Raw genomic sequence first — 57,671 nt, forward strand, 5'->3', positions numbered from 1 at the left:
TGGCGGTAAGCTCGTCCAAGGTCAAGAACTCACGTTCCTTGTGGTCTGGGTCAACATGGTACATGGCAAAAGGGTTTCTCGGTATCTTGCCATTGTAGTGTGCTGCTGTGACAATATGTTTCAGAGGTATGGAGTAAATCCAGATGGAGGACTGCGCAAGTCCGACAATATTCTTTAAGTACAAGCAATAGTCACGGATGAACTCCTCGGTAAGCTCATTCATGGACATATCGCTGCGCTTGTACTGATACTTGATGAACTCGGCAACGTACTTTCTCACCACAAGATACTTGTTGTACGTGTTCTTGGCTCTGTCCTTGCCTACACGCTTGGCAAACGCAGCGTTCTCCTTGTCAAAAGCTCTAAGCAAAGTCTCGTACTCCGTACCTATGCCTTGGTATGCGTTTCTCACCATTTCTGCGGTAACGAACGCCTCACGGTCGGAAAGTCGTTGGTAATGCTTGGCGATTTGAGCTTTGATGTTGTCAAGCGCAAAATTCACTTCCTTGGCTTCCTTGCTTTTGCCGATGGCTCTGTTGCCCTTGGCATCCCAGATAGCCTTGGTCACGCTCTGCTTGCAACTGAACTGTGCGATAGTTCCGTTGATTGTCACTCGTCCCATAATAGGGACAATTCCGTTTCTCTCCTTGCTTCCATTTACATAGAAGACTGTCTTGAAAGTGCATCTCATAATTCTTACTTTTTTGTTCGGTGCAAAATTAAACTATGAGAGTTGCATGGCAAAACCAAAACTTACGCAGAATGGGGAAATATGAACCACCACCGTTAAAAAATGCTTATTAGGGCGTTTCTGCGAGGTAATGATTTGAAAGCGTTTCTATTTCATCAATCTGCGTTTTTTGCATTTCCTCGTCTATGCCACTAAAAGCAAACGGCTGCCACAACCACTTGAAACTCAAAACAAAAGCATCATTCTGCTATTTTTTGCTTTTTTAGGCGTTATTTTTTTCTAAAAATGCACTAAAAACTTGCCTCTGTCAAAAATATGTAGTACTTTTGCAGACGTTTTGTAGTTCTCTATCTTCTTGTAATACAAGATGTACGGACTGAATAGCTATATAAAACGGACTAATTATACTGATCAGAATTTGATTATAATCGAGTAAAAACTGTAATGAGCAATATAAGAATAATACCAGTAACAACCCGAAAGGGATTGCGTGCCTTCGTAAACTTCTATTATGAACTGTATAAGGGCAATAAATTTGCTGTTCCCTTCTTGCGCTTTGATGAAATGAATACGTTGAGTAAGCGCAAGAATCCTGCCTTCGAATTCTGCGAGGCGCAGTATTTTCTGGCTGTAGATGGTGAGGCGCGTATCGTGGGTCGTGTTGCTGCCATCATCAATCGCCGTGCCAATGAACAATGGAATAAGAAGCAGGTGAGATTCGGATGGTTTGATTTTGTGGATGATTTAGAAGTATCGCAGGCTTTATTAAATGCTGTTGAGGCTTGGGGACGCACAAAGGGAATGACTGAGTGCGTAGGACCGCTTGGCTTTACGGATATGGACCGTGAAGGATTGCTCATCGAGGGATTCCATCATAAATCTACCATGTATATCAATTATAATTATCCTTATTATAAGAACCACATGGAAGCCATGTCGTTCTATGAGAAGGATAATGACTGGCTGGAATATCGCATCAAGGTGCCTGAGGAAACCCCGGCCAAGTTTGTCAGAACTGCAGAGATGATAGAGAAAAGATACAATCTGCATGTGCATAAGTTTACTTTCCGAGAGTTGGTTAAGAGTGGTATGGGACGAGAGGTGTTTCATATTGTAAACGAAACTTATAAAGACCTTTATGATTTTCAGCAACTCACGGACAGTCAGATAGATAAGTATGTAAATGATTATATCAAGAAGGCAGATCTGAATCTGGTTACGGGTGTCGTAGATGGTAATGATGGCAACAGATTGATAGGTTTTGGCGTATCTTTCCCTTCCTTTACCGATGCTTTGCAGAAGATAGGGAATGGTAAACTGTTGCCTTGGGGATGGTTGAAAATTCTGAAAGTACTGAAGTTTCATGCCACAGATACGGTAGATTTACTCCTGATAGGTGTATTGCCTGAGTATCGTGCCAAGGGAGCCAATGCCTTGATCTTTGCCGATCTTATCGAGCAATATCACCGTTATGGATTTAAATGGGCTGAGGCTATGCCACAGATGGAAAGCAACAAAGGTGTACAGAGCCAATGGCAATATCTGGAAAGCGAACAGCATCGTCGTCGCAGATGTTACCGTAAGGTGATGGTTAGATAAGATAAAACTGTATGGAAAATGCGATTTTAAGATAAAAAAGCGCCTGGCTTAGATAATTGATTCTGAGTCAGGCGCTTTGTTTTATTTCCTAATACCGTATGTTCTTTCTTTCTCCCAGAAAGCCCTTCAAGCCTCCCAGTTCCATCAGAATTACACCAATAAGGGTGGTGAGGATGCCCAAGATGACATCGATGATGTAATGATGGCCGGAATAAACGGCTGTCCACCAGATTCCTAAGCAGATGAAAGTGAATAGGACTATCGTGTACCAACGCTTATGGCTCATTACGGCATAGATGGTAGTGAGGAACATGTAGGCTGCGTGCAAACTGGGAACGGCAGCAAATACATTGGCATTCTTGCCGTACAGTCCATGAAAGATGGAAAGTCCCGTCATTTCATCAAATCTTCCTAAACCTGCCACATTACCCGGGGTGTGGAGAACCGGCTCGAAACCGTAGTTCATCGCATACCAAGGTGGAGCTGCCGGATAAATATAATAGCCGATAAAGCCAATGATGTTGACCAGAAGAAAAGCCCATGAGAATCGTCTGAACCAGGAATACTGCTTCTTGATGTAGAGATAAATGGCGAAGGCGATAGGTACCGGTACCCAGCACAGGTAGAAGATGCCCGCCATGAAATCGGCTACTCCGCAGTTGTGAACCTTGAAGTATTCACCCGGTATCATGAGGCTAGTATGGTCGGCTACAGCCTGCAGTTCGGCAGCTGTAGTGGCTGCTATTCCAAAGAGATATTTCTCTGCTTCATACAGATGAACTACATCGATGGAGTTTACCTTATAGTTCGGGTAGAGGCGCATCGAATCGTAGATGATTCCGAAGAGGAACCAAGGCAGGAAGTAGATGGCAAAGTTGCGGGTCTTCTTCCAAGCCATCAGCACGACCAATAGAATGATTAAATATATGCTAAACACTTTCTCTTATTTTTTTTTCATTACTCGATAGCAATGTGCGATGCGCCAGAATGCTGTGATGTTGGCAAAAATGGCGATGAGAATCATGCCGCTCGCCAACCACCATAAATCTCCGGTAATGCCAGTAACGATTGCAGATACGGCAGTAACTACTACTCGCTCCGGGCGTTGCATGAATCCTACCTTGCACTCGATGTCTAGACCCTCTGCACGGGCACGAACGTAGCTTACCATCACGGAACCCGTCATGGCAGCAAAGGTCATTACGCCCATCCAGAACCATTCGCCCTTGTCGGTAAGGAGGAAGACCAGACAGATGCCGAAGAGACTGACCAGCTCGCTGTAACGGTCGAGCGTAGAATCCCAAAGTGCACCAAAGAGGCTGCTCTTGCCGCTCATACGGGCCAGTCTTCCATCCATCATATCGAAGAGACCAGAGGCAAGAATGATAAATCCACCCCATCCGATGAGAGTCATACAGTCGGCATAAGTATAGTCGCTAGTGCCGGCAGTCATCAGGGTAGGGTCGCTGTTGACTCCGCCCATTCCCAGAATCCACGCTGCGTCAATAAAGAAGCAGGTAGCAAAAATATTGCCGATAAAACCTACCAGCGTCACGATGTTTGGCGTGATTCCAATCTTTATCATCGCCTTGATGAGCGGATTGATCATCACGTAGATTACTTTTTGTAAGAAATCTCTGTAATTCATTTGTTTATTGTCATTTGTAATTTCCTAATATTCTTTTTTCCTTCTTATTGGAGGTCTTCAGGATTCCTTCCTTCAGGAACCTCTTCTTCGTCCTTTTTCTTAAACACGAATTTCCTCTGTCCGGGATAATTCACCAGCACAGCTACAAGAAATGAAACCACACATTTTGGAATCATGTAGTGGATATTGACGTGTTCATGCAGGTTGATGGCTTCTGTCAAGGCGATGGTACCGCCCGAATTGAGTGTCCAGCTCAAGGCCCAGATGATGAAATATCGCCATGCCACGCTCTTCTTCTTGCGCTTGGAGTCGCCGAATACGTAGCGGTAGTTGAGGGTGCAGTTGGTGATTCCGCCACTCATGACGCCCAGGGCATTGGCTAGTCCGTAGTATATTCCGATGATGTCGGAGAGGAAGAAAGCCAGTCCGAAGTCTACTATCGAGGCTATTGATGCTGTCAGCTCAGCCTTTCCGAAGGTTACCAGTTCCTGCTTTATCTTACCCATAAAAATATGATTTTGGCAATCAGCATGACGACGGCTGCATAGAATCCACCCAGCAGGTCGTCTGCCATGACATAGAAGGCTCCCTCTTTGCGGTCTAGCCACTTGATGCCAAGCGGCTTCACCATGTCGAAGAAGCGGAAGAGAACCAAGGCAACCAAAGCCCACCACCAGGCATCCTTGGGTGTTCCTGTGGCAGTAAATGGCGTAATTAGGGACAGCGGAATCCATACGCCAGCCATCTCGTCGATTACTACTCGGCTTGGGTCTTCTCCCCAGTAAGGCTGTAGTCGGGCTGTAGCCCAGGTTCCTAACAGGGTAGAGAGGATGACCAGGAAAAAGGTGATGCTTTGCAACGTTTCTCCGTTGAAGCCACCGAGGTAAGCCATCAATGCCCAAATAAGGGTGGCCAAGACTGAGCCTGCCGTACCTGGTCCCCAAGGCCAGAAGCCGCTTCCGAAGCCCGTTCCGATGATGACGGGCAGCAGAGGAGGGCGCTCATTGGTTAGATTTCCTTTATTGTTCATTTTTGCCTAATTTCTATTCGTTTTGCTTGATTGTTTGTAATTCGGTTGCAAAATTACGCTAAAAAACTAAAATATCCAAATAGTTTTCGATTATTTTCAGAATAATATGTATATCTTTGCATCCGAATTCGGAAAAAAGCCACAAATGAAGCCCAAAAGAGCTTAAATATGGCTTATTATATAAATAAGGTATTATTAGAAAGAGGTTAATGAAGGATATGAATTTTAAAAGATCATTCTTGTTGTTTTTTACATTGATGGTCTGTGCGCTCGAGATGGCTGCACAGCAGAAAATCAGCGGTCGCGTCATCGACGAGGATGGCTTTGCCGTGCCTTATGCTAGCGTGCAATATAAGGGACACAAGATTGCCGTTTCAAGTGATGGAGAGGGTAAGTTTACCATCGAGAAGCATCCCGAATGGGTGCTTACCGTGAGTGCCCTCAGCTATAAGTCACAGACTGTGAAGATTAGCGAAAAGCTCAATTTTCTGGAAGTGAAATTGAAAGATGATAGCCGCCGACTCAACGAGGTGGTGGTGAAATCGAAGAAAGGTAAGTACAAAAGAAAGGAAAATCCTGCCGTAGAGCTGATGCGACGTGTGATTGCTGCCAAGAAGAAGAGCAATCTGTCCAATCATGATTATTATCAGTTTGATAAATATCAGAAGTTAACCTTGGCGCTCAACGATTTGACCAAGGAACAGTTGGAGGGCAAGTTCTTCAGCAAGCGTCAGTATCTGTTGGACCAGGTGGAGAAATCGCCTTATAATGATAAGCTGACCTTGCCTGTGCAGGTCAACGAGACGGTTTCGCAGCATATCTACCGCAAGGATCCAAAGAGCGAGAAAGATATTATCAAGGGTCAGCAGAGTAATGGTATCGGTCAGGTGATTCAGACGGGTGAAATCATCAATACTGTTCTCAAGGATGTATTTACCGATGTCGATATCTACGATGATTATGTGCGCCTCCTGCAATATCCGTTCCCTTCTCCTATCGGTAGGACAGCCATTTCCTTCTACCATTATTATATAGAGGATACGGTTTATGTAGAGCGTGATCTCTGCTATCATCTGCAGTTTATTCCTGCCAACAGTCAGGACTTCGGATTCCGTGGAGAGCTCTATGTGCTTGCTGACAGCACCCTGCATGTAAAGAAATGTAATCTTTATATGCCTCACAATAGTGATGTAAACTGGGTGAAGGATATGAAGATAGAGCAGGAATTTACGAAGCTCGATAATGGCGAGTGGGTTTTGACCAAGGACGATATGGTGGCAGAAATGCACATCAATAATCTGTTGCAGGACCTGCTGGTGGTAAGAAATACGCGACTCTCCGACTATGCCTTTGATGAACTGCCGAAGCAGCTGTTCAAGGGCAAGGCGAAGATAAGGCACGATATGGACGCCATGAACCGTGATGAGGCTTACTGGAATAAATACCGACAGGTAGGCCTTACGAAGAGCGAATCGTCGATGGATAGTTTTATTCATCGTATGGAGAATTCCAAGGGCTTCAAATACATTATCCTGGGTGTGCGAGCCCTGATGGAGAACTATGTTGAGGTGGCTCATGCCAAGAAGACCGAGGAGAATAAGGAAAACAGAAGTTATTTCGACTTGGGACCTATCAATACGTTCCTTTCCAACAACTTCGTGGATGGAATCCGATTGCGTCTGGCTGGTCGTACGATGGCTGCGCTCAATCCTCATTTCTTCTGGAATGGTTACGGAGCCTATGGTCTGAAGAGTCATGAATGGTATTATGGTCATGTGCTGACCTATTCTTTCAACAAGAAGAAAAACAGTCCGTTCGAGTTCCCTATGCGCAACCTGACTTTCGAGGTGGGACATGATATTACTTCTCCATCTGATGACAACCTGTTGCACAACAAGGACAATTTCTTCATGACCCTTCGTGCCACGACTCAGGATCAGATGTATCTCTACCAGCGCCAGAAGCTGGGCTTTGTCTACGAGACCGATTGGGGCTTCCGCTTCGATACGAATATACGTTGGCAGAGCAACCGTACTGTGGGCAACCTGCATTATTATAAGGTGAACACGGGCGAAGAAGTAAAGAAAATCCGTACCACGGAGGTTTCGGCAGGACTCAATTACAATCCTGGTGTTACCTATGTGAATACCAAACAGCAGCGCTTGCCTATCAATCTGGATAGTCCTGAACTCAGCTTGCGCCATACGACGGGTCTCGATGGCTTTATGGGTGGACAGTATAAGAGCAACATCACCAGCCTGGGCATTTACAAGCGCCAATGGTTGGGAAGCTTCGGCTACATCGATTTCAATATCGTGGGTAAGATGCAATGGAACAAGGTGCCATTCAGCATGCTTATCCAGCCACCGGTCAACCTCTCTATCTTTGAACAGGAGGCCACTATCAGTATGATGAAAGACTGGGAGTTCCTGAGCGACCGTCAGGTATTCTGGTCTGTAGCCTGGGATATGAACGGCAAGCTGCTCAATCGTATTCCGCTCATCAAGAAGCTCAAGTGGCGTGAATATATTGCAGCCAAGGGAGTCTGGGGACAACTTACGGATAAGAACAATCCGCTGAAGAATCCGAACGATGATGTTCTCTTCAAGTTCCCAAACAACTCTTACACCTTTGGTGATACTCCATATTGGGAATTGGTGGCTGGCGTGCACAACATCTTCAAGTTCTTCGGAATTGATTATGTGCGCCGTATCAATTACCTGAATCATCCTAATGTAGACAAATGGGGCATCCGCATGGGATTCCTCATGACGTTCTAATCAATTTCTGATGGTCTGGAAGCGGACCATCAGAAATCATATTTGTCATAAACAACATAAAATAAGATAGGAGATAGAATCATGAAAATTTTGCTAGCAGACAGACAGGACATCACGCGAGCAGGACTCAGCTACGTGATAGAGAAAATGGAAGGGCTGGAAAGCAAGTATGTGGAAGACAAGGCTGAGCTGATGCTTGCGCTCAAAGAGAACGAAGATACGGTCGTGATACTCGACTATACGAACTTCGACATCAACGATGCAGCAGAGCTGCTCATCCTGAACCAGCGTTTTCCTTATACCCGATGGCTCTTGTTTAGTGAAGACTTGAGTACCGACTTCGTGAAGGTACTCGTGGCTAGCAGTAGTATGTTCAGTATTCTCCTGAAGGAGAGCCCGCTGATGGAAATCAAGGAGGCTATCCGTTTCTGTGCAGCCAGCAACCGTTTCATCTGCCAGCGCATGATGGAAGTATTGCTCGCTCCTAAGAAAGAAACAGAAGAAAAGGTAAATCTTACCAAAACTGAGACTGAGATTCTGAAAGATATTGCATTAGGAATGACTACGAAGGAAATAGCCGAAAAGCGTTTCTCCAGTTTCCATACCGTGAACACCCATCGTAAGAATATCTTCCGAAAGCTGTGCGTCAATAATGTTCATGAGGCTACAAAATATGCTTTAAGAGCGGGCTTGGTAGATTCTGCAGAATATTATATTTAACTTCTGAACTTGCGAAACTTGAATACGATATTTGAGGATATGGTAAAAAATAAGGTTTCAGATTGTCTCCCGACAGTCTGAAACCTTTTGTTTCTAACTAACTTATTATCAACTATTCATTACTTACTGGCTGCAAAATTACAAGTTTTTATAGAAAAAAAAGTATTTTCTCTAGAAAAAACACACGTAAACGTTTGCAAATTCGAATAAAAACTGTATCTTTGCACGTAAAAGTGCAATAATGCATCTTCTAATCTAACTTATTAGTAAATGAAGCAACGTAGAACATCACTTAAAGATCTCGCAGACAAGTTGGGAGTGAGCATCGCTACCGTGTCTCGAGCTTTACGAAATAGCCATGAGGTGGGAGAGGAAATGACTCAGAAAGTCAAGACCTTGGCAAAGGAACTCAACTATCGGCCTAACCCATTTGCACAGAGTCTTCGGAAGGAAGCTCCAAGGGTGATAGGCGTCATCGTTCCTAATCTGGTTACCCACTATTATGCTGCCGTGCTGGATGGCATAGAAGATTATGCCTCAAAGTGTGGCTATTCGGTTATTAGTGCCAATAGTCATGAGAACCATGAGCGCGAAGCGAAGGCTCTTGACAATTTTCTCGATATGCATGTAGAAGGTATTATTGCTTGCCTCGCACAAGATACTACCGACTATTCTCATTTCGAGCAGCTCCACAAGATGGGAGTTCCTTTGGTGTTTTTTGCCCGTTGCTGCCTGGAAGAAAAGTTCTCTCAGGTTGTGGGTAATGGTGATGTGGCGGCTCAGGAGGCTACTCAGCACATGATTGAGACCGGCTCCCGCCGTATTGCTTTCATTGGCGGTCCTAACCATCTCGATATGGTTCGCCGTCGCAAGCATGGCTATCTGGAAGCGCTCAGGGAGAACCGTATTCCTATCGACCGCGATCTGGTAGTCTGTGACAAGATAGATTTCGATGTAGCCCGTAATGCTACACTTCGACTTCTGGAGAGTGAGAATCGCCCGGATGCTATTCTTGCCTTCAACGATATCATAACCTATGCTGCCTTTGATGCCATCAAGGCTAAGGGCTTGCGCATTCCTGAAGATGTTGCCATTATCGGCTTCACGGATGGAGATACGGCAGCCTTCGTTACTCCACGCCTTTCTGCCATCATGGATAAGGCGCACGAACAGGGTACCAAGGCTTGCGAATTGCTCATGCGTAGCATCAATGGGGATGAGCAAATCTACAAGGAAGTTGTGCCGATGATTCTGAAAATCAGAGAAAGCTCTGAGAAGCAGGGTTAAAGGAACTTTTCCCTAGAACTGAAAGACCACTTTGAAGACTGATGAACCTCGATGGAAAGCGATGATAAAGATAAAAACGACAAACTATAAATATAAACCTTGAATGAGCATGTTTAAAAACTTGAATTTGCTGAGGCAGGCCCTCATGGTTCTAGGATTTGTGCTGCTTCTGCAGCCTCTCCAGATGAGAGCGGCTTTACAAAACATCGAGTTCTCCAGTTTGAATAACCGTGACGGACTCAGTAATAGCCAGGTGAATGCTATCTTGAAAGATAAGACAGGTTACGTCTGGTTTGGTACTCAGTCGGGACTCAATCGATTTGATGGATTCCGAATGAAGACCTTCTTGTATAGTGCCACAAACCAGACTTCATTGGCCAACAATTACGTAGATGAATTGCAGGAGGACAATGAAGGAAAAATCTGGGTGCATACTCCTGTGGGTTATTGTGTCTATGACCCAACTACCGAGCAGTTTGACCGCAAGCCGGAAGTTTGGTTGAAGACCATCAACATAGAGGGTGCACCACAGAGACTATTGGTGGATTCGCAGAAGAATATGTGGATTCAGGTGTGGGGAAAGGGTCTTTATTATTATAATGTAAAGAACGAAACCACATACCTGTTCAAATATGCGAAGAAGCCTAAGAGCGGTTGTATCCTGGATGGCGACTTTAGCAACCTGAAGGATGTAGACGGCAAGCTGCTGGTTACTTATGGCGATGGAAAGCTGTGCCTGCTGGATGGCGACAAACAGAGCGTGCTCTGGTATAATACCTTCCTAAAAGACCATCGTCTTTGTGGAGATAATGGCGCTTACAGTTTTGTAGAGAACAATCATACTTTCTGGGTTTCTACAACAACAGAATCTTATGTCTTCAATTCTCTTAACAGACAATGGCTTACAGTCCGTTCTTATCTTGCACAGAGAGGAATTCTTGTTCCTGTAAAAGACCGCATCGTCATGCGCGACCTTCAGGTAGACCCAAATGGTGCCTTGTGGGTTGCTACCGATCATCATGGACTTTTCTATATTGATTTCAAGTCAAAGACTTGTCACCAGTATGTGCATAGTAATGCCCGGGGAAGTATTGTAGACAATTCTTTACAGAAGGTTTATATTGACAATTTCGGAGCCGTATGGGTGGGCAGCTATAAGAATGGTGTGGCTTATTATTCACCATCTTCCAGCAAGTTCAATACCATTCCGCTCGGTGATGTCTGTACCATTACGCAGGATTTGGCAGGAAATCTGTGGTGTGGAACCAACGATATGGGAATCGTGGGTTATAATCCTGTAACCGGACAGACCTGGCATTTCGGTCAGGCTCAGACCGGTCTTGGCTCGGATGTCGTGGTGAGTAGCGTGACCATGAAGGATGGAACCATGTATTTCGGAACCTTCAACGGCGGCTTTACCCAGTTCAAGAATGGCAGGTGGAAGGCTTTCAATATTTCCAATAGCGGATTGGCTAATAATAGCGTCTGGTGCTTCCAGGAAGACCCTCAGCATCGTCTGCTTATCGGTACTTTGGGAAGTGGTGTGCAGATTTTTGATCCTGTCACAGAGAAATTCTCTACCTTCAATATTGCCAATTCGGGAATAACGAGCAATTTCATCAATTCCATCTTCCTGCTCAATAATCATGAGGCTCTGATAGGTCATTCCCAGTATATTTCTGTCTTTGATCTTCATAGTAGGAAGATGACTAACATCAATAGTACCAAGGACGGAACTCCTTTCGAGAGTCCTTCTGTCAATTATGCGATGAAGGATAGCCGTGGCATCTTGTGGATGGCTTCGCCTGGAGGTATTTCGATGTATGACAGCAGCAACGGACAGTATGAATCCATCAACGAACTGAATGGAACCACAGGAGCTGTGGGCTGTGCGGTTGTTGAGGACAAGCAGCATAATATCTGGCTGGTTTCCGAGTTTATCGTCACCCGTGTAACCTTGACCAAGGATGCTCAGGGCAAGTGGAATCTTACCATGATCAGTTTCAATTCGCTGGATGGATTGCAGAGCCGACAGTTTAATATCCGTTCTGCCTATCTGATGCGAAACGGAGCGATTGCCATGGGCGGTCAGGACGGTATCAACATCATCCGACCTAGAACCATTCGCACCAGCAGGCAGCAGGCTCATGTGCTCTTCAGCGGATTGGTTCTCTTTGACCATCCTCTTACTGCGGGCGAAAAGTTCGAGGGCAGAGTGCCACTCAAATTATCGCTCGACAGCAATCCGGAACTTGACTTGAGTTATAAGGACAAGGCGTTTACCATCCAGCTGGCTTCTGACCAGGTGTCGCTTCCGGCACGTTGCCGCTTCCTTTATCGCATGAAGGGATTGAACGATAAGTGGATGATGACTCCTGACGGAAGATCGGAAGTTACATTTACCAATCTCCTCTCGGGCAATTATGTGCTCGAAGTGAAGGTGGTGAATGGAGACGGAACCGTGAGCGAAGAGGTGAGCCGGCTGAAGGTTCACATCCATCCGCCGTTCTATCTCTCTACCTGGGCCATCATTCTTTATCTGCTCCTCGTTGTGGCTGTCCTCTGGTACTATCGCCGCCGCATGATAGAGAAGCAGAGAGTGAAGTATGAAATCCAGATCAGGGAAGACAGCATCAAGAAGACCCGTGAGATGAACGAGTTGAAGCTCAACTTCTTTACCAATGTGAGCCACGAGCTTCGAACTCCGCTCACCCTGATTATCTCGCCTCTTGTTACCATGATTCGGGATGAGGGCGACCCGGAGAAGCGCAGAAAGCTCGAACTGATTCATCGTAATGCAACCCGATTGCTGAATCTGGTCAACCAGATTCTGGATTTCCGCAAGTTCGACCAGAACAAGGAGAAGCTGTCTCTTGCCCGTATGGACATCGTGAGCTTCGTGGACAATATCTGCAATTCGTTCAGAATCCTGGCTAATAATAAGGTGAATCTGTCTTTCGAGTCGTATACTTCCAAGCTGATCATGACCTTTGATGCAGACAAGGTGGGCAAGATTGTCAATAATCTCTTGAGTAACGCCTACAAGTTCACCCCAGACGGAGGTTCTATTACGGTTAGACTTTCCGTTGCCTTGGGTGTAGAGGTGAAAGACCATACTCACGACATGTTGCGCATTAGCGTAGCCGATAACGGCAAGGGAATCAGCGATGAGGAGAAGAAGCACGTCTTCGAGCGTTTCTATCAGGTGAACGGCACGGAAATGCAGCCTGCCGGTGGAAGCGGAATCGGACTCAACCTGGTGAAGAAGTTTACAGAACTTCACGGAGGTCAGGTAGAAGTAAGAGACAACGATGGCGGCGGTTCAGTCTTTATCGTAGACTTGCCGATGGATGATGGCGGAGCTGCCAAGACCAACGCCCATCTGGAATCCATGCGTGTGGCTCCAGTCATCGCTACCGTTCATAAGGCAGAAGATACGATAGAAGAAACGGTAGAGGAGGGAGGCTCTTCTGATGCGCTCTATGGCGTTCATCGTTCTTCGCAAACCGCCAAGCCTACCCGCAAGAACTATGTAGCTAAGGTACTTCTGGTAGATGATAGCGATGACTTCCGCGAGTTTATGTGTGATGTGCTTACCGACTATCAGGTCATCGAGGCCGTGAACGGTCAGGATGCCTGGCAGAAGATTATCGAGGTTCGCCCGGACGTCATCCTCTCCGACGTGATGATGCCTGTGATGGACGGAATCGAACTCTGCCGCATGGTGAAGAGCAACGAGGAGACGGCTTCCATTCCGTTTGTGATGCTGACAGCACGTCTGGCTACCGACCATCAGGTAGAGGGATTGGAGAGTGGAGCAGACGATTACATCATCAAGCCGTTCAATATCGATATGCTCAATCTGCGCATCCGCAATCTCTTGGGTTGGGCACGCCGTTCTGCGCGTCGTTCTATCCTCGACAAGGATAAGGAAGGCAAGAAGGACCCAAACCAGCCTAAGGAGAGAGTGATTCCAAAGGGCGAGCTGGGCGACTTTGAAATGACAGCCAGCGACCGCAAGTTCCTGGCAGATGTGGATAAATACATCAAGGACATGATGAGCGATCCGGATACTTCGGTAGAGTCGATGAGTGCTCATCTTTGCATGTCGCGCGTCCAGCTCTACAAGCGTATGGTTTCGCTCACGGGTACCACTCCTTCAGAGTATCTGCGTGCCAAGCGCATCAAGCGGGCTGAAGAGCTGATTCATAACGACGAGCTGAACATCAGCGAAATCGCTTATACGGTAGGTTTCAACAATCCTCGCTATTTCACCAAATACTTCCAGGAGGCTTATGGACTGACGCCTTCCCAGTATAAGAAAAAACTGAATGGCGAGAGTATCTAATCATAGGAATCTCTTGATTTCTTGTTAACGAAAAGGGTATAAAATGTGGTAATTAACATTTTATACCCTATTTTGTTACATTTCCACATATTATTATCACTAAAAAAAAGTAATTTTGCAGGCAGATATTCAATCTAATAATCATAAGTTTAAAAAACTTGTATAAACAATATAGTATGAAGCTAACTAAGACGTTATTGATTTCAGCCGTTTTGCTGATGAGCGCTTCTGGGCTCCAGGCAGTAGGCTTTATTCAGAAAGGTAACTATCTTACCGTTCAATTGAAACAGCACCAAAATTTTGGTCCTAGTCAGATTCGCCTCCAGGTGGTGAGCGATAAGATTATCCGTGTGCAGGCTACTGCCGAGCAGGGATTCCGCGACAAGCAGAGTCTCATCATCGTGCCTCAGAATGGAAAGGCTAATTATAAGGTAGAGGAACAGGGCGAAAAGCTCATCATTACCACAGCCGCCATGCGCGCCGTGTTGAATGAGGCTACCGGTCAGATTACATTTTATGATCAGAAGGATCATGTGCTCCTCAACGAGGTGGCTCAGGGTGGAAAGACTTTCAAGCCTTTTACCGTTCCTGACCGTGAGATTGGCGTAGACATCGCCAAGGTTCCTGAATCACAGAAGCACGGATGGTCTTGGAGAGCCCTCTTCGATTCTCCAGACAACGAGGCCTTCTATGGTCTCGGTCAGCATCAGAGTGAGGAACTGAACATGAAGGGCAAGAACGAAGACCTCTTCCAGTATAATACGAAGGTGAGTGTGCCTTTCGTCATTTCCAACAAGAACTACGGTATTCTCTGGGATTCCTATTCTTATTGCCGTTGGGGTAATCCGGAAGATTATCTCCAGCTCAACCGTGCCTTCAAGCTTTACGACAAGGACGGAAAGGAAGGTCAGCTTACCGGTACTTACGTGGACAAGAACGGACAGAAGATTGTCCGTGGTGAAGACAGCATCTACTTTGAATATGCGATGCCTGAGGCTTCTGAAATCTGCAAAAAGACCGACAAGGGCGGTATCCAGAACCTGCCAAAGGGCTTTGCCCTGAATGGTTCCAAGGTGGTTTACGAGGGTTATGTGGAGGCTCCAACCAACAGTTTCTACCAGTTTATCCTCTACTATGCCGGCTACATGAAGATTTATATCGACGGCAAGCTGGTTGTGCCTGAGCGCTGGCGTACAGCCTGGAATCCTAATTCCTTCAAGTTTGAAACTCCAATCAAGAAGGGTGTAAAGACTCCTATCCGCATCGAGTGGCAGCCAGATGGCGACGTTTCCTACTGCGGTCTTCGCGTAGCTGCTCCTCGTTCAGAGGCAGAGAAGAACCAGCTGAGCATCTGGAGCGAAATGTCTCCTGACATGGATTACTACTTCATTGCCGGTCAGAACCTCGACGAGGTGATTTCGGGCTACCGTACGCTTACCGGCAAGGCTTCGCTCTATCCTAAGTGGACCCTCGGTTTCTGGCAGAGCCGTGAGCGCTATAAGAGCAGCAAGGACATCGAGGAGAACCTCAAGAAGTTCCGCGACCTGAAGATTCCTGTAGACAATATCGTTCAGGACTGGAACTACTGGAAGCTCGATTCATGGGGAAGCCATGAGTTTGAGGCTGCCCGTTATCCTAATCCGCAGGCGATGCTCGATAGCGTACATGCCATGAACGGAAGATTCATGATTTCCGTATGGCCTAAGTTCTACGATACCGTCAAGAACTATAAGGAACTCGACAGCAAGGGCTGGATGTATCATCAGGCTATCAAGGATGATATTCATGACTGGCTCGGCTTCCGTGGCTCTTTCTATGATGCTTATGATGCTGGTGCCCGCAAGATGTTCTGGCGCCAGATGGACGAGAATCTCTATACCAAGTATAAGTTCGGAATCGACGCATGGTGGATGGATGCTTCTGAGCCTAATGTTCGCGACTGTACCCCGATGTGGTACCGCAAGGCCCTTTCCGGTCCTACTGCCCTCGGTACATCAACCGAATATTTCAACGCTTACAGCATCGTGAATGCTGACGCCATCTATCATGGCCAGCGTAGCGTGAACCCTAATCAGCGTGTCTTCCTTCTTACCCGTTCGGGCTTTGCAGGCGAGCAGCGCTACAGCACGGCTACCTGGTCGGGCGATATTGCTACCCGTTGGGAGGACATGCGCGCTCAGATGACTGCCGGCTTGAACTATTCTATGGCGGGTCTTCCTTTCTGGGGAATGGACCAGGGTGGTTTCTGCGTAGAGAACCGCTACGTGGCTGCCCAGCAGGAGTTTGACAAGACCGGTAAGGAGAATGCCGACCTGAAGGAGTGGCGTGAGTTGCAGGCTCGCTGGAACCAGTTCGGCTGCTTCGTTCCGCTCTATCGCACCCACGGCCAGTGGCCTACCCGTGAGGTCTGGAATATTGCGCCAGCCGATCATCCGGCTTACAAGACCATCGTGGCTTACGACAAGCTCCGTTACCGTCTGATGCCTTACCTCTACAGTATGGCGGGTATGGTTCATTTCAAGGATTATACCATGATGCGTGGATTGGTGATGGACTTCAACGGCGATGATAATGTTTACGACATCAAGGACCAGTGGATGTTCGGTCCTGCCCTGATGGCTTGTCCTGTAGGCGAGTATCAGAAGTACAGCCGTAACGTTTATCTTCCTAAGCAGAAGGGCTGGTACGATTTCTATACCGGCAAGTATTATGCAGGTGGTCAGACCATCGTAGCCGATGCGCCATTCGAGAAGATTCCTGTCTTCGTACCAGAGGGTTCTATCCTTCCTGTTGGTCCAGAGATGGAGTGGAGCGACCAGAAGAAGGCTGAGCTCATCGACCTCTATGTCTATGCAGGCAAGGACGGTTCTTATACGCTCTATGAGGACGAGGGAACCAACTACAACTACGAGAAGGGCAAGTATGCTATGATAGACTTCAAGTATAATGATGCCCAGAAGACCCTGACCATTGGTGCTCGCAAGGGTTCATTCGCAGGAATGCTGCAGAAGCGTCGCTTCAACGTGATTCTGGTGAATGCCCAGAACAACCAGGGCGTTAACCTCGCCAAGGCTCCTAAGGGCAAGATGGTGAAGTATGCCGGTCAGGCAGTAACTGTAAAATTGAAGTAATCTAATCTCCCGCAGATTTCACAGATTACACAGATATTTGTAATTCTCTTTCAGGAAAGATGAATCTGTGAAAATCCGTGCAGTCTGCGGGACTTTTTTATATTGATAGGAAAGAATGAATAAGAAAATAATATTTAGCGTTGCCTTGATGAGCGGGCTTTTTGCTCTTCCGATGAGTGCCCGCGAACATCTGTCTTTTGATAAGGGCTGGCTTTTCACTCTGGCTGATTCTGCAGGAATGTGGAAAGCGGATTATGCTGACGCCCATTGGCGAAGCCTGAATCTGCCTCATGACTGGGCGATAGAGGGCGATTTCTCTCCAGGCAATCCTTCGGGAGCCGGCGGAGGCGCTCTGCCAGGCGGAATAGGATGGTACAGGAAGCATTTCTCCGTGAATCCTCATGAGAAGTACGACCGCTTTACCATCACTTTCGATGGGGTTTACATGAACTCTACCGTATACATCAACGGCCATCAGCTCGGAACCCGTCCTTACGGCTACAGTACTTTCGAGTACGACCTTACACCTTATATTAATAGGAAGGGTGATAATGTGATTGCCGTGAAGGTGGATAATAGCGACCAGCCTAACAGCCGATGGTATTCGGGCTGCGGAATCTATCGCCACGTCTGGCTCACCAAGACCATGAAGAAGGCTTACATTCCTCAATGGGGACAGTATGTTTCTACCACTCCTCAGGGTGATGTCAGGGTGAAGACGGATTTTGCAGCTTCCGGCAACAGGATGAAACTCTCTGTCCGTAACACCATCTATGATGCTGCAGGAAAGATTGTAGCAAAGAGTAAAGGTGATCAGGAACAGAAACTGCAGGTGAAGAATCCGCATCTCTGGGACATCGGAAAGGGATATCTCTATACCGTCAAGAGTGAGCTGGTTCTAAATGGGAAGGTGGTAGATGTAGCCACAACCACTACAGGCTTCCGTGATGTGAAGTTTGATGCCAGAAAGGGATTTTTCCTCAATGGCAGGAATATCAAGCTGAATGGAGTCTGCGAGCATCATGATTTCGGCTGTCTGGGTGCTGCCGTAAACGAGGATGCGATGCATCGCAAGCTCACCATCCTGCGCAGCATGGGCGTGAATGCCATCCGAAGCAGCCATAATCCTCCGGCTCCTGAACTCCTCAACATGTGCGATTCGATGGGAATCCTCGTCATGGACGAGAGTTTCGACATGTGGCGACGCAAGAAAACGAATGGCGACTACGCCCGATTCTTTGATGAATGGCACAAGCGCGACCTCTCTGACCTGGTGAAGCGCGACCGTAATCATCCTAGCATCATCATGTGGAGCATCGGCAACGAGGTGTTGGAGCAATGGTCGGATGCTGCGGCAGATACGCTTTCGCTGGAGCAGGCGAATCTGATTCTGAATGCAGGGCATGATGCTTCTACGCTGGCGCATAGCGATGAGCTGAGCGTGAATTCGCTCCTCACCCAGCACCTTGCCCAGATAGTCAAGGAGTATGATCCGTGGGGAACGCGACCAGTTACGGCTGGCTGTAATGAGCCTGACCCGAAGAACCATCTCTTCAAGAGTGGAGCCATCGACGTGATTGGGTTCAATTACCATCATCAATGGGTGAAGGATGTTCCGAAGAACTTCCCTGGCAAGCCTTTCATCATGTCGGAGAGTGTCTCTGCCCTGCAGACCCGCGGCTTTTACATGATGCCTAGTGACAGTATCTATTCGGCTCCTAAGGAGTGGTGGCTGCCTTACTGCGACCCTTCCTTCAAGTGCTCGGCTTATGATAATATGCATGCTTCATGGAGCTGCACGCACGAGGAGACATGGGATGTGGTGAAACATAATGATTTCGTGGGCGGACAGTTTATCTGGACCGGTTTCGATTATATAGGAGAACCTACTCCTTATGCTTATCCGGCACGAAGCAGCTACTTCGGAATCATAGACCTGGCAGGTCTCCCGAAGGACACTTATTTTATGTATCAGAGTGAGTGGACGCAGAAGAACGTGCTTCATCTCTTCCCTCATTGGAACTGGATTCCGGGACAGACCATCGACATGTGGTGCTATTACAACAACGCAGACGAGGTGGAACTCTTCGTGAACGGCAAGAGCCAGGGTGTTCGCAAGAAGACCGTCTATGGTGAGAAGAACGAGGGTGAAGCCTTCCGGAAGAGTACGGAATATCACGTGATGTGGCGAGTTGAGTTCCAGCCGGGCGAAGTAAAGGTGGTGGCAAGAAAGGGCGGCAAGCTGGTGGGCGAGCAGACCATCAGGACTGCGGGGGCTCCTCATCACATCGTCTTGAAGAAGACCTATCAGGGCAATCTGGCTTATGGCTCAGCAGAACCTACAACTTTCGTAGAAGTGAATGTGGTGGATAAGGACGGAAATCTCTGTCCGAATGCCGAGAACCAGATTTTCTTCTCTTCCGATGCTCAGATTCTGGGTACGGATAATGGTTGCCAGACCTCTCTGGAGCGTTTTACCGACCCTCATCGCAAGGCGTTCTTCGGCAAGTGCGTGGTGGTATTGAAGGGCAAGGGTAAGCTCCAGGCAAAGGCTGTTGACCTGAAGGAAGCGGCTTTGGAATTATAGAATAAAAAACTTTTGAATCATGAGAAAATCAATTTTAACCCTATGTGCCCTGAGCCTAGCGATGGCAGGCCAGGCACAGCTTAAAACTAATAATGGCATAGAATACTTACAATGCCAGGCGCCCGATGTTTCGGGCGATTTCAGCGATTTGGCAAATACTTATTTCCTTGCTGACAGCATCGCTGGCTTCGACCTGGACAAGGGTGAAGGACTGCTCAACTGGAAGCGTTACCGGCTGGCACCCCGACAGGCTTTCAACCTCAACGGTTATTGGCCGGTCAGGATGAAGATGCTCGATTTCCCCGACACGCAGTATGATAACGATCCAAACCTGAAAATCAGGATTCAGAAGATTGACGACCGAACCCTGCGCGTTACCGTCTTCACTTCGCCTATCGAACCTAAGATGGACGAGGCCAACGACCCGATGTTCTCGCCTGAGTTTATCTCCGGCAACTTCGGCAACGGGAACGCCCGCATGGGGAAGGGTAGATGGAACACGTCGGCGTCGGCACAAAGCATTATTTATAAAAACGGAAATGGAGAGCTGGAAATCCAGAAGTATCCGTTCCGATTGATACTTCGCGATGCGAAAGGAAAAATACTTACACAAACTCGACATATAATCGACAACGACAGTACGCAGGTAAAACTCCTGCCGTTTAATTTCATCAAGCGCGGAAGCGACAATTCGCGCAGCATCAACCCCGTCTTCATGCTTTCGCCGGGAGAGAGAATCTATGGTTGCGGAGAGAGTTTCACCTCGCTCAACAAGGTGGGGCAGAAGGTGAATATTTCCGTGGTAGACCCGCAGGGACCTGAAACCGACGGAATGTACAAGCCTGTGCCTTTCTATTTCTCCAATCGTGGATATGGAATATTTATGCATACTTCGGCTCCTACTACTGCCGATTTCGGAGCCAGCTACATCGGAGCACAACGCCTGTTTATGGGCGATGAGACGATGGACTTCTTCGTTTTCTTCGGAGAGCCAAAGGAGATTCTGGATAAATATACCAATGTGACGGGCAAGTCGCCGATGCTGCCTCTCTGGACTTTCGGTACCTGGATGAGCCGCATTTCCTACTTCTCGCAGAAAGAGGGACTGGAGATTGCCCATCAGCTGAGAGCCAACCGCATTCCTGCCGACGTGATTCATTTTGACACGGGATGGTTTGGCGTAGACTGGCAATGTGACTATGAATTTGCCAAGGACCGCTTCAAGGACCCGGTAGGAATGCTGAAGACCCTGAAGAAGGAAGGCTTCCATACCTGCTTGTGGCAGTTGCCTTACTTCACTCCGAAAAATCGTTACTTCCATGAATTGGTTGAAGGCGGAATGGCGGTAAGAAATGCCAACGGAACGCTCAATTACGAGGATGCTGTGCTCGACCTGAGCAATCCGAAGACCGTAAGCTGGTATCAGGACAAGATAGCCCATCTCATCAAGCAGGGAGTAGGCGTCATCAAGTGCGATTTTGGCGAGGCGGCTCCTTATGATGGTCTTTACGCCAGCGGCAAGACGGGCTTCTATGAGCACAATCTCTATCCTCTGCGTTATAATAAGGCACTCTGGGAAGCCGTGAAGGCAAATTCTGCCGACCATGAAGGCGTAATCTGGGCACGAAGTGCGTGGGCAGGAAGCCAGCGTTTTCCGCTCCATTGGGGTGGCGATGCGGCTACCAACGAGATTGGAAGCGTAGGAATGCTGGGCGATTTGCGAGGTGGCTTGAGTTTCGGATTGAGCGGTTTCTCTTTCTGGAGTCATGATATGGGTGGCTTTGTAACCCAGAGTCCTGACGATCTGTACCGTCGCTGGTTGCCGTTCGGTTTCCTGAGTTCCCATACCCGCGCTCATGGTGCGCCTCCTACCGAGCCATGGCTCATCAGCAAGGATTTTACGGATGCTTTCCGTGCCAATGCCGAGATGAAGTATCAGCTGATGCCTTATGTCTATGCGCAGGCTAAGGATTGTTCGGAGAAGGGCTTGCCGATGGTTCGTGCGCTCTTCGTTGAGTTCCCGCATGATGCAGGTGCCTGGCTGGTAGAGGATGAGTACATGTATGGTTCCCAGCTGCTGGTGGCTCCGCTCCTGGAGTCGGGCAGTAGCCGTACGGTTTATTTGCCTAAGGGTAAATGGATTGATTATCAGAGCGGTAAGGTTTACGAGGGTGGCTATCAGGAGATTTCCATCCCTACGGCTCAGGAGGTGAAGGCTTATGCTGAGGCTTCGGGCTCGGCAACAGTTTCCCAGCCTCTTCCTTGCATCATTCTGGTCAAGGATGGCAGCTTGATTCCTCAGGTTCCTGTGGCTCAGAGCACGGACAAGATTAATTGGAGCAAGCTCTCATGGCGTCCGTTCAAGGCTGATGCAGCCGAATGCGTAGGCTATCTTTATCTGCCGGGAAGCGAGAAGATTGCAATCGTGTTTTATGATTCTATCATTTGAAAAAATGCTATCATAAAAAATATTATTTTAAAAAATGCTATCATAAAAAAAATCCTTCGGAAGTAATGCGATGTTTACTTCCGGAGGACTTTTTTTTGTAGATGATAGTATGATTAATATGTTGTATCTTTTTTACTCGATGATGCTTTGCAGCAACCCCTGGCAGGCATCTTCCAATAGGGTGATGACCAGTTCAAAATCGCCCATGTCGCCATAATATGGGTCGGGAACGGTGGTGTATTCGCGATGGTGGGTCAGGAAATCGGCCATCCGGACCACTTTGTCCTTGTCTGCCTGGCAGGAAGCCATGGAGGTAATGGCACGGTAATTCTCATTATCCATCACCACGATGGTTTCGAATCTTCCGAAATCTGACTTCTGGAACTGGCGGGCGTGACTGTTGAAATTATATCCGTGTTCAGCGCCACATTTCCTCATGCGGCTGTCAGGCAGCTGCCCCACGTGCCAGTTTCCGATTCCGGCAGAATCGATTTCTAATTCATCTGCCAGTCCAGCCTTTTCTACCAGGCTCTTCATGATGCCCTCACCGGCTGGCGAACGGCAAATGTTGCCGAGGCAAATAAATAAAACGGTATGTTTACCTTTCTTTGTCATAAATTCTTTGTTAAAATGTTTACTGAACTTGTGAAACTTGAAATGTTTATTTTAGCATTAAATCTGCATCCATCTAATTTGCCTGCAAAGTTAGCATAAATCTCCGTATTATCCAAGGTTTTTCCTTTCTTTTTGGTTTTCTTCAGCTGAACTTTCGTAAGTTCTGTCTGTAAAAATAATAAATCTGTACTGTTTTTCTTCCGATGAAAAAAATCCCGATAAAGAACTGGATTTGTCTTTATCGGGAAAAATATCGGGGGAAAATATTTTTAGTCGATTTCCTCGTCTGCCTCATAACCGCCCATCTCGCGGATGGCATTCTTCAGCATGGTGTACTGCTGGTAGAGGTTGTTCACAGCCTCTTCACCCTGGGTGTAATCGTGCATTGGCGCCTTGAGGAAGAAGCTCAGGAAGCGCTGAATGCCGTAACGGCCCGCACGGGCTGCAAGGTCGCTCAACAGGCAGAGGTCGAGCAGCAATGGAGCGGCAAGGATGGAGTCGCGGCACAGGAAGTTGATCTTGATCTGCATTGGATAACCCATCCAGCCGAAGATGTCGATGTTGTCCCAACCCTCCTTGTTGTCGTTGCGAGGAGGATAATAGTTGATGCGAACCTTGTGATAATACTGAGTGTCCTCATCGTTGCCATGGCCGTAGAGGTCTGGCTGGACTTCTGGCTTCAGGATAGTCTCAAGGGTAGAGAGCTTGCTCACCTCCTTGGTATGGAAGTTGGCTGGCTCATCGAGAACGAGACCGTCGCGGTTGCCCAGAATGTTGGTAGAGAACCAACCGTTCAAGCCGAGGCAGCGGGTGCCGATGATAGGAGCAAAACCACTCTTCACGAGAGTCTGACCAGTCTTGAAGTCCTTGCCTGCGATAGGCATGTGAGTCTTCTCAGCGAGTTCCCACATGGCAGGAATGTCAACCGTTGTGTTAGGAGCACCCATGATGAAAGGAGCACCCTCGGTAAGGGCTGCATAAGCGTAGCACATGGATGGAGCGATGTGCTGGCGGTCGTCAGCCTTCATCGCAGCCTCGAGAGCTGCCAATGAGCCGTGGATTTCCATATCTACCGGTACGTAGATTTCTGTAGAAGCAGCCCAGGCTACGACGATGCGGGAGCAGCCGTTCTTCTCCTTGAAGTCGCGGATGTCCTGGCGCAGAGCCTCCACCATCTCCCAGCGGGTCTTGCAGTCCTTCACGTTGTCTCCATCCAGACGCTTGGCGTAGTTCTTGTCGAAGGCAGCCTTCATTGGAACCACCTGCTCCAGTTCCTCGCGCACAGGGTTGATGTCCTTCTCCTTCAGAACCTCGGCATACATAGCAGCCTGGTAAGCATTCTGAGGATAAACATCCCAAGTGCCGAATACGATGTCGTTGAGATCTGCCATAGGCACGATGTCCTTGTAGTGAAGATACTTCTTGTCTGCACCCTTGCCCACGCGAATCTTATCGTATTGAGTCATTGAACCAACTGGCTTTGCAAGTCCCTTGCGAGCCATAAATACACCAGTCATGAATGTAGTAGAAACTGCACCACAACCTACAACCATGATACCCAGCTTGCCATCAGCTGGTTTAACCTTGTTTTGTTCCATTATCTAAAAAAAATTAATGTATTGTTAAGTCTTCTAATTCTATTGTTCAGTATGTCTATCTGGATTGCAAAGGTAAGGAAAACTGATGGATTAATTGCAGTTTTTTGGAAATATCTGCAATAAATTTAGAAATATTAGCATTAGAATGATAAAAAAAACGATAAAAAGTAAGTATCTTTGCAGAAGATTCATTTTAAATTCTTTCATAGCATGACAATAACGCTTATTATATTAATCATTACGGTTGCCATGTTTATATGGGGCAGAGTGAGAGCTGATATTGTGGCTCTTACTGCCTTGGCAGCACTTTTAGTTCTCGGAATCCTGACGCCGGCAGAAGCTCTTGCCGGCTTCTCTTCGCCCATCGTCATCATGATGATAGGCCTCTTCGTGGTGGGTGGAGCCATCATGCAGACCGGCCTTGCCAAGCTGACGGGCAATAAGCTGATGGCGCTCTCCCGTGGCAACGAAACCGTTACCTTCCTCCTCGTGATGCTCGTAACCTCCTTTATCGGAGCCTTCGTGAGCAATACCGGAACCGTGGCGCTGATGATGCCTATCATCATGAGTCTGGCTGCGGGTTCGGGAATGCAGTCGTCGCGATTCCTCATGCCCCTTGCCTTTGCCGGAAGCCTGGGCGGAATGCTCACGCTCATCGGTACGCCGCCCAACCTGGTCATCGACGAGGTGCTTACTGAGGCTGGATTCAAGCCGCTGGCTTTCTTCTCCTTCTTCCCAGTGGGAATCATCGTCATCGCCATCGGAATCATCGTCCTCATGCCCCTGAGCAAAATCTTTCTCAGCAAGAAGCAGAACGGTAAGAAAAAAAACAACGGCAAGTCGCTCGATGACCTGGTAGACGAATACCAGCTGCTCGACAACCTGCATCGCTACATCGTGCCAAGCAAGCGCACGGCTGCAGCCATCGATGAGAATGGGCAGATGATGGACATCGTGGGCAAGACCCTCAAGGACCTCAGCATTCAGAAGAAATATGGCGTGAGTATCATCGAGATAAGAAACGAGAAGAAATCGCGACTGGGACTCGTGAAGGACGTCAACCAGAACATGGCGAAGAGCAGCAGCACCATCGCCGTGCACGACACCTTATATATAATGGGTGATGAGGAGAAGATTGAACGGTTTGCGCAGGATTACGACCTGAGGAAGATGAAGGACGTGAAGATTGATTTCTACGACCTGGGACTGACCGAGATAGTAGTAATGCCTACTTCCAATTTTGCCGGATTGCGAATTGGAGATGCTAACCTGCGCAAGCGCTTCGGCATCAACGTGCTGGGCGTGAAGCGTGGCGGAAGCTCTTCTGACGGCAAGGTGGGCAAGGAATATATTACCGACAATCTGATAGCCACCAAGCTGCATGTGGGCGATATGCTCCTGGTGCAGGGAGAGTGGACCAATCTGGCTCATCTTACGGCAGATACCACCAACTGGGTGGTGCTGGATCAGCCGGAGAAGACGGCAGACAAGGTGCTCCTGGACTACAAGGCGCCTGTGGCTGCAGCCATCATGCTCTTGATGATAGCGATGATGGTGTTCGACTTCATCCCCGTGGCTCTGGTTACGGCGGTCATCATCGCCGGACTGCTTACCGTCTTTGCCGGATGCTTCCGCAACGTGGAAGCAGCCTACAAGACCATCAACTGGGAGAGCATCGTGCTGATTGCCGCCATGATGCCGATGTCTACGGCGCTTGAGAAGACGGGAGCTTCGGCATTGGTTTCGCAGGGGCTGGTAGACAGTCTCGGCTCGATGGGACCGACGGCTCTGCTGGCAGGCATCTACTTCACAACTTCTCTGATGACGATGTTTATCAGCAATACCGCTACGGCTGTGTTGATGGCTCCTATCGCCCTGGTGGCAGCCCAGCAGGTGGGCGTGAGTCCTTATTCCTTCCTCTTTGCGGTAACGTTGGGTGCCAGCATGTGCTTTGCCTCTCCGTTCTCCACTCCGCCTAATGCGCTGGTGATGAAGGCGGGTGGCTATACGTTCATGGACTACGTGAAGGTAGGTTTGCCGTTGCAGATCATCATCGGCGTGGTGATGACCTTCGTGCTTCCGCTCCTGTTCCCGTATTGATTTTACTTCAATCAATTCCCTCATTTGCGAAATGCTGGAAAAAGATAATCCCCAATCTCTTGGTGCTCCCGATGAGCCCGAGGATTGGGGATTTTCTATCTTGGTAGTAGGACTACAGGCCTACGTCTCCGCCAGCGTCTCCACCGCTGGTGCCACCGCCTTCGGTATTGCCTGAGCCGCCGCCTTCGGTATTGCCTGAACCGCCGCCTTCGGTATTGTCGGAGCCACCGTTGGTTCCACCGCCGTTAGGATCCTTGTCCGGGTCTTCCACGTTGCCGCCATCGCCCGAAGTAACGTTCTTCACCACCTTGCCGTTTCGGTCGATACAGGTAATCTGGATAGGAGTTCTCTGCAGCTCATCCTTGATATCCACGTTTGGGGTGAAGATAACTCTGCGGGTGGTGATGAGGCTACCTGCCACCTCACCCACGGTAGCCACACTCTTGGCTCGCACGCCGAATCTCATGGTTCCCAACCCCGGGATGGCTACGGAGTGTCCTTCGGTAGACCATGCCTTGATTACTTCGCCGGCAGCATCCCAGCATGCCTGCATCACGCCGCGGCTCACGCCACTTCTCAGAGCCGCCTCCTTGATAACCTTGCTCTCCGGGAGCTTGTTGTAAAGCTCGGTACTGAGAACGTAACGATACTTACCTTTCAACTCACCCACCTGGATGAGGGTTTCCTTTGCTTTCAAATTAATTGCCATAATCTTCTTGAATTTTAAATTGTTAATAAATTGATAAAAAATAATTATAAAGCTTTCCCCCCTTTCAGGGCGTGCCCATCTAGCCCCCTTCCAGCCCGCCTTCTAGCCCCCGTTCTTGCCGAGTCAGAAAAGGAGCGCAAGGCTCGTAGCCCCCTTCCAGCCCTCTTCTAGCCCCCGTTCTTGCCGAGCCAGAAAAGGAGCGCAAGGCTCGTAGCCCCCTTCCAGCCCCCTTCTAGCCCCCGTTCCCAGCGATTCCATCGCTGGTCCCCCCTAGGCGTTCCGGCGTTTTTGCAAACCATCTTCACCTGATGGTGATGGTTGGCACGAAGTGCGAAGAGTCGGCTCGCGTGGTGATATTGTTCTCCTGCTGCTGCCTCTGGTTCTTCCCGATCACGAGACCCGCGGTACACGAGCTGGTGAGGAAGGTGACGATGGCAGAGCATACGGCCACGATGAGATACTTGATGAATGCCTTCATATTTGGGTTCATACGCTTCTCTTGCCCCCTATTAACTTCCCGTCTTCTTCTCGAAAGAAGAAAGAGAAGGACTCGTATCAGGGCTTGGAGTCGAGGTTGATAACTTGATGCATTTGGGATAATCTTATCCGGAATATCTCCCAGATGCCTTTTTTCATTTTTCCAACTGGAGAAATATTTTTCTCCAACTAGGAAAGTGATTTTCCAGCGCTTTCTGAATCACGATGCAAAGATACGAAATCCCCCACAGTCAGTTGGGCGATGGCATGTGAAGCCGTGCGATAGCGGAACATTTTTATGGTTCCCCCAGGTATTCCACGATGGCCTTCACCTGCTTGGGCGAGAAAGCCTTGCAGGTCTTGTGGTACCCCATCGCCAGGAGTTCATTCCATAGCGGGGTGCAGAGATGGATCCATGCCATCAGATGGTTGACGGCTGTGCGTGGATAACTCTCGGGAAAGTACATCAGGGCAAGTTCCTTCTTGGTGTACATACGAATCTTGAAATCATCTATCATCATAATTCAATTTACATTAAAAAATCAATTTGCATAAAAAATACTAAACTCGGTTTTTACCTACACGCCCTAGTAAGGGCAGAAGCTTTCCAGATAATACTCGCTGAAATCCTTGCAGCCTGGGGGCAACTGATGATGAACCAGATGGGGGAGAATCTCCCTGAGTTGCAGGAAGAGGCTTTCGCCGGGCGCATCCTGATCAGGAAACATGTGGAATTCCACCTGATATTGCCGCTCGATATCAGCCAGCAGCTGCTTATCCTCGGGTTTGAGAAGCGTGGCCGACGGAATGGCTATCGCCTTATGTCCGGCAGAAAGCATCGCCCAGCAGTCGCTGCATCCCTCCGTAATAAACAGCCTCTCGCCCGGCTTCAGCATCTTCACCACGGGAAGATTATAGATGCTGCATCGGGCACCATAGGGAAAGCGGAATCGGGGAGCCATCGGTTCCGTCTGATGTGAACCCTCCGTCTGATGTGAACCCTCCGTCTGAAATGAACCCTCCGCCTGATGTGAAGGAGAATCTGTGTCATCTGTGAAATCTGTGGGCGTTTTTTCCGCAGCCACCCCCTTTGCCTGGGTGGGCGTCTTCCTGTAATCGAGGTTTCTGTTCTGAATCCCAATCAGCTTTCCCTCCGTGCTGAAGTATGGAATCTGCAGCCAGTTCACACCATCCCTATCCGTCCAGGATGTCAATCTGCACCAATTCACCACTCGCCAGTCAATCTTCCTCTCTTCGAACAGGAACCTCCTTGCCGCCTCGTTCAGCCACGGATGCTCAAAGAATCTCGCATACCTGCTCGCATCAAAGGAGGAGGATTTTCCCGAAGAGGAACCATTGGCAGAAGAGGCTTCGGAGGAAGGGGAAGAGGCTGAACCCTCTCTCTTCCTGTCATCCTCCAGGTAAACCTGATGCTCCTCGGCGAGCCATCGGCAGGCCGAGAGGAAATCCTTCCCCAGGTATTTCATCACAAGGTCGATGGTGCCCACGGAATTACCCATGCAGACATAGCAGCGGCAGCTGTTCTTCCTCGTGTTGAACGAGAGGCTGGCGTGATGGTCATCATGAAAGGGGCAGAGTGCCTTGTGGTGCTCCACCTTTATCCCCATCTGCTCCGCAACCCTCTCTATCGGCAGGTCGCGGAGCTTTTGAATCTCATATTTCTCCATAAAAACTATTTTTTTACTTTATCCCTTATCCTTTCCCGCCGGCATTCCCGTCAGATATTCTCTTGTCTTCGTATAAAGCCCCGTCTGAGCAGAATAGGTGATGAATTTGCGGTTCTTCCATACGTTAAGCTGATGCTTGGTGCCCTCCTTGCTCTTGCCAAGGCTCAAGCGGAGAGCCTCCAGCTGTAGCTCGTTGAATGATACTTCCAGATGGTCAAGCATATTCTTGGGACCGGTTTTCTGCACCTCCTCCTGCACATCGCCACACTTGAACATGTCGCCAAATACCTTCACTTTCGACCACAAGTCATAATAGCAGAACCATACCACGAAGTCCCCGATGGAGCGTGTCCACGTCTGGTCGTTCAGAATCCATAGCACGGCTCCCTTCTTCCATGCCGAAAAGATGCTGCGGTGGGAAAGCTCCCAGAGCATGTCATCATCGGCAAGATCGGCAAGCCTTGCCATTTCTTCTGCCAGCTGGTCGGCCACCTTGTTGAGCTTCTTCACCACAAAACTGCCCTTACAGTTGTCCAGGCGCAGCAGATAGCTGTCCATCTTCTTCAGAAATTCCGCATCATACGTTCCCTGTCGTGGAATCTTGCCACTACGCTCGCCACGAGCCTTGTAGGCGAAAGGGATACGACCGAAGAAACCATTGGTGAGGTCTTTCTTGTAGAACTGTCGGGCAGCCTCGGGGGTAGAAGTGAAGGTGAGGTTCACCCTGAGCACGGGATTGCCCGTTACGCCATCTGCCGTGGCGCGCAGGGCTCCGGCACGCTGACGGTCGTAGATGTTTCTTACCATCTGGCTTACCTGCTTATGGCCGCCACACATTCTATCCGCCATTTCAACTTCGGGCAGATTGATGTATTGCGTGCGCTCGCCCAGTTTTTCGCACGCCATGGCATTCTGGATAAAGGCAGGATTGGTGACATCGGCTGGTGGAAACCAGAAACTCACGTCCGGACGTTCGGGCTTTTCCTTGTTGGCGCCCTTGGTCTTCATCTGTCGCTGCCAGTCCACGAGTTTTTTGAACTCAGTCTCATCATGCTTGCGAAAAGTGCGCATGATAGCCTCTACCAAATGCCCCAATTGTGCCTTTCCGATACCCGAAGGACCAATCAAATGCCCCATCTGGCCGCACATTTCATAATATTTGTTGTCGGAATACATGAATCTTACATCCGTGAGATGAGCGGCAAGAGCCGGAATTGCCATCGGAATGAGCACTTCACGCATGTCTTTTGATGCCTGCGATAGGGCAAATTTCACAAATTCTGTGCCTTTGCAGGGTTTGGGCATCGCCGGAGCGGTATTGCTGAAAATGTTGTAAATCATTGCTTTTTAGAGAATTAAATTAAAAACTTGATGTTGTTTTCTGATTGCCGCAGTCTCAGTCTCAGAGTCTCAGTTATTTTTCATGTGGTCTCGCTTTCTATATATGTTATATATAACTAATTAATAATCAATAAGTTATAAATGCTTAAGAAGCGGGTTCGAAGTTGGATTGTGACATTTATCCTAACTGAGACTGAGACGTGAGACTCCGTGTTATCTGTTATCACTCTTGCTGCAAATGCAGAGAAGCTCGTTGGCGGCTCCTCGGCAGAATTCCTCGAAGGTGAAAAAATTCTTGAACTGAGGTCTGCGGTTGAAGGTAGGGTAGAGCGTACCGTCATTCTTGCGGTTCACGTTGATGTAAGTTCCTTCATACACGTGTGGATTTCTCTGCACCACCTTCTCATTCTTCTTCTCGGAGTCGTTTTGCACGAATGTGAAGTGGTCTTCTCCGTCGTGCGTGATGGCTCCGTCCAGATACTCGCCAATGCCCAGGCGTCCAGGCTTGCGGGTTATCAACTTGAGGTCGATACCCAACTCTGTGTTGGGGTAGAATCCCTTTTCTTTCTTACTTGAACTTTCGTCCATATTGCCATTTAATACTGTATTCATTTTTATTTGAGTATTAAATAAGCCTCTCTGGTACGATGACGTTCGAAGAGGTATCCCCGTCATCTTTTTCTAGTACCATCATTCCCCATTTCGTGATTTGCAACTCGCCTGATGGGTAGTCATCTTGTTGTCAGATGACGGGTGCAAAGATAAGGCGAAAACCCCTGGTATCAATGCTTTTCAAAAAGGCCTTCTCCGATGTTCTCTAAAGTTCTCCAAAGTTCTCTGTTTTTCTCTGATATTCTCTCTACGTATAATCGCATTTTTGTCATAGGGGTACAAAAAAGCGACCGATACCTGAACAAAAATCAAGTATCGGTCGCTATCAGTAGGTATCGGTCTCTATCAGGAAAGTACCAGTCGCTATCGTCTTCTAGTCCTTATTATAATATTTACAGAAAGTCTTGTATCCGAACCCTCCTTTCTCAATCGGCATACCCATGCGTATCAATTCTTCATGGGCATTTTTTGTGTTTTGTGGCAGCAGCACCTTGCCCTCCTTTTTCAGTATGTTTAGTCTCTTGCAGATTTCCTGCACGTCAAATTGCTTTACCAGTCTCTCCACTTCTCTATGCACCTGCCATCCTTCATCTTCTTCCAGTGCAGGATGCACAAAATGGAAGAGTTCCTTCTGAAATCCTTCTCCTGCAGCTTCATTGGCTTCATTAGCTTTTTCTCTCACCTCTGCCTCGTAATTCTCTCCCGTCACCTCTGTTTCTTCAGCAAAAAAATCCTTTGCAATCTGCATCATCTGTTGTGTAGTCAGATTGCCATGGATATTCAGCTCTTTGTGCTGGTTGTTGTAAATAACATTGCCTGCATAATAATTATTACTCATATTTCTTCCTTTTTTTTTTAATATTCTTGTAATATTTTAGTATGTCTAGAATTCTGTTGGCAGCAGAGATGAATTCCCTTCTTCCGGGTGGTCAAGATGCAGATGCTTACTATGAACATCAAACGTAGAACTTCCTGCGTGATAGTGCTCTGCCTGAACCGTAGGCTTCTTTGCTACCTCTTTTAAAGCCTCCGTCTGTTCCTTGATGGCATTAATCTGTAGACCTTGTCTTGCCTCTTCAGAAAGGAAACGCTCAGTCATATTGTCAACCCGAAGTTTATATTCAGGGGGTAAATATGAAATCTCGTGGTAGATGAATCTCTGCAAAACCTCAACATCTTCTCGTCTGGCTAGAGTTTGGCTGTACTTAATGATTGTATCAATAAGGTAGTTTTCCTTCTGGCTTGATAGAGATGGGGTAGGGGAAAAGCTGTTTGTCGGCAGCCCCAAATGAGTGCGCAGACGGTCTCTAATCGCGAAAGCGGTAAGCAATTGGCGAAACTTATCCAATGGAATGCGTGTGTAGTGAGCACGTATCAGCATTGCAACCTCATCATCATTGGAATAAGGAGCCAATGCCGGAATATTGGAAAGTTCTGTCTCTAAATCTTCCAACCATGACATCATTTTCAAATTATCTGGTTTATGACAGTCGGCCCCCTTTAAGTGCAGCCAATCATGCCATGCCCTTTCTGCTTCATGAGTGGATAGTAGATGGGGAAGCCAACTTTCGCGAAGCTTCTTCAGGCGACCCTCATTGCATAAACCGGTCAATAAGTGTTCTAGTTCATTCGCCATATAGCGCATCTTGTCGCCCTTTTTTGCTTCCATAGCTTTTATGATATTCTCTATTCCCTCCTTCGCTTCGTACCATAGAGCATATTTTCCCATTGTTGTTAAAGTCTCTGTGTATTCCAGAAGTTCTTCTTTGTCATCAGTAGTAACTGTTTCATGTTGCAGAATATCTTTCATCATCATCACAGCATCTTCTACGCATAAAAACTCCTCTGTCATAGGAAATATAGGTAGGAGCGGCTCCCATTCTTTCCAATGATCTTTATGCAAGATGGGCACAATTGGAGTAGAATCAGTTTCTGCTTCAACAAAAAAATAGCCCTCTGTAGAAATTATAACCTCCTTAACCTGAGCGCGGAAATAACCCCGTCCGCTGGTTGTCAATGCAGCCTGAGCCAATGATTTATATTTTTCTCTATTACGTACATAGCCTGCCTTCCGACTCGCAAAGCGCGCAACAAAAGCTTCTTCATCAGTTTCGTTAGTGGGTTCGGGTTTTACTGAAATATAGGGGTGTTTCCTGTCCAGCATGGTCAGAAATTCAATTGTTTTTTGTTGTTCTTGTGCAGTCATATCCTCACCTTTTACGTGGGTAGAATTTACTGCATATTGTACCCCAACTATTTTTATTAAATCTCCCATTGGTTGTTATTTTAGATTTTTGGAAAGCTGAATTTAGTTATTACGGCCGTCCGAAGTACAAAGTTACAAAATAAATTCCTATTAGCATTAAAATGTAACATTTTTAACATTATTCGTAATAAAAAACTAAATTTTACCCTTTTTGTGCAGCTTTTTAATAAAGATGCTCCTTTTCTCCTCCCGTCTCCAATATCCCCCTCTTTCCTTCGCCTCCAATATCTCCTCTCTCGCCTCCCTTTCCTTTCTTTCCTCTCTCGCTTCCCTTTCCCCTCTCGCTTCTCTTTCCTCTCTCGCTTCTCTTTCCTTTCTTTCCTCTCTCGCTTCCCTTTCCTCTCTTTCCTTTCTCGCCTCCCTTTTCCCCTCTTTCCTCCCTTTCCCCTCTCGCCTCCCTTTCCCCCTCTCGCCTCCGTTCCAAGCGATTCCATCGCTTGGTCTCCTTTCTCCAAGTCTCGTTATCTCTATTCCCCTTCAGCAATCCTTTCCGCCATCTCGTTCAGCTCCAGGCATTCCTCTCTGGTAATAGTTTTCTTCTCCATATGATACTCCCAGGGGCTAATCTGCAGCAGCAGCCCTTCAGAGCAAGCATCGAAGCTCTCCCCACAAGGCTTATACAACCGTGGAAAACCATTCTCCCTCAAAAGCACGATCCTGTACCCCCGATTCATAGCCTCGCGCAAAACCTCCTTCTCCTTTATTGAAATAGCAGCGCTCACCAGCACGCCTCCACGTTCGCCGCAAGCCAGCCATTCCTTGCGCAAGCGGCACAAATCCTCCTCCGAATACCTGCGATGCACAATCACCGCCACCTTATCAGGAATATCGAGCAAGAAACAGTTACCCACCATCTGGCATCTGCGTCCCGCCACCACCTTATTCAGCATCACAGTAAAAAGCTCAGGGTTCATCCTCTTGACCATCAGTCTTCTAGGGTTATCATCCAAGTACTTCTTCCACCTCTTCAGTTGGCCTTCATGCAGCAGAAGCTTGTCATTGTACCCCAATTCAAAGAGCCCCTTTCCAGTCATCTTTTTCATCCCACAAATTCTCCTGTAGGCCCTGTTGCATCCCAGCTTGAATCCTTTCACCACCATTCCCAGCGAATCCATCTCCTTTCCTCTTTTCGCCGTCATCCCCATAGAATCAGCTTTCTCCTCGCTTGTCAAGGCAGCGGCGTTCTCCTCGCTCGTCAAGGCAGCGGCGTTCTCCTGGCTCGTCAAGGCAGCGGCTTTCTCCATAGTCTCCGCCGAGGTCTGTCCCCCTCTCGCCTCCGTTCCAAGCGATTCCATCGCTTGGTCCCCTCTCAAGTCCTCCTTCACCCTCACAATCAAGTGCACATGATCCGGCATGATGCAAACCTTCCAAACCTCCACCTGGGGATAATATCTGTGAATTTTCGGAATTTCCTCCGTCACGATAGCCGTTCCCAATTCCGAAAGCATCACCTTAGGCGCATCGCCATCCCCCGGTCGAGCATTCACCCGTCCCTCCAGTCTTCCCAGCAGAGGCATGCGTCCCTCCACCACAAGCGTCAGCATATAAGTCCCTTTCTCATGGTAATCATGCCAGGGGCTCCTGCGTTTCATAGAGTGCCTGGTTTCGCGCACCTCCAGTCCTCTAGCTATAGCTTCATCTCTTTCCATAATAATCCTAATAATATTGTTAATAATAAAGTTCCCTCCTCATCCTCTCGCATAGCAGAAGCAACTCCTTCCTCCCTTCGTAGCAGAAGCAGCTCCCGCCTTCTCTTCGAGTCTGAGTCTTGTCCCCCTCTCGCCTCCGTTCCAAGCGATTCCATCGCTTGGTCCCCCATCTTCGCCAGCCCCCTCATCTTCATCCTTCCTTCCTTCACTATCTCCTTCACCCGTTCCTCAATCTTCCGCCACGGCTGCCTCAGGTTCACAGTTCTCACATAGATGCGATGCCCCGGAAGATGCCCAAGATGACTCCCAAAATGATTCCCCAGAAGCCGCTCCAGCAAACCCTCTGTAACCCGAATTTCCTCAAATGAGGAAATCTTGTCAAAGTCTTTAGCAACCTGGCTCTGATGTCCTCATCAATACCTTCTATCCTCATCAGCCTCTTCAAGGTAGAAAAGATAACCCGGTTGATGACCACATCCAGAGTCAATTTCGTCTATTCTGCCTGTCAGGAGTTTGCTCACTTCTGTGGCATCCTCCGCTTTCTTGGTTTCCAATACCGAGTTTACCCCGCAGGCCTCTTTAGCGACCTTGCAGATAACCTTGTTTGAGCCTACGCAGGCATAGCCACCGGGCTTGGTTTTGTCTATTTTCAGAAATTCCAGAAAGGCTTCCTTCCCCTGTTCCTGGCTTTTCCCTTCTAATTTAAAAATATTCTTATCTGCCATATTTATTGTCTTATTTATAAGTTGTTTTGTAATTATATTTTTAGTTGGATCTAAGAAGATCTTAATCCCATGGGTATCGATCTAAGAAGATCTAATTGATTTGTTCATTTCGATAGGATCTTCTATCTTTGCAACGTGTTTGATAATTATATCGTAGAATTTAACAACGAAATTTATGGAAAAACAATGGATTTCAACTATTGAGCTGCTTAACTTTCTGAAGGAACATCCTAATAAGGAGAAAGAATGCAGACTCAATTTGGGCTATGGCCTAGGTTCCACCCATTATTGGTATTGGGACCCCGAGACAAACATGTTCATGCACTCCCGCGACTGGGATTTTGAGCCTTATACCGCAAGTCAAGTGGTTAAATGGTACGGGGAAGGCAAATGGAAGATTGAACAATGAATTGAGAGTGGGGGTGAACGAATAGTTCATCCCCTTGTCGGTTCTGCTTGGGAGAACTGCATCAAGAGGTAGCTCTCTCAGCGAATAATCCAGCAATGCCACGTTATGCTTCAGTATCTGCTTGGCTTTTTCCTGATTATATGTTCTTTCTATTTTTGCCATAATCGAAACCAGCTTTTTGTTTTTATGCCGCAAAGTTAAGATTATTATTTGGAATAAGCAAAGTTTTTGGGGCTTTTTCTTGGCGGTTTATCAGAAAATGAGTAGTTTTGCGGACGTGAATCTTCTCTGTAATAAGAGAATCAAATCTTCCTGATGATGAGGGAATCTGTTCCTGATGGGGGAGATTGAGATAAAACAAAATATGAATCATAACGAAAATAGCGAAGAGATGAATCAAATTACGATGCTCGGAACGGGAAATGCTACGGTTTCCCAGATTTATAACACCTGTTTTGTGCTCCAGACTTCCAGCACCCTGATGCTGGTGGATGCGGGCGGAGGAAACGGAATCCTCTCGCAGTTGAAGAAGGTGAATGTTCAGATTTCTGACATTCATCATCTCTTCGTTACCCATGCCCATACCGACCACGTGCTGGGGGTAATCTGGGTAATCCGAATGGTGGCACAATGTAAGGGATACGAGGGATTGCTCCATGTGTATGGCAACGACAAGGTGATGAAGGTGATCAAGACCATCATCGACATGATTCTTGCCAAGAAGCAACTGGCTAAGGTGGCTGAAAGGGTGGTGTTCCATCAGCTGGAAGATGGCGATTGTTTTGAGGTGGGGGATATGAAGCTGGAATGCTTTGATATTCAATCTACTAAGGAGAAGCAGTTCGGATTCCGAGCTGAGCTGCCTGCTGTTTCTGAAGATAATGCTGCATCTGATAATGCTTCTGAAGATAATCATGCTAAGCCTTTGGTCCTGGCGTGTCTGGGCGATGAGCCTTATAACGAGCAGAACCGTCGCTACATAGAAGGGGCGGACTGGATGATGTGCGAGGCGTTCTGCCTTTATGCCGACCGAGATACGTTCAAACCTTACGAGAAATGCCACAGCACGGCGCTTGATGCCGGAAAACTGGCGGAGGAACTGGGGGTGAAGAATCTTATCCTGTATCATACGGAGGAGAAAACGCTCGCTACCCGTAAAGAAAATTATACCCGTGAAGCTGCCAAGAACTTCAAGGGTAGAATCTTCGTTCCGGATGATTTGGAGGTGATAGAGCTGTAGGATTTTCTTTGTCCCACAGATTTCTTTGTCCCACAGATTTCACAGATTTACACAGATTCTTGACCTGTTCGGTTTTTGGATAAAAAGGCACGCAGATTTCGCAGATTTTTTTGTTTGGATATTTGGGGGATTCTCCTCCCGTTTATGGCAAGAATGAATCTGTGTAAATCTGTGGTATCTGTGGGACTTTTGAAGAGACTCACTTTCCCTGTCTTTTTTAATACGCTTCTCCCTGCTCTATTTCTTCCTGCGTGATGCGCTTGCGGTCGATGGCACGCCAGGCGAAGACGATGTAGGCTAGGACGAACGGGATGAGGAGGGAAACTATCGCCATGGTGCGGAGCGTGAACTCGCTGCTGCAGCTGTTGGCGAGGGTGAGCGAACTCTGAAGGTCGATGTTCGACGGATAGTAGACGGTATTGTTCCAGCCGGCTATCAGCAGCAGAACCAGCACGGTGAGCACGGTTCCGATGCCCGTAAACCAGATTCCCTTTCTATACTGCACGCTTCTTGATGACTTGTAAATGCCTAAGAGAACGAGTACTACACCTATTAATAATATTACAAGCAAGATTGGCATCTCCAGAAGATTGTGAAGATACTTCATGCTCTCTATCGTAATGCTGCCCGCAGATGCTGCGCTCATTCCTGCTTCTGCTGCTGTGCTGAATCCGTCCTTTATCATCAATCTGATGAGGAATGGCAGGAAGAACAATAGGAAAATCAGGGCATTCCATGGCAACTGGCGGGTGCAGCGCTCCTGAATCTGCTGGTGCTCGATGTTGTTCTTGATGTAGAGCATGCCCAGAATGCGGGCTAGCATCAGTACGGCAAGTCCCAGCACCACATTCCATGGGTCGAGCAGAGCATCAAGACCATGACTGGCGTTTGCCCATCGGCTGATGACGGGTTGCAGACTGTTGGTAATATTGCCCTTATCAATCAGAAAATTGCTGCCGTTGAAGAAGGTGGCTACGGCGCCGCCAAGGAGCAGAGGACCTACAATGCCGTTGATGATAAGACAGATCTGAAAGGTCTTTGGTCCAAGAAAATTACCTATCTTGTTCTGAAATTCATAGCTCACGGCTTGAATCACAAACGAGAACAGGATGATCATCCACAGCCAGTAGGCTCCGCCGAAACTTGTGCTGTAGAACAGTGGGAACGAGGCGAAGAAGGCTCCGCCGAAGGTGACGAGCGTGGTGAAGGTGAACTCCCACTTTCTGCCCGTGGAGTTGATGATGAGGCGACGCTCTTCTTCCGTTTTTCCCAAACAGAAAATCAAGGTGTTGGCTCCCTGTACAAACATGAGAAACACCAGCAGGGCTCCTAATAATGATACGAGGAACCACCAGTATGATTGCAAAAATTCGTATGTCATAATACTTTCGGGTTTTGTTGTTTACTGAAAAACTATCCTATGATTCTTTTCGAAATCTTTCTGAAAAAACATTGATTATCAGAGAGATTATTCATATTCCGGTCCTTTCTTAATCTGCTTCACCAGGATGCTGATTTCTACGGCAAGCATGGTGGTGAAGAGTGCCAGGAAGATGAAGAAGGTGGTGGCCACGCTGCCTGCCTCGACGTCGGAGATGGCGGCGCTTACTGGCAGCAGGTCTTGGATGGTCCAAGGCTGGCGACCGATTTCTGCTACTATCCAGCCCGATTCTGAGGCGATGTAAGCCAGCGGAATCATGATGATGGCGGAAATGAGGAACCATCGGTATTGGGCGATTTCCTTCTTATAAACCAAAAATAGGCTGAGGGCGAAGAAGAGGATGAGCAGGCAGCCTACTCCCACCATCAGGCGGAAGGCGTAGAAGCAGATAGGGATGCTCGGCACCAGTTCCCTGGCGTCCTTGATGTAACCATATCCGAAGTATTTCATGTTCTCCCTGAGGATAGGAAGCTGGTCTTGCGCCTTGGTTTCGCGATAGGTTTTCAGGGCAACAATCGCCTTCTTGCCCCGGGCTATCTTCTCCTGCACGGATGGTTCCCGGGTGCCATCCTCTTTAGTGTAACCCTTGAGAATATCGTTCACACCTGGCACGTAGCCATCGGCTGTGCGGGTGGCTAAGAACGAGAGCATGTTAGGGATGGCGATGCGCATGGCTGGCTCCTGCTCGTTTTCGTAATCCGGCTGCCGGAAGGGATGAACGGCTGCTATCGCCGTGAGGCTCTCACCCTTTCCACCATTATATAATGCTTCCATCGCAGCCAGTTTCATTGGCTGCACCTGTGCCACCCGATAGGCGGAATTGTCGCCGGTCATCGCAGCCAGCAGGGTGGCGATGAGTCCTACGCCGGCACCCATCTTGATGCTCGCCTTGGCAAGTTGGGTTTCTCTCTTCTTCAGGAGATACCAGCAGCTTACGGCTACCACGAAGGTGGCGCCGATGATCCAGGATGAAGTAACGGTATGGGTAAACTTGTTGATAGCGAATGGCGAGAGTGCCACATCCATAAACGAAGTCATCTCGAAGCGCATGGTGTCGGGATTGAATTCCTGCCCCACCGGATATTGCATCCAGGCGTTGGCTACGAGAATCCACCATGCAGAAATGGTGGCGCCAAGTCCCGTGAGCCAGGTGGAGGCAAGGTGGAAGCCCCGGCTCACCTTATCCCAGCCGAAGAACATTACCGCCACGAAGGTGCTCTCCATGAAGAATGCCAGGATGCCTTCGATGGCTAGGGGAGCGCCGAACACGTCGCCCACGAACCAGGAGTAGTTGCTCCAGTTGGTTCCGAATTCAAACTCCAGGATGATGCCTGTGGCAACACCCATGGCGAAGTTTATGCCAAAGAGTTTTTGCCAGAAACGGGTTACGTGCTTCCAGAACGGTTTGTTGGTGCGGTAGTAACATGTTTCGGCGATGCCCATGATTACTGCCAGTCCCAGGGTGAGCGGGACGAACAGCCAATGGTAGATGGCCGTGAGTGCGAATTGCGCCCTCGACCAGTCGATGGTGGCTGATGTAATGTCTAACAATAGATTTGTCATCATAGTTGAACGGTTTTAAAATTGTTATTATATAATGTTTTTGTATTTTTTCGATGTGGTAGTTGGGAATTCAGAACTTTATCTGTTCAGGATTTCTTTGGAAACGAAGCCAGCCTTGTCTCCGTTTTTTGCATTACTGTTAATATAATTCGGAAAGAAGAAGAGCTTGAGCACCAGGAAGATGATGGCAAGCTTGATGAGGATGACAGCCCAGAGCGTCTTGCCCAGGGTCATCGTCCTGAAACCATCGTAATAGAGATGGAAAATCCGGGATAGCAGTCCTTGCTTCATTTCTTCCTTCTTCATAATCACTCTTTCTTTTTGATTTCTGCTGCAAATCTACAATAAAATTATGTAACTACCAAATGTTTTGTTGAAAAAGTTACAAAAAAGGTTGTTTTTAGGTATCTCATAAAGAAGTTGTTTAAAAGTCTTTCTTTTGACTTTCATCTGTTTATCCATCCAAAAGAATCTATCTTCTCTAAAAACTTGCTTTTTATTCCTTTATGTTAAAATCTCTTCCTCAAAAATAGCTTATCTTTGCAATCTCATTACAAGAAATGAGATGCAAAAAAACTTATCATATAAAATAGGAGAAAAGAAAAATGGAAAAGAATGAAATGAAAGAAAATAAGGAAAATGTGGTGATTGATGATTTCGACTTCTCTCTGATAGCCGATTTCTTCAAGAGGGGGTAGATAGACAAGGTCCTGGAGGCGAGGCTGCAGGATTTCTGGAGTTATTGCAAGCCATCATCAGGTTCTTGCAATAACTCCACGTCTTAATCTGAATTCCATCGGGCTTACCCCGTGTTTCCGCTTGAATGCCGTGCAGAAATGACTCTGGTAATCGTAGCCCAATTTGATACCGATGTCGGCAATCGGCAGACTTGTGTCGAGGAGATAATGAACCGCTAAATCCATGCGGAAATCGAAGAGATACTGGAATACCGTGGTGCCAAACTCCTGCTTGAAGGCTTTCTTCAGGGTGCATTCGTTGGTGCCCACCATCGCCGCCAACTCGTGAAGCGAAGGCATTTCCTGATAGTGGGTGAGGATGATGCTTTGGGCATCGTGTATCTTGTCACGGATGCTGAGGCTGAAGGTTTGGGCGCTTGGCAAGAGACTGGCGGGTAGGAGAAATCCCGAGAGGCAGTCGATAATCTTCGATTCCAGGTATTTGGAGGCTTGGTTGCCTAACAGGCGGGAACGCTGGATGTCTCGTGCCGCCTTGATGACTGCTGCTATGGCAGGCTGGTTGTACTTGATGATGGTCTGGGTGTCGAAGGTAGGGCTGGTTAGAGGGGAGAGTTGCTCAAAAACCTCTGGGTCGTGCTCAATAAACTCTTCTATGAATTGCTGCGGGATGACCACGTTTAAGATTTCGAATTGGGTGCCCTGGTTCAGGTGAGTGTTGGCACCACCTTCGCCGCTTAGAAAACAGAGGCTTGCCTCGCCTGTTTTCCACATCATTTCCTTTTTTGTAACACGATTACCGTACACTTCTTTCATGCTGCCTCCAAGGGTTGGCATGGAAAAGAGCAGGGCTGGTCGAACCTCGTGCTGAGCGATAAACTTGGAGTTGTTCGCCTTGCCAAAATAGTGTTGGTTCATAATGCCAAACTTCTGGTAATGCCACTCCTTGAGCGAAACTTCCAATGCATCCGATTCGATGTGGTTGCTCCGTTCCATCCCATGGTTGTCGATGAAGGTAAGGCCGTTTTGCCTTACCTCTCCTTCTACCTTTCCATCTTTTATTATCTGACAGTCAACCATTAGCTTTATTTTTAGTTGTTTTTATGCTGCGAAATTGCAATTAAGCAAGAAATACGTTGTAAATGTACGATTTTCTAAGTAAATATGCAAGTTTATCTCTAAATTTATAACCCTTTTTCGAAAAAAAAGCCTCTGCTCTATTTTCCTCCCATTCTTCCCACGGCTTCCTGGGCGGAGTTCTCGCCACGGTATTGCTTCTTGGCCTAGTTGAAGCGATAGGTGAGGCGGAGCTGCACGCTTCGGGTGTCTTCCTACTTCTGCTGCTGGAATCGCACGTTGCCGTAGGTGCCATCGGTCTTGTAGCGCTTGGTGTTGAAGATATCGTTCACGTTCAGGCTTAGCGAGAGGCGGTCTTTCAGGAAACTCTTGTAGAGCTGGAAGTCGAAGTTGTGCACGTTGTTGATGGTGAGGTATTCGTAGGTGCCGCTGCTTCGGTAGGAGAACGAGAGGTTCATGTACCAGCCCTTGGGCAGATGGAAGCCGTTGTAGAGGCTGAAGATGTAGTAGGGGTCGTGGAAGCTTTTCTCCTTGCCCATGCTGACGGCCTTGATGAAGCCCTGCTGGATGCCTGTTTGCACCTGTGGCTCGTAGAAGCCCCAGCGGTGGCGGTAGCCGAGGAAGCTGCCCCAGTTCCAGCAATGGTCGATGTTGGTCCAGGTGATGTAGCCCGTTTGCGGGTCATCTGAATCGGGTTCGATGATGCTGGTGATGTAATCCTTCACGTAGGTGTAGCTTGCCTGGAGGAAGAGGTCGCCGTAGCTTGCCTGGTATTGGAACTCGTAGCGCTGGGATGGCTCCAGCTGGCTGTTTCCTACCTGTCTCATGTAGTGGTTTGCGTAAACCGTGCCCGTGTTCAGCTCCTGGAAGGATGGGCGGATTTCGGAAGATCGGTAGCTCAGCGACTGGGAGAATCTGCCTGACTGATGAGTGAGCAGGAGGGATGGGTAGAGGTTGTCGTATTTGCGATGAAGCGGGGCTTCGGTGGAGGCTGTTCCTGGCGTTCCAGTTCTTCCAGTTTCTGAATTACCATTTTCAAAACTTCCAATTCTTCCAATTCCAGTTCTTCCAGTTTCATCTTTCAGATAGTTCAAGCGGCTGTCTACGTGCTCGTATCTCAATCCTACTCTTAATGAGAAGGGCTTGAAATCGAGTGAATACTCGGCGAAGACGGCAGCATGGTTTTCCTTGGTGATGCTGTGGGTGGAGGTTCCCTTATCGGCAGGGGTGTAATCGGTACGCGATTCGCTCTTCACGTAGTTGTACTCGGCGCCCATCATCCAGGTTTGCTTGTCGTTGATGGTGTAGTTGGCGCGGGCCTTTGCTCCCCAGATGGTTCCATCGCTTTGCGGCAGGAGTGTGAACTTGTTTCTGGCTTCCTGCAGGGGGGTACTTGAGGCGAGGGACCAAGCGATGGAATCGCTTGGAACGGAGGCAAGGAGGGAGACTGAAGGGAAGCTGCTTGGGGCTAAGAGGACGCTTGGGGCTACGAGGGCGCTTGGGGAGGTGGCTGCTCCTTTTCCTTTGGCTGCTCCTTTTCCTTTGGCAGCTCCTCTCTCCGAAATCTCATCCACGAATTGAGCCTGCTCCGTGTGCAGCTTCACGAAATCGCCGAAGAAGTTCAGCTTCCATTTCTCTCCGTATTTGCCCTGGTAGAAGGCGTTTACGTGGTGCTGCCAGTCGTAATAGAAAAACTTGTTGTTGCCCGTTACGTTGTCATCTACGTGATCGTTGGTCATCGCATAGCTCGTCATCTTGAAAGGCATCGGCTGATGGATGTTGTAGCCGTCGTATTTCACTCCGATGGTTTGCTTTTCAGTCAGGGCGAGGTCGGCTCCGGCACTCCAGTAGAAGTGGTCGTTGTAGCTGTGCTTGCAGTCGAGGGTGGCGGAGGCAATGTAGGTGGTGGCGTTATCGCCAGCCTGGCTGCCGCTTACGTAATTCGTAGCGATGTCCTGTTCTTTCCATATTCCCTGCCAGTTGGCGTAGCCCAGTTTGCCGTAGTACGTCATCTTGCCGTGGGTGTAGGTGAGGTCGAGGTCGTGGTTGTTGCTCACGAAGGAGTCGAAGAGGAAGCCGGAGTTCTCCACGATGGCGAGTCCTTGCAGGTTCTTCTTGGTTGTGATGAGTAGCACGCAGCCCACGTTGTTGCCGTATTCAGCTCCGGGATGATGAATCACCTTCACCTCTTTTATCTGTGTAACGGGCAGGTTTTCTACCACGCTGTAATCCTGCACCTTTCTGTCGTTGATGTAGATTTCGGGTGAGCCGCCGATAAATGCCTGCGGTTTCCCATCCTTGTTTTTGAACATTCCGGGAAGTTTGGCAAGCACTTCCGTAGCTGTTGGCTCCTTCTCGAGAGAAGTTCCCGAGATGCGAGCCACGATTCCGCCGTTCTTCTGGCGGAATTGCGAGCGGGTTCCCTTGATGGTTACGGCTGCAAGCTGTTTCTCCCATTGGATGCTGTCCTGGCGCAGCTTTTCCTTTATCGCCTGGATGCTATCTGTAGAAATATTCTTTGCTGTAGAAATACTCTCTGTTGTAGTGGTCTTTGTCTGTTGAGCGTTTGCCATCATCGGGTTTCCCAGGACGAGCAAGCCGCTCATTATCAATTCATGTTTCATAATCTTCTTTTTTATTTAATGCAATATGCCACAAAGTTCTTGCGAATGTTACTGCGCAGGAATCTTGCGGATGATGTTGCAAAATTACGGATAAGGAAAGAGAAGGATTTTAATATAACGGAATTTCTTTGGATAAGATTTGTTTTTTTATGGAATAAGGCTTGCTGTTTCATCATAATTCGTTATCTTTGCACTATTTATAGGATAAGCTGGGGCTCAGTAAGTTTTATAGGATAAGTTGAATCTCGGCAAGTAGAACTAAATGAGAAGAAATGTAGAATTAATTTAATGTGAAGAAATAATGAATATAGAATCTGTTAGAGAGTATTGCCTCTCGCTTCCCCTCGTAATCGAGGTTTTTCCTTTTGATGAGCGGACCTTGGTGTTTCGTATTTTGGGCAAGATCTTTGCCTGTGTTGACCTGGAGCGCCCCGAATGGGTTACGATGAAATGTAATGCCGATTACGCCCTCGAACTCCGGGAAGAGCATCCCGAAATAGAAGGCGCATGGCATTGGAATAAGAAATACTGGAATCAGGTAAACCTTTATGGCACGCTGGAAGATGATTTCATCCAGGCCCTGCTTCGCCACAGTTATTCCGAAGTGGTGAAGAAACTCAAGAAAAAGGAAAAGCTTGAGCATCCTGAAATCATGGAGGTGGTAGAGTAGTTTCTACCACTCCACCTTTTCGTTCAGGATATCGCCATCAGTAGCATCCTCAGCTGTAAAGGTTGCACCACGATACTGCACGCAGAGCATCAGCAGAGGCTCGGCACCATTGTTGCGAACAGAGCGCTTGCCGGCTGGTGCTACTCTCACCACGCTTCCCTCCTGAATAGGGAATACCTTGCCATCTACCTGGAACTCGCCCTTGCCGCTGAGGAAGAAATACAGTTCCTCATGGTTCTTGTGGGTGTGGAGGAATCCTGTCTCTGCGTCAGGAGCAAAGCTCTGGAATGAGAACTCACCACCAGTAGCATTCACGCTCTGACCTCCGAATACCTTTCCGGGAATCTTAATCTCAGGACCCAGCTCTAAAGTGTAATCCTTGATTTCACTCATCTTGCCAAAATCCGTGGCTGTGAAGTTTTCAGCCTTTGCAATAATCTTTGTTTCTTTCATCTTGTCTGTTATTTTTAAATGTTTATATTTCTTTTTTTCTTTCACTTTATGTTATTTCTTATTGTGAATTTGTGAATACTTCTGTTTTCTGCTTTCATTTCTGAATTGCGCTGCAAAGATACTGTAAAAAACTGGTTCCTGCAAGAGGGCACTTGGGGGTAAGATGGTTACTGGGAGGTAACTATTGCGTGGGAATGGGAGTAAGAAAAAAGAAGCGTTAACTTAGATTAACTTGGTATGTTTGGTATCTTTTCGGATATTAGTTACTTTTGTAGCCTATTGTAGAATATTATAGAGTTTTGCAGAACATTATTGCAGAATATTATAGATTATAGTAGAATATAAAGAAGATAGATTATGGGAAGAATGATAAAAGAAATGGTAGTACAGGACTGTCCCATCCGTAACGTTCTGGCACGCGTTTGCGACAAGTGGTCGCTACTGGTAATCTACACCCTGAAATATCATCAGGATGGCCCCCTCCGGTTTAATGCCCTGCGTAAGCTGATTCCGGATATTTCGCAGAAAATGCTTACCAGCACGTTAAAATCGTTGGAGGCTGATGGCTACGTTACCCGCAAGGCTTATGCCGAAGTGCCGCCAAGAGTGGAGTATTCTCTCACACCCCGTGCTGAAACCCTTATTCCTATTATGGATCATCTGATAGAATGGGCGCTGGATAACATGGCTGTGATTCTGAAGGATAGGGATAAGGCAGTAGGCTGATTTCCAAGATGATATTTCTGGAAAATTTCCCAAGATGAGATTTCCGGAAAATTATTCATTTTTTCTGTAGTTTGGGTAATGCGTGTTTTCGGGAATCTTCGTATCTTTGCACTCGGAAATCATGATCATCATATAATCATGATTATAATCATCATATAATCATAACTATAAGTATAAAAATTAAGTATAAAAAATATGTATATTGAGAAAAAAAAGTCGCCAGCCGACTTGAAGAAGCTGGATTTGAAGGAGTTGCAGGTGGTGGCTGATGAAACCAGACAGGCTGTGCTGAACCGTGTGAGCAAGCATGGCGGTCATGTGGGGCCGAACCTGGGATTCGTGGAGGCTACCGTGGCGCTTCACTACGTTTTTAATGCGCCAAAGGATAAGCTCGTGTTTGACGTAAGCCACCAATGCTATCCGCATAAGGTGCTCACCGGACGAGCTGCGGGATTCCTCGGCGATGTGGATGACATGAATGCCATTTCGGGCTATTCTTCTCCTGCCGAATGTCCGGAGTATGACAATTTCGAGGTGGGGCATACTTCCACTTCCGTGAGTCTTGCCACCGGTTTGCAGAAGGCGCGCGACATCAAGGGAACCGATGAGAATATCATCGCCATTATCGGCGACGGCTCCCTTTCTGGCGGCGAGGCTTTCGAGGGACTGGATGAGGCTTCGGAACTCGGTACGGGCATCATCATCGTGGTGAACGACAACGAAATGTCTATCGCCGAAAATCATGGCGGAATCTATAAGAACCTGCGTGCCTTGCGCCAGAGCAACGGCACCTGCGAGCACAACTGGTTCAAGGCATGGGGCTTTGAATACAAGTATCTGGAAGAGGGTAACGACATCGAAAAACTCATCCAGGTTTTCGAGAGCGTGAAGGATACGGATAAGCCTACCGTGGTTCACATTCACACAGAGAAAGGTCATGGATTTGCGCCAGCCGTAGCCAATAAGGAGGCTTGGCATTGGGGAATGCCTTTCAATCTGGAAGACGGTTCGCGACCAAGAAGAAATGCCGATGGAACCCTCCCGGAGGTTGCTCCAACAGAGGATTACGGTACATTATTCTCCGACTGGATGCTGGGCGAGATGAAGCAGGATAAGACCCTCATCGCCGTAACCGCCGGTACTCCTACCGCAGGCGGCTTTACTGCAGATAAGCGAAAGTTGGCTGGCAATCAGCACATTGATATGGGAATCGCCGAAGAGCAGGCAGTGGCCATGATTTCGGGAATGGCGAAGGGTGGATTGCATCCGGTTTGGACCGTTTACAGTACCTTCATCCAACGTACCTACGACCAGATAGCGCAAGACCTCTGCATCAATTCCAACCCAGCCGTAATCAACGTGGTAGGAGGCGGAGTGAATTCGATGAACGACATCACCCACATCTGCCTTTTCGATATTCCGATGCTCTGCAGCATTCCTGGGCTCATCTATCTGGCTCCAACCACCTGCGAGGAGTATTTCGCCATGCTCCGCTGGAGCATTCTGCAGGATAAGAAACCTATCGCCATCCGTGTGCCAAGCAATGGCGTGGTTCATACGTCAGAAGCCGTTGATGCTGAGTATGGTTACGAGGCAAAGTACAAGGTGATGCACCAAGGCGAGAAGGTGGCAGTCATCGCCGCCGGTTCGTTCTATCAGAAGGGCGAGAATGTAGTCCGCCTGTTGGCTGATAAGGGCATCGATGCTACGCTCATCAATCCCCGTTATCTGAATGAGGTGGATGCCGAAGCGCTGGATAGCTTGAAGGCAAACCATCAGTTGGTGGTAACCCTGGAGGATGGCTCGAAGGAGGGCGGCTTCGGCGAGCGCATCGCCTCTTACTATGGCACTTCAGAAATGAAGGTGATGGTGGGCGGCATCCGAAAGGGTCTCTACGACAGATACGATGTGAAGAAGTTGCTTTCGGATAATCGCCTGCTCGATGAGCAGATTGTGGAAGACATCTTGTTAGTGATTAATGATTAGTTATTAATGATTAATTATTAATGATTAGTTATTAGTTAGTCGGCATAGTTAGTTTTTATTTAACGAGAAATCCAAGCCGGAGAATGATCTCTAGCTTGGATTTCTTCTGTTTTATCATCGAATGTTTGTCTTAATCTCATCTTAATCTTAGTCATCATTCCAGTCATTATCTCAATCATCGTCATCGTCATCATCGTCATCATCATCCCAATCTCTATCGTGCTTCCACTTCTTCTTGTCGTGCTTCCACTTCTTATCGTGCTTGTGATGCTTGTGATGTTTGTGATGCTTGTCTGGCTTTCCTGGTCCATAAGTTACATGGGTACCGCCTGGCCATCCTGGTCTTCCGTAGCTGCACTCAGGGCGAGGGCGGCGCTTGTCGTGTCCCCAGTTATGCTTTGGATATTTGGTGTAAATATGGTGAACATACACATGATTATTCCAGCCGATAGGGCGATAGAAATAGTATGAGTTTATGAATTTCTTCCATTGTCTGGCGGTCATCATGCGCTTGAGCTGCTTGTTGCGGTAATGCCAGCCGTAGGCATCGATGTCGCGATAGCTGCGGATGCCGTCCAGGTAGGTGAAGTTGATGTTCAGGAGATTGTTGCGCTGGGCGCTGCTCAATCCCAGTTCCACCACCATCTTATCTGTGATAAAACGGGCTTCTGCCTGAATATTTGTCAGTCTCTGAGCATTCATAGATGTTATCATCATCCATGTCGCTACGATTGTCATCATTATTCGTTTCATAACTGTCTTCTCTTTAAAGGGTTATTACTGCATTTATTTATTTCTGGTGCAAAGATAGGGAGAATAGCTGAAAAAAGCAAAGGGAAAACCATAATCTGATGTATGATTTTCCCTAAAAGCATCGGGGAGATTCCTGTAATAAGATTGTAGTATCTTTTATCTGTTAATTCAAATCCTTGTAACCTCATTGACACATAATACCCCTACCTTTGCACCCGAAATTTAACAGATACAACCCCGGAAGGGGAAAGGTATCATCAATATTTAATAAGGTATTATAGTCAGATAAAGAAAAAATGGAAAAGAAAGTATCGGGTAAGCATAGCAGCATGAATGGCTTTGCTATGATAAAAGGTAGAATGGCTACTGTAGTTTTGGCTTCGGCTTTATTGTTGGGTGGAGGCTTGACTGCACAGGCGCAAAACGCAGCATTAACAACCTGCTCTCAGAGTACTGCAACCGCCATTCCGCAGAATCCAAACTGGAAGGCGAATGCTGCCGAATGGCAGAAACTGAAGGGCGAAATCACCCTCTACATGACCAATGATATGGGTCGCAACGGCTACTACGACCAGAAGCCTATCGCCGAACTGATGGGCGAGATGGCGGGCACGGTAGATCCAGAATGCGTACTTGCCGTGGGTGACATCCACCATTTCAATGGCGTGGCTTCTACCCAGGATCCTCTGTGGCTTACCAATTACGAATGGGTTTATTCTCATCCCGACCTGATGCTCAACTGGTTCCCTGTTTGCGGCAATCATGAGTATCGTGGTAATACCCAGGCTTTTATGGACTACGGCAAGGTAAGCCGACGCTGGATGATGCCAGCCAAATATTATACCAAGGTGTTCGACCACAAGGGAACCACCGTGCGCGTCATCTTCCTCGACACCACGCCCCTCATCGATTCTTACCGCAAGAATCCGGAAATCTATCCTGATGCCTGCAAGCAGGATGCCGAGGCTCAGCTCTCCTGGCTCGACGAAACCCTGAAGAATGCCAAGGAAGACTGGGTCATCGTGGTAGGCCATCATCCTATCTACGCCTACACCACAAAGAAGGAGAATGAGCGCCTCGACATGCAGAAGCACCTCCTTCCTATCCTCCATAAATATAATAATGTGGCGATTTATGCCTGCGGTCACATCCACAACTTCCAGCACATCCAGAAGAAGGGCGACAACATCGACTACGTAGTCAATTCCTCTTCTTCTCTGGCTCGTCCTGTGAAGCCTATCGATGGCACCGTGTTCTGCAGTCCAGCCGATGGTTTCTCTGTATTTACAGCAGATAAGAAGCAGCTCAGAATGTCGATGATTGACAAGGATGGAAAAATCATCCACACGATTACAAAAAGTAAGTGAAGAGTGAAGAACGAAGAGTGAAGAATTCAATAGCGATATAGATGAAAAGATTTTTACTGAGTGCGGCGCTTCTTGCCGCTGCAACTACCGCCATCCAGGCCCACACGCTGGATGGTGTAGTCAAGGATAACAAAACGGGCGAGCCCCTCATCGGAACCGTAATCCGAGTAAAGGAGCTGCCCAACGTGAGTACCACCACCGGACTTGATGGTACTTTCACCCTGCATGAACTGCCAGATAAAGGCAAGTTTACCATCATCGTTTCCTACATGTCTTACAAAACCAAGGAGATGGTTATAGATGTGGCTAAGAAAAATAAGGTGGATATTCCGATGAATGAAGACCTGAAGCAGTTGGGCGAAGTGGTGGTTACCGGTCATCGTGAATACCGCAGCGACCGCAGCGCCATTGAATCCGTGAAAAATGCCGGCAACGTGCTCAACGTGATGAGCCAGCAGAGCATCCAGCTTTCGCCTGACGTCAACGTGGCGAGCGTTCTGCAGCGAGTATCGGGTGTCACCATGGAGCGTGATGCATCGGGCGAGGCTTCCTACGCCATCCTCCGAGGCATGGACAAGCGCTACAACTACACCCTGGTAAACGGCGTGAAGATTCCAAGTCCGGATGATAAAAACCGTTACATCCCATTGAATATCTTCCCTTCAGATCTGATGGACCGCCTCGTGGTTTCCAAGTCTCTTACTGCCGATATGGAAGGCGATGCAGCCGGTGGCGTGGTGGATATGGTGATGAAGGATGCCCCATCCCGTTTCCAGATTCAGGCGAATGCAGCCATCGGAGCAAGTGATTATTTCTGGAAGGATGGCAGAGATTATCTTACCAGCAACCGCTCTGATTATACAAAGAAATCTCCTTACGAGGCTTTCGGAAAAGACTACAAGGCGCAGATGAGCGATTTCAAGAACGGTCCTGTTCAGTTGAAGAGCCATTCCATGACATCTCCTAATTTTATAGGAGGTCTGAGCATCGGCAACCGCTTCTGGAACGACCGCCTGGGCGTGATGCTTGCCGGAAGCGTGCAGAATGTTTTCCGTGGCACCGAGCGCACCTACAATTCCGTAAAGATGGCTTCGGGCGAGCAGGCCATGTACATTTCCAATCTGCAGCATCGCTATTATAGCATCCACGACCTTACTGCGGGTGCTCATGCCAAGTTCGACTTAACCCTGCCTCGCCATAAGCTGGAATGGTACAACATGTATGTGCGCACCAATTCCAAGGGCACCAGATACAACAATAGCGTCAACACCGAATACATCGGAGCCGACAGCTACACCCAGGATGATGAGGTGCGCTCTCTCTCAACCACCCAGAGCATCTTCGCCACCAATCTGAAAGGTACGCATCATCTTACCAAGGATTTTACCGTAGATTGGTCGGGCGTGTTCTCGCAGGCTAAGGAGGAAGATCCGGATAGAACTTACGTTACCCTGACGAATACCGTGAGCAGAAAAGCCGAGAATGGCGGCGATGCCGTTTCGGGTTCCATCTGGGAAGGCGACAAGAACATCACCAAGACCCTGCCTAAAAGTGCCGAACGCCGATTCCAACACAACAAGGATACCGATTGGGCGGGTTACATCAACCTCTCTTACGATACCCGTTTCGCCAACGATGTGGAAGCACTCTGGAAGGCGGGTGCACAGTATCGCAGAAAGGAACGCAGCAATAGATATTATTCTTACATCTTCAATCCAGCCGACATCTCGCAGCAATTGGATGGCAACGGAATAGACCAGTATGCCAACATCGATTGGGTTTGCAAGACTCCTTATTCTCAGGCTTCTCAGCTCAACTACGATTCCAAGGAGCACATCGGCGGAGCCTACGCCATGGTAACCCTGAAGAGCGAGGTGGGCGAACTGAATGCCGGTTTCCGTGTCGAGCACACCAACCAGATTTACACCATGCTCCAGCACTTCCGCAACATGGGACAGGTGGGCGAGCAGAGCTACTGGGATTATCTGCCATCGGCATCCATCAAGTGGACGCCAACCAAGAAGATGAATGTGCGTCTCTCTTACTATCGCTCCATCAACCGTCCGGGCTTTTACGAGATAGTGCCTTATCAGATTCAGGGCGAGGAGTATCAGGAAAAAGGTAATCCAAACCTGAAGCGTGCCCGCATCGACAACATCGACCTGCGCTGGGAGTGGTTCCCAAGCAAGACCGAGCAGATTCTTGCCGGCGTATTCTATAAGAATCTGAAAGACCCTATAGAGCAGGTGTTCGTAACATCGGATGGAAAGATTGGCGCCGGAACCGATGCTTACTACATGCCTGACAACCTGGGTAATGCCAGGAACATGGGCTTCGAAATCGATGTGATCAAGTACATCCGCCACTTCGGAGTAAAGGCGAATTATACTTACACTCATTCTGAAATCACCACCTCGAAGCGTGAGTACCAGGAGGGTAGTGCCGAGTATAAGACGGGTGTAACCCAGACCCGTCCGCTGGTTAACCAGGCTCCTCATACCGCCAACATCTCCTTATTATATAAGGATACGGAGCATGGCTGGAACGCTCAGTTGGCCTCTTCCTTCACGGGCACCAAGCTCGCCCTGGTTTCTCCCTTCAAGGATGCCGACCAGTGGGACAAGGCGATGTTTGGTCTCGACCTGAGTGCCGAGAAGCAATTCAAGAACGGCATCTCCATCTTCTTCAAGGCAAACAATCTGCTCGATGCCAAGCGTGAGAGATACTTGAAGACCGTGAACAAGAGTAACCTGGAGTATGAGGGTCAGAAGAGCGATAAGACCATCGTGGGAACTTATCAGTATGGCAGAACCTTCCTTCTGGGAGTAAGATACAAACTTTAAAAGTTAAAAAAGAAAAAAGGTAAGAAATGAAAAAGATAAGTACTTTTGCTGCTTTGCTGTTGATGGCAGCAGCTGCAATGTTCTCCACATCTTGCGAGAACGATAATATCAATCCATACGATTACGTGAATAATGGAGGTAATGGCAATGAGAACCAGGGTTCTAAAGATGTCATCACAACGAAGGTGGCAGAATATCCAGTAGGTTCTGTGGTTTGGAGCAAGGATACTACCCTGAGCGAGAGCGTTGAGATTCCTGTAGGAGCATCGCTCTACATTGAGCCGGGTGTAACCGTTACCTGCAAATCTGCGGTTAAGGTGCCTGTAGAGATCGTGGTGTTGGGCAATCTCTATTGTATGGGAACTGCCGAAAAGCCAGTAGTCTTTACTTCTGATACTAGGAAGCCTGCCGATTGGGGCGGCATCATCTGCGGATATAATTCAGAAGAGGTGGTGCTCAACCACGTGGATGTGGCCTATGCCGGTGCTACTCCTACCGAGAGTTCAGCTTCTTTCCAGAACAAGCTTTTCAAGACCACCATCGATGGCGGTGTGCCAGCCTTCCACTTCTGTAATGTAAACGGCAAGTTTGTGATGACCAACAGTTTCTTCCATGACAACTACAACGACCAGACTTACTTTACAGGTGGTAACGGCGTGATTATCAACAACATCTTCGCCGATAGCGGAAATGCTGCCGATGGCGGTGAGGCCATCAACGTAAAGGCAGGTTGCAAGCTCGATGTAGCCAACAACATCATCTACAATGCCTGCACCAACGCTTTCAAACTTTCTAATGCCGGCAATAGCGAGGTAATCCCTCTCTCTGAGATGACCGTCTATAACAACACCATCATCCACTGCGGCTGGCGCCGTTCCAAAAACAAGAAGGGTGGTTCTGTCTGGGTAGAGAAGGCAGCGAAGCCAGTCTTCGTGAACAACCTCATCTACGATTCCCGTTTCGGACTGAAGCAGCCAAAGAAGGATGGTGCTGATATGGAGCACAGTCGTCTTACACCAAACTACTACTTTGCATCTACAGAGACAGGCGTAGTGCAGATGGCGAAGGATGCAGAGCTCGGCATCTGGTTTGATACCGATATCAAGAGCAGCGTGGCTGGTCAGCTCAATCCTCTCTTCAAGAGTTTCAAGCAGAGCGACAAGATGAACATCAATTGCGAAATTGATGATGTAGCCCAGGGTGCTCCATTGGCATTCGACAAGAGTTGGAATTTCGATTATCAGGCAGGCAGTCCTGCCCTCTCAGGAGGTGTAACCGATTTTGTCCGTCTTTTCCCACAAGGTCTGCCATTCTTCGGTATGAAGCAGGTAAATTTCCTGGATAAGAATAACGACCAGAACTATTACTTCGCCGCCCCATTGCCAAGCGCAAGATTCGGAGCAAGATTGTAAACAGTAATTATAAAAAAGAAAAGCATGCAGGCTATAGAAATGTAGCTTGCACGCTTTTTTTTTCATGTTTCTACTCTCCTTTTCATGTTGATCTTGGGAAAAGTTTAGGTTGTTACAGAAAAAGTATTGATTGTAACTGGAAAAGATTTTCTTTAATCCTTTTGAAATCTCCGTTCATAGACGTTGAACCGCGGTTCAGCGTCTTTGAACGGCGGTTCAACGTCTTTGAACGGCGGTTCAACGTCTTTGAACGGACATTCAACGTCGGTGAACGGAGATTTTATCCAGGTATAAAATCAAATGCAAGTACAGTTTCTGTATTATTTAATGGTAAGTCTTGTCCAAATCCATCTGGGAATCATTCGCCAGAGCGAAACGAGAATGCTGTATTTCCAGTCGATGGTTTTGACTGTTTTTCCCTGTTCTATAGCATTTACAATCTGCTGAGCCACTTTCTGAGGAGTTAATTGCTGGGGATAATTGCTGCCAGCTATCAGGTCGGTCTTTACGAAACCTGGCCGAATATCTGTGATAGCGATAGGAAGATGGCGCATGTGAGCTTGCTGGGTGAGGCACTCCAGGTAGTGGTTCTGGAAACGCTTGGTGGCAGAATAGGCAGGAGCAGCACCGAGCCCTTTTGTTCCGGCAATAGAGGTAATGCAGGCGATGCGGTAAGTATCATTGCCCTTGCTTTTATCTGATTTTTGCTCTAGTCTTAGCTCTTGCCCTTTATCTTGCTCTTGACTCTGTTGGGCAAACCAGTTGAAAGCCGTATCCACCATTCTTACAAATCCCAGCCCATTGGTCTCAACGGTCTTCATTTCCTTTTCAAAATCAAGTGAATTGTTTTGCCATCCGATTCCTGAACTATGGAAATATAAATCCATCCCACCGAGTTTTTCGATGAGTTCCTGAAGAAGAGTAGGGGCGTCAGCCGAAGTTACATCTATCTGCTGATAGCAGATGATTTCTCCCCTGGATGCTTTCATGCCTTCTGAAATGTTCCCCTTCTGAGATACTTTTGTTTTCTCAGAAATTATCTGGTTTGTATTTCTTTTTACTTCTTCAAGTCGCTCTACTCTTCTTCCGGCTATTCCCACCTGCCAACCTCTTTGCGCTAAGAGGCTGGCTACTTCCATTCCTATTCCTGAGGTTGCCCCCATCACAATCGCTTTCTTTGCCATATTTTTTCTTTGATGTTTTTCCTTATTCTTTTAAAAAAGGAATATTTCATTTTGTTAAACTAAATGCAAAGATAATGTTTTTCTTTGAATGTGCGCATTATCTGCTTGTTTTTTTCATCTTTCTTCCTACAAAATTCCATGCTGGCATTTTCTTCAGGGTGCTTCTTACTGGTTGCACATCCCAAAGCAGGAAGATAATCAGTACGGCAATGCCGATGAGGCAGGTTAAGCCATAAAGATTGCGGATGCTGATCATCAGTAGATTGGTAGCATCGTAAGGCAAGCCGCGCGACATATTGTCTGCCATCTGATAACGGAGTCCGAAACTGTAAAGGCCTGAGCACATCGCTGACATCGGACCGTTGCGGATGATGCCTGCCATTGTCAATCCCATGAAGAAATGCTGGAACGGCATCAGTTCTTCCAGATACACGGTGAGCATGCAGAAGAAGATGGCGTTGCCGAAGCTTCGAAGGAAGCAAGGCAGATAGAGCGCTTCGAGGTTGAGTCCCGGATGGATGAGAAAATACATCATTACCGGATAACAGACCATCGTTGCCACACCTATCGTGAGCAGACGGGTGTATTTCTGATGAAGCACCTTGCACCAGAAGAGGCAGAAGAGGCAACCGGCGATGGCTCCTGTCCATTCCACAAAGTTGAGCACGTTGGTGGTGATGTTGCCGAAATGCAGCACGCTACCCGTAAAGGCGGTTTGCAGCACTTTAGGCGTACTGCCCATAAATTCTACGAAAGCGAAGAGAATGAGCAGCGGGATGAGTCGCTTATATTTCCACGCCTGGGGAGCGATGTAAGGGTGGCGCACATGTAGCATTCGCTGGATGCAGAAATATCCTGTAAAAATAAAGAGTAATACATCCATCTGCATAATCTTGGAATCGAGCCAGTTGTAGTGCTCGCCATAGGTGAAGAAGAAGATGAACTCCAGCATCCATGCCGACCATAGTATGCAGCCTAGATAGTCGAGACTGATAAAAGGCAATGGCTTCATGAAGTGGAAATCATGGGTAGTGACGTAGACGGTAAGTGCCACCAGAAGCAGCGTTCCCGTCATCGCCCAGTTGATGATGCGCCAATCCTGATAGATGTAAATCAGATGTTCGGTAATCCAAGGCGATAGGAACATGTTTCCCAAAACGATGCAATAGAGCAGGGGG

The 57,671-nt window shown here is 47.9% G+C and carries 44 protein-coding genes (1 of these 44 running past the window's edge); 16 read left to right on the forward strand and 28 right to left on the reverse strand.

Features of this window, described 5'->3' with window-relative positions:
• Positions 1-691: phage integrase SAM-like domain and Arm DNA-binding domain-containing protein (locus F7D73_RS04660; protein WP_194256850.1), on the reverse strand; the 691-nt coding region annotated here is incomplete at its 3' end.
• Positions 692-1,135: 444 nt separating this feature from the next.
• On the opposite strand from F7D73_RS04660, the gene F7D73_RS04665 reads away from it, so the two are divergent.
• Complete coding sequence (locus F7D73_RS04665) at positions 1,136-2,290, forward strand: N-acetyltransferase (protein ID WP_153122555.1); 1,155 nt, start codon at positions 1,136-1,138, stop codon at positions 2,288-2,290.
• A gap of 88 nt (positions 2,291-2,378) precedes the next feature.
• On the opposite strand, the gene F7D73_RS04670 is transcribed toward F7D73_RS04665, so the two are convergent.
• From F7D73_RS04670 to F7D73_RS04685, 4 genes are read right to left on the reverse strand one after another with little or no spacing between them, the layout of a single operon-like run.
• On the reverse strand, positions 2,379-3,227 hold the full coding sequence (locus F7D73_RS04670) for a phosphatase PAP2 family protein (protein ID WP_218416538.1): 849 nt from the start codon (positions 3,225-3,227) through the stop codon (positions 2,379-2,381).
• A 6-nt stretch (positions 3,228-3,233) separates the two neighbouring features.
• Complete coding sequence (locus F7D73_RS04675) at positions 3,234-3,938, reverse strand: CDP-alcohol phosphatidyltransferase family protein (protein WP_153122559.1); 705 nt, start codon at positions 3,936-3,938, stop codon at positions 3,234-3,236.
• Positions 3,939-3,982: 44 nt separating this feature from the next.
• The gene (locus tag F7D73_RS04680; protein ID WP_153122561.1) at positions 3,983-4,444 is read right to left on the reverse strand and encodes a GtrA family protein; all 462 of its coding nucleotides are present in this window, start codon (positions 4,442-4,444) and stop codon (positions 3,983-3,985) included.
• The gene (locus F7D73_RS04685) at positions 4,432-4,968 is read right to left on the reverse strand and encodes a phosphatidylglycerophosphatase A family protein (RefSeq protein ID WP_153122563.1); all 537 of its coding nucleotides are present in this window, start codon (positions 4,966-4,968) and stop codon (positions 4,432-4,434) included. The genes F7D73_RS04680 and F7D73_RS04685 overlap by 13 nt, the downstream gene beginning before the upstream one ends.
• Positions 4,969-5,186: 218 nt before the next feature.
• Here F7D73_RS04685 and F7D73_RS04690 point away from each other — a divergent pair, with 218 nt between their 5' ends.
• From F7D73_RS04690 to F7D73_RS04720, 7 genes are all read left to right on the forward strand, one after another.
• Complete coding sequence (locus tag F7D73_RS04690) at positions 5,187-7,748, forward strand: DUF5686 family protein (protein ID WP_437182291.1); 2,562 nt, start codon at positions 5,187-5,189, stop codon at positions 7,746-7,748.
• Between the two features lie 81 nt (positions 7,749-7,829).
• Complete coding sequence (locus F7D73_RS04695) at positions 7,830-8,468, forward strand: response regulator transcription factor (protein ID WP_153122565.1); 639 nt, start codon at positions 7,830-7,832, stop codon at positions 8,466-8,468.
• A gap of 270 nt (positions 8,469-8,738) precedes the next feature.
• Entirely contained in the window at positions 8,739-9,755 is a 1,017-nt protein-coding gene (locus F7D73_RS04700) for a LacI family DNA-binding transcriptional regulator (protein WP_153122567.1), read from the forward strand.
• A gap of 145 nt (positions 9,756-9,900) precedes the next feature.
• Positions 9,901-14,103 (forward strand): hybrid sensor histidine kinase/response regulator transcription factor, encoded by a 4,203-nt coding sequence (locus tag F7D73_RS04705; RefSeq protein WP_194256851.1) that lies wholly within the window; start codon positions 9,901-9,903, stop codon positions 14,101-14,103.
• Positions 14,104-14,279: 176 nt separating this feature from the next.
• Positions 14,280-17,234 carry a TIM-barrel domain-containing protein gene (locus F7D73_RS04710; RefSeq protein ID WP_153122571.1) on the forward strand — a complete coding sequence of 985 codons (2,955 nt, stop codon included), beginning with the start codon at positions 14,280-14,282 and terminating at the stop codon, positions 17,232-17,234.
• 115 nt (positions 17,235-17,349) lie between these two features.
• Positions 17,350-19,821 (forward strand): glycoside hydrolase family 2 TIM barrel-domain containing protein, encoded by a 2,472-nt coding sequence (locus F7D73_RS04715; protein WP_153122573.1) that lies wholly within the window; start codon positions 17,350-17,352, stop codon positions 19,819-19,821.
• Between the two features lie 19 nt (positions 19,822-19,840).
• Entirely contained in the window at positions 19,841-22,270 is a 2,430-nt protein-coding gene (locus F7D73_RS04720; protein ID WP_153122575.1) for a TIM-barrel domain-containing protein, read from the forward strand.
• Between the two features lie 132 nt (positions 22,271-22,402).
• Here F7D73_RS04720 and F7D73_RS04725 read toward each other — a convergent pair whose 3' ends face one another.
• Positions 22,403-22,885, reverse strand: coding sequence for a low molecular weight protein-tyrosine-phosphatase (locus F7D73_RS04725; protein ID WP_153122577.1), 483 nt, complete (start codon positions 22,883-22,885; stop codon positions 22,403-22,405).
• Between the two features lie 269 nt (positions 22,886-23,154).
• A complete protein-coding gene (locus F7D73_RS04730) occupies positions 23,155-24,483 on the reverse strand; it encodes an inositol-3-phosphate synthase (RefSeq protein ID WP_153122579.1) in 1,329 nt (442 codons plus the stop codon).
• A 210-nt stretch (positions 24,484-24,693) separates the two neighbouring features.
• Here F7D73_RS04730 and F7D73_RS04735 point away from each other — a divergent pair, with 210 nt between their 5' ends.
• The gene (locus F7D73_RS04735; RefSeq protein ID WP_153122580.1) at positions 24,694-26,583 is read left to right on the forward strand and encodes an SLC13 family permease; all 1,890 of its coding nucleotides are present in this window, start codon (positions 24,694-24,696) and stop codon (positions 26,581-26,583) included.
• A 112-nt stretch (positions 26,584-26,695) separates the two neighbouring features.
• Here F7D73_RS04735 and F7D73_RS04740 read toward each other — a convergent pair whose 3' ends face one another.
• From F7D73_RS04740 to F7D73_RS04795, 12 genes are all read right to left on the reverse strand, one after another.
• Positions 26,696-27,292, reverse strand: coding sequence for a DNA-binding protein (locus F7D73_RS04740; protein ID WP_153122582.1), 597 nt, complete (start codon positions 27,290-27,292; stop codon positions 26,696-26,698).
• Positions 27,293-27,593: 301 nt separating this feature from the next.
• Positions 27,594-27,782 carry a hypothetical protein gene (locus F7D73_RS04745; protein ID WP_153122584.1) on the reverse strand — a complete coding sequence of 63 codons (189 nt, stop codon included), beginning with the start codon at positions 27,780-27,782 and terminating at the stop codon, positions 27,594-27,596.
• 283 nt (positions 27,783-28,065) lie between these two features.
• Positions 28,066-28,290 carry a DUF4248 domain-containing protein gene (locus F7D73_RS04750; protein WP_228117631.1) on the reverse strand — a complete coding sequence of 75 codons (225 nt, stop codon included), beginning with the start codon at positions 28,288-28,290 and terminating at the stop codon, positions 28,066-28,068.
• Between the two features lie 66 nt (positions 28,291-28,356).
• Positions 28,357-29,457 (reverse strand): CHC2 zinc finger domain-containing protein, encoded by a 1,101-nt coding sequence (locus F7D73_RS04755; protein WP_153122586.1) that lies wholly within the window; start codon positions 29,455-29,457, stop codon positions 28,357-28,359.
• A gap of 18 nt (positions 29,458-29,475) precedes the next feature.
• Positions 29,476-30,798 carry a hypothetical protein gene (locus tag F7D73_RS04760; protein WP_153122588.1) on the reverse strand — a complete coding sequence of 441 codons (1,323 nt, stop codon included), beginning with the start codon at positions 30,796-30,798 and terminating at the stop codon, positions 29,476-29,478.
• Positions 30,799-31,011: 213 nt separating this feature from the next.
• Positions 31,012-31,410: a hypothetical protein gene (locus tag F7D73_RS04765; RefSeq protein ID WP_153122589.1), complete on the reverse strand. Its 399-nt coding sequence runs from the start codon at positions 31,408-31,410 to the stop codon at positions 31,012-31,014.
• A gap of 373 nt (positions 31,411-31,783) precedes the next feature.
• Positions 31,784-32,248, reverse strand: coding sequence for a hypothetical protein (locus tag F7D73_RS04770; protein WP_153122591.1), 465 nt, complete (start codon positions 32,246-32,248; stop codon positions 31,784-31,786).
• A gap of 45 nt (positions 32,249-32,293) precedes the next feature.
• A complete protein-coding gene (locus tag F7D73_RS04775; protein ID WP_153122593.1) occupies positions 32,294-33,685 on the reverse strand; it encodes a hypothetical protein in 1,392 nt (463 codons plus the stop codon).
• Positions 33,686-33,839: 154 nt separating this feature from the next.
• Positions 33,840-34,160: a hypothetical protein gene (locus tag F7D73_RS04780; protein WP_194256852.1), complete on the reverse strand. Its 321-nt coding sequence runs from the start codon at positions 34,158-34,160 to the stop codon at positions 33,840-33,842.
• A complete protein-coding gene (locus tag F7D73_RS04785; RefSeq protein WP_153122596.1) occupies positions 34,144-35,325 on the reverse strand; it encodes a transposase in 1,182 nt (393 codons plus the stop codon). Before F7D73_RS04785 ends, F7D73_RS04780 begins: the two co-directional genes overlap by 17 nt.
• A 413-nt stretch (positions 35,326-35,738) precedes the next feature.
• Entirely contained in the window at positions 35,739-36,050 is a 312-nt protein-coding gene (locus F7D73_RS04790; protein WP_153122598.1) for a hypothetical protein, read from the reverse strand.
• A gap of 271 nt (positions 36,051-36,321) precedes the next feature.
• The gene (locus F7D73_RS04795) at positions 36,322-36,621 is read right to left on the reverse strand and encodes a hypothetical protein (RefSeq protein ID WP_153122599.1); all 300 of its coding nucleotides are present in this window, start codon (positions 36,619-36,621) and stop codon (positions 36,322-36,324) included.
• A 202-nt stretch (positions 36,622-36,823) separates the two neighbouring features.
• On the opposite strand from F7D73_RS04795, the gene F7D73_RS04800 reads away from it, so the two are divergent.
• Positions 36,824-37,699 (forward strand): MBL fold metallo-hydrolase, encoded by an 876-nt coding sequence (locus F7D73_RS04800; RefSeq protein WP_228117632.1) that lies wholly within the window; start codon positions 36,824-36,826, stop codon positions 37,697-37,699.
• A gap of 217 nt (positions 37,700-37,916) precedes the next feature.
• Here the strand turns inward: F7D73_RS04800 and cydB are convergent, their stop codons facing one another.
• From cydB to F7D73_RS04825, 5 genes are all read right to left on the reverse strand, one after another.
• Positions 37,917-39,080 (reverse strand): cytochrome d ubiquinol oxidase subunit II, encoded by a 1,164-nt coding sequence (gene cydB / locus F7D73_RS04805; protein WP_153122601.1) that lies wholly within the window; start codon positions 39,078-39,080, stop codon positions 37,917-37,919.
• An 87-nt stretch (positions 39,081-39,167) separates the two neighbouring features.
• Positions 39,168-40,703 (reverse strand): cytochrome ubiquinol oxidase subunit I, encoded by a 1,536-nt coding sequence (locus F7D73_RS04810; RefSeq protein WP_153122719.1) that lies wholly within the window; start codon positions 40,701-40,703, stop codon positions 39,168-39,170.
• A gap of 78 nt (positions 40,704-40,781) precedes the next feature.
• Complete coding sequence (locus F7D73_RS04815) at positions 40,782-41,009, reverse strand: DUF4492 domain-containing protein (protein WP_194256853.1); 228 nt, start codon at positions 41,007-41,009, stop codon at positions 40,782-40,784.
• 449 nt (positions 41,010-41,458) lie between these two features.
• Positions 41,459-42,478, reverse strand: a complete 1,020-nt coding sequence (locus F7D73_RS04820; protein WP_153122603.1) for a helix-turn-helix domain-containing protein — start codon at positions 42,476-42,478, stop codon at positions 41,459-41,461.
• A gap of 251 nt (positions 42,479-42,729) precedes the next feature.
• Complete coding sequence (locus F7D73_RS04825; protein ID WP_153122606.1) at positions 42,730-45,099, reverse strand: outer membrane beta-barrel family protein; 2,370 nt, start codon at positions 45,097-45,099, stop codon at positions 42,730-42,732.
• A 301-nt stretch (positions 45,100-45,400) separates the two neighbouring features.
• Between F7D73_RS04825 and F7D73_RS04830 the strand changes: the two genes are divergently transcribed.
• Positions 45,401-45,769 (forward strand): MmcQ/YjbR family DNA-binding protein, encoded by a 369-nt coding sequence (locus tag F7D73_RS04830; protein ID WP_153122608.1) that lies wholly within the window; start codon positions 45,401-45,403, stop codon positions 45,767-45,769.
• 3 nt (positions 45,770-45,772) lie between these two features.
• On the opposite strand, the gene F7D73_RS04835 is transcribed toward F7D73_RS04830, so the two are convergent.
• Positions 45,773-46,222 carry a cupin domain-containing protein gene (locus F7D73_RS04835; RefSeq protein WP_153122610.1) on the reverse strand — a complete coding sequence of 150 codons (450 nt, stop codon included), beginning with the start codon at positions 46,220-46,222 and terminating at the stop codon, positions 45,773-45,775.
• A gap of 357 nt (positions 46,223-46,579) precedes the next feature.
• On the opposite strand from F7D73_RS04835, the gene F7D73_RS04840 reads away from it, so the two are divergent.
• Together F7D73_RS04840 and F7D73_RS04845 are read left to right on the forward strand one after the other, a co-directional pair.
• Complete coding sequence (locus F7D73_RS04840; protein ID WP_153083221.1) at positions 46,580-46,948, forward strand: winged helix-turn-helix transcriptional regulator; 369 nt, start codon at positions 46,580-46,582, stop codon at positions 46,946-46,948.
• 195 nt (positions 46,949-47,143) lie between these two features.
• Positions 47,144-48,934: a 1-deoxy-D-xylulose-5-phosphate synthase gene (locus tag F7D73_RS04845; RefSeq protein ID WP_153122612.1), complete on the forward strand. Its 1,791-nt coding sequence runs from the start codon at positions 47,144-47,146 to the stop codon at positions 48,932-48,934.
• A gap of 171 nt (positions 48,935-49,105) precedes the next feature.
• Here F7D73_RS04845 and F7D73_RS04850 read toward each other — a convergent pair whose 3' ends face one another.
• Complete coding sequence (locus F7D73_RS04850; RefSeq protein ID WP_153122614.1) at positions 49,106-49,687, reverse strand: hypothetical protein; 582 nt, start codon at positions 49,685-49,687, stop codon at positions 49,106-49,108.
• A 296-nt stretch (positions 49,688-49,983) separates the two neighbouring features.
• Here F7D73_RS04850 and F7D73_RS04855 point away from each other — a divergent pair, with 296 nt between their 5' ends.
• The 3 genes from F7D73_RS04855 to F7D73_RS04865 are packed head-to-tail and all read left to right on the forward strand — an operon-like array spanning position 49,984 to position 55,309.
• The gene (locus F7D73_RS04855) at positions 49,984-51,054 is read left to right on the forward strand and encodes a metallophosphoesterase (protein ID WP_153122616.1); all 1,071 of its coding nucleotides are present in this window, start codon (positions 49,984-49,986) and stop codon (positions 51,052-51,054) included.
• Between the two features lie 41 nt (positions 51,055-51,095).
• Complete coding sequence (locus F7D73_RS04860) at positions 51,096-53,897, forward strand: TonB-dependent receptor (protein WP_153122617.1); 2,802 nt, start codon at positions 51,096-51,098, stop codon at positions 53,895-53,897.
• A 26-nt stretch (positions 53,898-53,923) separates the two neighbouring features.
• Complete coding sequence (locus F7D73_RS04865; protein WP_153122619.1) at positions 53,924-55,309, forward strand: hypothetical protein; 1,386 nt, start codon at positions 53,924-53,926, stop codon at positions 55,307-55,309.
• Positions 55,310-55,629: 320 nt separating this feature from the next.
• Here the strand turns inward: F7D73_RS04865 and F7D73_RS04870 are convergent, their stop codons facing one another.
• Together F7D73_RS04870 and F7D73_RS04875 are read right to left on the reverse strand one after the other, a co-directional pair.
• On the reverse strand, positions 55,630-56,493 hold the full coding sequence (locus tag F7D73_RS04870) for an SDR family NAD(P)-dependent oxidoreductase (protein WP_153122621.1): 864 nt from the start codon (positions 56,491-56,493) through the stop codon (positions 55,630-55,632).
• Positions 56,494-56,590: 97 nt separating this feature from the next.
• Positions 56,591-57,671, reverse strand: the 3' portion of a protein-coding gene (locus F7D73_RS04875) for a hypothetical protein (protein WP_153122622.1). 452 nt of this gene lie beyond the right edge of the window; only the last 1,081 of its 1,533 coding nucleotides appear in the window; its start codon lies off the right edge, out of view; the stop codon is at positions 56,591-56,593.

Source organism: Segatella copri (assembly GCF_009494395.1).
Taxonomy (GTDB): Bacteria; Bacteroidota; Bacteroidia; order Bacteroidales; family Bacteroidaceae; genus Prevotella.

Bases quoted from the DNA above. Each gene is read 5' to 3' on its own strand.
- F7D73_RS04790 (WP_153122598.1), bottom strand. From the start codon at position 36,050: ATGGCAGATAAGAATATTTTTAAATTAGAAGGGAAAAGCCAGGAACAG.
- F7D73_RS04665 (WP_153122555.1), top strand. From the start codon at position 1,136: ATGAGCAATATAAGAATAATACCAGTAACAACCCGAAAGGGATTGCGT.
- F7D73_RS04830 (WP_153122608.1), top strand. From the start codon at position 45,401: ATGAATATAGAATCTGTTAGAGAGTATTGCCTCTCGCTTCCCCTCGTA.
- F7D73_RS04730 (WP_153122579.1), bottom strand. From the start codon at position 24,483: ATGGAACAAAACAAGGTTAAACCAGCTGATGGCAAGCTGGGTATCATG.
- F7D73_RS04710 (WP_153122571.1), top strand. From the start codon at position 14,280: ATGAAGCTAACTAAGACGTTATTGATTTCAGCCGTTTTGCTGATGAGC.
- F7D73_RS04720 (WP_153122575.1), top strand. From the start codon at position 19,841: ATGAGAAAATCAATTTTAACCCTATGTGCCCTGAGCCTAGCGATGGCA.
- F7D73_RS04690 (WP_437182291.1), top strand. From the start codon at position 5,187: ATGAATTTTAAAAGATCATTCTTGTTGTTTTTTACATTGATGGTCTGT.
- F7D73_RS04800 (WP_228117632.1), top strand. From the start codon at position 36,824: ATGAATCATAACGAAAATAGCGAAGAGATGAATCAAATTACGATGCTC.
- F7D73_RS04855 (WP_153122616.1), top strand. From the start codon at position 49,984: ATGGAAAAGAAAGTATCGGGTAAGCATAGCAGCATGAATGGCTTTGCT.
- F7D73_RS04870 (WP_153122621.1), bottom strand. From the start codon at position 56,493: ATGGCAAAGAAAGCGATTGTGATGGGGGCAACCTCAGGAATAGGAATG.
- F7D73_RS04850 (WP_153122614.1), bottom strand. From the start codon at position 49,687: ATGAAACGAATAATGATGACAATCGTAGCGACATGGATGATGATAACA.
- F7D73_RS04820 (WP_153122603.1), bottom strand. From the start codon at position 42,478: ATGGTTGACTGTCAGATAATAAAAGATGGAAAGGTAGAAGGAGAGGTA.
- F7D73_RS04760 (WP_153122588.1), bottom strand. From the start codon at position 30,798: ATGATTTACAACATTTTCAGCAATACCGCTCCGGCGATGCCCAAACCC.
- F7D73_RS04865 (WP_153122619.1), top strand. From the start codon at position 53,924: ATGAAAAAGATAAGTACTTTTGCTGCTTTGCTGTTGATGGCAGCAGCT.
- F7D73_RS04845 (WP_153122612.1), top strand. From the start codon at position 47,144: ATGTATATTGAGAAAAAAAAGTCGCCAGCCGACTTGAAGAAGCTGGAT.
- F7D73_RS04700 (WP_153122567.1), top strand. From the start codon at position 8,739: ATGAAGCAACGTAGAACATCACTTAAAGATCTCGCAGACAAGTTGGGA.
- F7D73_RS04785 (WP_153122596.1), bottom strand. From the start codon at position 35,325: ATGGAAAGAGATGAAGCTATAGCTAGAGGACTGGAGGTGCGCGAAACC.
- cydB (WP_153122601.1), bottom strand. From the start codon at position 39,080: ATGACATACGAATTTTTGCAATCATACTGGTGGTTCCTCGTATCATTA.
- F7D73_RS04765 (WP_153122589.1), bottom strand. From the start codon at position 31,410: ATGAATACAGTATTAAATGGCAATATGGACGAAAGTTCAAGTAAGAAA.
- F7D73_RS04705 (WP_194256851.1), top strand. From the start codon at position 9,901: ATGGTTCTAGGATTTGTGCTGCTTCTGCAGCCTCTCCAGATGAGAGCG.
- F7D73_RS04755 (WP_153122586.1), bottom strand. From the start codon at position 29,457: ATGGAGAAATATGAGATTCAAAAGCTCCGCGACCTGCCGATAGAGAGG.
- F7D73_RS04750 (WP_228117631.1), bottom strand. From the start codon at position 28,290: ATGATGATAGATGATTTCAAGATTCGTATGTACACCAAGAAGGAACTT.
- F7D73_RS04680 (WP_153122561.1), bottom strand. From the start codon at position 4,444: ATGGGTAAGATAAAGCAGGAACTGGTAACCTTCGGAAAGGCTGAGCTG.
- F7D73_RS04735 (WP_153122580.1), top strand. From the start codon at position 24,694: ATGACAATAACGCTTATTATATTAATCATTACGGTTGCCATGTTTATA.
- F7D73_RS04835 (WP_153122610.1), bottom strand. From the start codon at position 46,222: ATGAAAGAAACAAAGATTATTGCAAAGGCTGAAAACTTCACAGCCACG.
- F7D73_RS04685 (WP_153122563.1), bottom strand. From the start codon at position 4,968: ATGAACAATAAAGGAAATCTAACCAATGAGCGCCCTCCTCTGCTGCCC.
- F7D73_RS04740 (WP_153122582.1), bottom strand. From the start codon at position 27,292: ATGGCAATTAATTTGAAAGCAAAGGAAACCCTCATCCAGGTGGGTGAG.
- F7D73_RS04810 (WP_153122719.1), bottom strand. From the start codon at position 40,703: ATGACAAATCTATTGTTAGACATTACATCAGCCACCATCGACTGGTCG.
- F7D73_RS04775 (WP_153122593.1), bottom strand. From the start codon at position 33,685: ATGGGAGATTTAATAAAAATAGTTGGGGTACAATATGCAGTAAATTCT.
- F7D73_RS04745 (WP_153122584.1), bottom strand. From the start codon at position 27,782: ATGAACCCAAATATGAAGGCATTCATCAAGTATCTCATCGTGGCCGTA.
- F7D73_RS04695 (WP_153122565.1), top strand. From the start codon at position 7,830: ATGAAAATTTTGCTAGCAGACAGACAGGACATCACGCGAGCAGGACTC.
- F7D73_RS04825 (WP_153122606.1), bottom strand. From the start codon at position 45,099: ATGAAACATGAATTGATAATGAGCGGCTTGCTCGTCCTGGGAAACCCG.
- F7D73_RS04770 (WP_153122591.1), bottom strand. From the start codon at position 32,248: ATGAGTAATAATTATTATGCAGGCAATGTTATTTACAACAACCAGCAC.
- F7D73_RS04675 (WP_153122559.1), bottom strand. From the start codon at position 3,938: ATGAATTACAGAGATTTCTTACAAAAAGTAATCTACGTGATGATCAAT.
- F7D73_RS04715 (WP_153122573.1), top strand. From the start codon at position 17,350: ATGAATAAGAAAATAATATTTAGCGTTGCCTTGATGAGCGGGCTTTTT.
- F7D73_RS04725 (WP_153122577.1), bottom strand. From the start codon at position 22,885: ATGACAAAGAAAGGTAAACATACCGTTTTATTTATTTGCCTCGGCAAC.
- F7D73_RS04815 (WP_194256853.1), bottom strand. From the start codon at position 41,009: ATGAAGAAGGAAGAAATGAAGCAAGGACTGCTATCCCGGATTTTCCAT.
- F7D73_RS04840 (WP_153083221.1), top strand. From the start codon at position 46,580: ATGGGAAGAATGATAAAAGAAATGGTAGTACAGGACTGTCCCATCCGT.
- F7D73_RS04795 (WP_153122599.1), bottom strand. From the start codon at position 36,621: ATGGCAAAAATAGAAAGAACATATAATCAGGAAAAAGCCAAGCAGATA.
- F7D73_RS04860 (WP_153122617.1), top strand. From the start codon at position 51,096: ATGAAAAGATTTTTACTGAGTGCGGCGCTTCTTGCCGCTGCAACTACC.